General features: G+C 40.0%; 45 protein-coding genes, 2 tRNA genes and 3 rRNA genes (2 of these 50 only partly in view). 28 read left to right on the plus strand and 22 right to left on the minus strand.

What is annotated here, in order from left to right:
* Positions 1-1158: the 3' end of a type I DNA topoisomerase gene (gene topA, locus RI845_RS06895; RefSeq protein ID WP_348389003.1), read on the plus strand. Its footprint begins 1539 nt before the window's first position; only the last 1158 of its 2697 coding nucleotides appear in the window; the start codon falls outside the window, past its left edge; its stop codon occupies positions 1156-1158.
* A 417-nt stretch (positions 1159-1575) separates the two neighbouring features.
* On the plus strand, positions 1576-2550 hold the full coding sequence (gene cysB, locus RI845_RS06900) for an HTH-type transcriptional regulator CysB (protein ID WP_348389004.1): 975 nt from the start codon (positions 1576-1578) through the stop codon (positions 2548-2550).
* 182 nt (positions 2551-2732) lie between these two features.
* Here cysB and RI845_RS06905 read toward each other — a convergent pair whose 3' ends face one another.
* The 3 genes from RI845_RS06905 to pabB all read right to left on the minus strand — a co-directional run bounded on the left by RI845_RS06905 (position 2733) and on the right by pabB (position 6216).
* Positions 2733-4109, minus strand: coding sequence for an L-serine ammonia-lyase (locus tag RI845_RS06905; protein WP_348389005.1), 1377 nt, complete (start codon positions 4107-4109; stop codon positions 2733-2735).
* A 96-nt stretch (positions 4110-4205) separates the two neighbouring features.
* A complete protein-coding gene (locus tag RI845_RS06910; RefSeq protein ID WP_348389006.1) occupies positions 4206-4775 on the minus strand; it encodes a CoA pyrophosphatase in 570 nt (189 codons plus the stop codon).
* A 49-nt stretch (positions 4776-4824) separates the two neighbouring features.
* Positions 4825-6216 carry an aminodeoxychorismate synthase component I gene (pabB, locus tag RI845_RS06915; RefSeq protein WP_348389007.1) on the minus strand — a complete coding sequence of 464 codons (1392 nt, stop codon included), beginning with the start codon at positions 6214-6216 and terminating at the stop codon, positions 4825-4827.
* Positions 6217-6468: 252 nt separating this feature from the next.
* Here pabB and RI845_RS06920 point away from each other — a divergent pair, with 252 nt between their 5' ends.
* From RI845_RS06920 to RI845_RS06930, 3 genes are all read left to right on the plus strand, one after another.
* Complete coding sequence (locus tag RI845_RS06920; RefSeq protein WP_348389008.1) at positions 6469-7989, plus strand: fumarate hydratase; 1521 nt, start codon at positions 6469-6471, stop codon at positions 7987-7989.
* Positions 7990-8079: 90 nt separating this feature from the next.
* A complete protein-coding gene (locus RI845_RS06925; protein ID WP_348389009.1) occupies positions 8080-10113 on the plus strand; it encodes a S9 family peptidase in 2034 nt (677 codons plus the stop codon).
* 375 nt (positions 10114-10488) lie between these two features.
* Positions 10489-11697 carry a DNA recombination protein RmuC gene (locus tag RI845_RS06930; RefSeq protein ID WP_348389514.1) on the plus strand — a complete coding sequence of 403 codons (1209 nt, stop codon included), beginning with the start codon at positions 10489-10491 and terminating at the stop codon, positions 11695-11697.
* 54 nt (positions 11698-11751) lie between these two features.
* On the opposite strand, the gene RI845_RS06935 is transcribed toward RI845_RS06930, so the two are convergent.
* Positions 11752-13089, minus strand: coding sequence for a sodium-dependent transporter (locus RI845_RS06935; protein WP_348389010.1), 1338 nt, complete (start codon positions 13087-13089; stop codon positions 11752-11754).
* 398 nt (positions 13090-13487) lie between these two features.
* Here RI845_RS06935 and RI845_RS06940 point away from each other — a divergent pair, with 398 nt between their 5' ends.
* Both RI845_RS06940 and upp read left to right on the plus strand, forming a co-directional pair.
* A complete protein-coding gene (locus tag RI845_RS06940; protein WP_348389011.1) occupies positions 13488-14132 on the plus strand; it encodes an MBL fold metallo-hydrolase in 645 nt (214 codons plus the stop codon).
* A 93-nt stretch (positions 14133-14225) separates the two neighbouring features.
* Positions 14226-14852 (plus strand): uracil phosphoribosyltransferase, encoded by a 627-nt coding sequence (upp, locus tag RI845_RS06945; protein WP_348389012.1) that lies wholly within the window; start codon positions 14226-14228, stop codon positions 14850-14852.
* Between the two features lie 12 nt (positions 14853-14864).
* Here upp and RI845_RS06950 read toward each other — a convergent pair whose 3' ends face one another.
* Positions 14865-15386: an RNA methyltransferase gene (locus RI845_RS06950; protein ID WP_348389013.1), complete on the minus strand. Its 522-nt coding sequence runs from the start codon at positions 15384-15386 to the stop codon at positions 14865-14867.
* A gap of 639 nt (positions 15387-16025) precedes the next feature.
* Here RI845_RS06950 and RI845_RS06955 point away from each other — a divergent pair.
* Entirely contained in the window at positions 16026-16394 is a 369-nt protein-coding gene (locus RI845_RS06955) for a hypothetical protein (protein WP_348389014.1), read from the plus strand.
* Between the two features lie 331 nt (positions 16395-16725).
* Entirely contained in the window at positions 16726-18639 is a 1914-nt protein-coding gene (locus RI845_RS06960) for an alpha/beta hydrolase family protein (RefSeq protein ID WP_348389015.1), read from the plus strand.
* A 136-nt stretch (positions 18640-18775) separates the two neighbouring features.
* Here RI845_RS06960 and RI845_RS06965 read toward each other — a convergent pair whose 3' ends face one another.
* From RI845_RS06965 to RI845_RS06990, 6 genes are all read right to left on the minus strand, one after another.
* On the minus strand, positions 18776-19705 hold the full coding sequence (locus RI845_RS06965; RefSeq protein WP_348389016.1) for a hydroxymethylglutaryl-CoA lyase: 930 nt from the start codon (positions 19703-19705) through the stop codon (positions 18776-18778).
* A gap of 2 nt (positions 19706-19707) precedes the next feature.
* Complete coding sequence (locus tag RI845_RS06970) at positions 19708-21726, minus strand: acetyl/propionyl/methylcrotonyl-CoA carboxylase subunit alpha (RefSeq protein WP_348389017.1); 2019 nt, start codon at positions 21724-21726, stop codon at positions 19708-19710.
* Between the two features lie 13 nt (positions 21727-21739).
* Positions 21740-22531, minus strand: a complete 792-nt coding sequence (locus RI845_RS06975; protein WP_348389018.1) for an enoyl-CoA hydratase/isomerase family protein — start codon at positions 22529-22531, stop codon at positions 21740-21742.
* Between the two features lie 9 nt (positions 22532-22540).
* The gene (locus RI845_RS06980) at positions 22541-24148 is read right to left on the minus strand and encodes a carboxyl transferase domain-containing protein (protein WP_348389019.1); all 1608 of its coding nucleotides are present in this window, start codon (positions 24146-24148) and stop codon (positions 22541-22543) included.
* Positions 24149-24371: 223 nt separating this feature from the next.
* On the minus strand, positions 24372-25538 hold the full coding sequence (locus RI845_RS06985) for an isovaleryl-CoA dehydrogenase (protein WP_348389020.1): 1167 nt from the start codon (positions 25536-25538) through the stop codon (positions 24372-24374).
* Positions 25539-25592: 54 nt separating this feature from the next.
* Positions 25593-26000, minus strand: a complete 408-nt coding sequence (locus RI845_RS06990; RefSeq protein ID WP_348389021.1) for a MerR family transcriptional regulator — start codon at positions 25998-26000, stop codon at positions 25593-25595.
* A gap of 288 nt (positions 26001-26288) precedes the next feature.
* Between RI845_RS06990 and RI845_RS06995 the strand changes: the two genes are divergently transcribed.
* The 12 genes from RI845_RS06995 (at position 26289) to rrf (ending at position 39103) form a co-directional block, all read left to right on the plus strand.
* Positions 26289-27473 (plus strand): acetyl-CoA C-acyltransferase, encoded by a 1185-nt coding sequence (locus RI845_RS06995; protein WP_348389022.1) that lies wholly within the window; start codon positions 26289-26291, stop codon positions 27471-27473.
* A 113-nt stretch (positions 27474-27586) separates the two neighbouring features.
* Positions 27587-28744 (plus strand): acyl-CoA dehydrogenase family protein, encoded by a 1158-nt coding sequence (locus tag RI845_RS07000; RefSeq protein ID WP_348389023.1) that lies wholly within the window; start codon positions 27587-27589, stop codon positions 28742-28744.
* Between the two features lie 24 nt (positions 28745-28768).
* A complete protein-coding gene (locus RI845_RS07005; RefSeq protein WP_348389024.1) occupies positions 28769-29545 on the plus strand; it encodes an enoyl-CoA hydratase in 777 nt (258 codons plus the stop codon).
* Positions 29546-29554: 9 nt separating this feature from the next.
* Complete coding sequence (locus tag RI845_RS07010) at positions 29555-30673, plus strand: enoyl-CoA hydratase/isomerase family protein (protein WP_348389025.1); 1119 nt, start codon at positions 29555-29557, stop codon at positions 30671-30673.
* A 47-nt stretch (positions 30674-30720) separates the two neighbouring features.
* A complete protein-coding gene (gene mmsB / locus RI845_RS07015) occupies positions 30721-31608 on the plus strand; it encodes a 3-hydroxyisobutyrate dehydrogenase (protein WP_348389026.1) in 888 nt (295 codons plus the stop codon).
* 27 nt (positions 31609-31635) lie between these two features.
* Positions 31636-32397, plus strand: coding sequence for an SDR family oxidoreductase (locus RI845_RS07020; RefSeq protein ID WP_348389027.1), 762 nt, complete (start codon positions 31636-31638; stop codon positions 32395-32397).
* A 121-nt stretch (positions 32398-32518) separates the two neighbouring features.
* Entirely contained in the window at positions 32519-33055 is a 537-nt protein-coding gene (gene gmhB, locus RI845_RS07025; protein WP_348389028.1) for a D-glycero-beta-D-manno-heptose 1,7-bisphosphate 7-phosphatase, read from the plus strand.
* 566 nt (positions 33056-33621) lie between these two features.
* Positions 33622-35164, plus strand: a 16S ribosomal RNA gene (locus RI845_RS07030).
* Between the two features lie 117 nt (positions 35165-35281).
* Positions 35282-35358: transfer RNA gene (locus tag RI845_RS07035), tRNA-Ile, on the plus strand.
* Between the two features lie 102 nt (positions 35359-35460).
* A tRNA-Ala gene (locus tag RI845_RS07040) sits at positions 35461-35536 on the plus strand.
* 419 nt (positions 35537-35955) lie between these two features.
* Positions 35956-38843: ribosomal RNA gene (locus RI845_RS07045) — 23S ribosomal RNA — on the plus strand.
* A gap of 145 nt (positions 38844-38988) precedes the next feature.
* Positions 38989-39103: ribosomal RNA gene (gene rrf / locus RI845_RS07050) — 5S ribosomal RNA — on the plus strand.
* The 16S, 23S and 5S rRNA genes sit together here with 2 tRNA genes alongside, the layout of an rRNA operon.
* Before the next feature lie 825 nt (positions 39104-39928).
* Here the strand turns inward: rrf and RI845_RS07055 are convergent.
* Positions 39929-40321 carry an MAPEG family protein gene (locus tag RI845_RS07055; protein WP_348389029.1) on the minus strand — a complete coding sequence of 131 codons (393 nt, stop codon included), beginning with the start codon at positions 40319-40321 and terminating at the stop codon, positions 39929-39931.
* A gap of 171 nt (positions 40322-40492) precedes the next feature.
* Between RI845_RS07055 and RI845_RS07060 the strand changes: the two genes are divergently transcribed.
* A complete protein-coding gene (locus tag RI845_RS07060; protein ID WP_348389030.1) occupies positions 40493-41098 on the plus strand; it encodes an energy transducer TonB in 606 nt (201 codons plus the stop codon).
* Positions 41099-41115: 17 nt separating this feature from the next.
* On the opposite strand, the gene RI845_RS07065 is transcribed toward RI845_RS07060, so the two are convergent.
* The 9 genes from RI845_RS07065 to hisG are packed head-to-tail and all read right to left on the minus strand — an operon-like array spanning position 41116 to position 48771.
* The gene (locus RI845_RS07065) at positions 41116-41583 is read right to left on the minus strand and encodes a GNAT family N-acetyltransferase (RefSeq protein WP_348389031.1); all 468 of its coding nucleotides are present in this window, start codon (positions 41581-41583) and stop codon (positions 41116-41118) included.
* Between the two features lie 15 nt (positions 41584-41598).
* Positions 41599-42216 carry a bifunctional phosphoribosyl-AMP cyclohydrolase/phosphoribosyl-ATP diphosphatase HisIE gene (gene hisIE, locus RI845_RS07070; protein WP_348389032.1) on the minus strand — a complete coding sequence of 206 codons (618 nt, stop codon included), beginning with the start codon at positions 42214-42216 and terminating at the stop codon, positions 41599-41601.
* A 53-nt stretch (positions 42217-42269) separates the two neighbouring features.
* Positions 42270-43043, minus strand: a complete 774-nt coding sequence (hisF, locus tag RI845_RS07075; RefSeq protein ID WP_348389033.1) for an imidazole glycerol phosphate synthase subunit HisF — start codon at positions 43041-43043, stop codon at positions 42270-42272.
* On the minus strand, positions 43025-43762 hold the full coding sequence (hisA, locus tag RI845_RS07080) for a 1-(5-phosphoribosyl)-5-[(5-phosphoribosylamino)methylideneamino]imidazole-4-carboxamide isomerase (protein ID WP_348389034.1): 738 nt from the start codon (positions 43760-43762) through the stop codon (positions 43025-43027). Before hisA ends, hisF begins: the two co-directional genes overlap by 19 nt.
* Positions 43762-44400 (minus strand): imidazole glycerol phosphate synthase subunit HisH, encoded by a 639-nt coding sequence (gene hisH, locus RI845_RS07085; RefSeq protein ID WP_348389035.1) that lies wholly within the window; start codon positions 44398-44400, stop codon positions 43762-43764. Before hisH ends, hisA begins: the two co-directional genes overlap by 1 nt.
* Complete coding sequence (hisB, locus tag RI845_RS07090) at positions 44400-45482, minus strand: bifunctional histidinol-phosphatase/imidazoleglycerol-phosphate dehydratase HisB (protein WP_348389036.1); 1083 nt, start codon at positions 45480-45482, stop codon at positions 44400-44402. The genes hisH and hisB overlap by 1 nt, the downstream gene beginning before the upstream one ends.
* A complete protein-coding gene (gene hisC, locus RI845_RS07095; RefSeq protein ID WP_348389037.1) occupies positions 45470-46573 on the minus strand; it encodes a histidinol-phosphate transaminase in 1104 nt (367 codons plus the stop codon). The genes hisB and hisC overlap by 13 nt, the downstream gene beginning before the upstream one ends.
* Positions 46574-46575: 2 nt before the next feature.
* Positions 46576-47862, minus strand: coding sequence for a histidinol dehydrogenase (gene hisD / locus RI845_RS07100; protein WP_348389038.1), 1287 nt, complete (start codon positions 47860-47862; stop codon positions 46576-46578).
* A 3-nt stretch (positions 47863-47865) separates the two neighbouring features.
* The gene (hisG, locus tag RI845_RS07105) at positions 47866-48771 is read right to left on the minus strand and encodes an ATP phosphoribosyltransferase (RefSeq protein ID WP_348389039.1); all 906 of its coding nucleotides are present in this window, start codon (positions 48769-48771) and stop codon (positions 47866-47868) included.
* Between the two features lie 556 nt (positions 48772-49327).
* On the opposite strand from hisG, the gene RI845_RS07110 reads away from it, so the two are divergent.
* The 5 genes from RI845_RS07110 (at position 49328) to fadD (ending at position 55504) form a co-directional block, all read left to right on the plus strand.
* On the plus strand, positions 49328-51295 hold the full coding sequence (locus RI845_RS07110; protein WP_348389040.1) for an ATP-dependent DNA helicase: 1968 nt from the start codon (positions 49328-49330) through the stop codon (positions 51293-51295).
* A gap of 57 nt (positions 51296-51352) precedes the next feature.
* On the plus strand, positions 51353-52054 hold the full coding sequence (tsaB, locus tag RI845_RS07115) for a tRNA (adenosine(37)-N6)-threonylcarbamoyltransferase complex dimerization subunit type 1 TsaB (RefSeq protein WP_348389041.1): 702 nt from the start codon (positions 51353-51355) through the stop codon (positions 52052-52054).
* A 118-nt stretch (positions 52055-52172) separates the two neighbouring features.
* A complete protein-coding gene (locus RI845_RS07120; RefSeq protein ID WP_405054124.1) occupies positions 52173-52772 on the plus strand; it encodes a M50 family metallopeptidase in 600 nt (199 codons plus the stop codon).
* A 27-nt stretch (positions 52773-52799) separates the two neighbouring features.
* Entirely contained in the window at positions 52800-53666 is an 867-nt protein-coding gene (locus RI845_RS07125; RefSeq protein WP_348389042.1) for an alpha/beta fold hydrolase, read from the plus strand.
* Between the two features lie 182 nt (positions 53667-53848).
* Positions 53849-55504, plus strand: a complete 1656-nt coding sequence (fadD, locus tag RI845_RS07130) for a long-chain-fatty-acid--CoA ligase FadD (protein WP_348389043.1) — start codon at positions 53849-53851, stop codon at positions 55502-55504.
* Between the two features lie 340 nt (positions 55505-55844).
* On the opposite strand, the gene cysZ is transcribed toward fadD, so the two are convergent.
* A complete protein-coding gene (gene cysZ, locus RI845_RS07135; RefSeq protein WP_348389044.1) occupies positions 55845-56591 on the minus strand; it encodes a sulfate transporter CysZ in 747 nt (248 codons plus the stop codon).
* 449 nt (positions 56592-57040) lie between these two features.
* Here cysZ and smc point away from each other — a divergent pair, with 449 nt between their 5' ends.
* On the plus strand, positions 57041-57671 hold the 5' end (the start) of the coding sequence (gene smc, locus RI845_RS07140) for a chromosome segregation protein SMC (RefSeq protein WP_348389045.1). Its footprint extends 2858 nt past the window's final position; the window shows 631 of its 3489 coding nt (coding positions 1-631); it begins with the start codon at positions 57041-57043; the stop codon falls past the right edge of the window.

The raw sequence follows: 57671 nt of genomic DNA on the forward strand, positions 1-57671 counted from the left end.
ATTCAAGATCGTGGTTATGTACGTCTTGATTCTAAGCGTTTCTACGCTGAAAAAATGGGTGAAATAGTAACGGATAGTTTATCAGGTAGTTTCAAAAAATTAATGAACTACGATTTCACTGCAAACATGGAAATGCGTTTAGATGAAATTGCTGATGACAAAGCATTTTGGAAAGACGTATTAACTGAATTTTACACTGAGTTTACCGGTCAATTGGCTTTAGCTGATAAAGATATGGAAGAAGGCGGTATGCAGCAGAATTTACCTGTTGTTACTGATATTGATTGTCCTACTTGTGGCCGTAAAATGGGAATTCGTACCGCTTCTACTGGTGTATTCCTTGGCTGTTCTGGTTACAGCTTACCACCGAAAGAGCGCTGTACTAAAACCATGAACCTTACTCCTGGTGAAGAAGCTGTTAGCGTTTTATCAGAAGATCAAGAAACAGAAGCATTAATGGCAATGCACCGTTGTGGCAAATGTGGCACAGCAATGGATAGCTACTTAATCGATGAAACACGAAAACTGCATGTGTGTGGTAACAATCCTGTTTGTGATGGTTATGAACTTGAAATAGGTGAGTTTAAAATTAAAGGCTACGACGGTCCAGTACTTGAATGTGATCGTTGTGAGTCGGACATGGAACTTAAAAACGGTCGTTTTGGTAAGTATTTTGATTGTACCAATGAAGACTGTAAAAACACACGTAAGTTGTTAGCCAGCGGTGAAGCTGCTCCTCCTAAAGAAGATCCGGTAGACTTGCCTGAACTTAAATGTGAAAAATCTGAAGCATTCTTTAAATTAAGAGATGGCGCAGCAGGTATTTTCTTAGCAGCAAGTACGTTCCCTAAATCTAGAGAGACAAGAGCGCCGAAAGTTGCAGAGCTGCATCGTTTTAGAGATAGAATTTCTGAAAAGTTCTATTATTTAGCTGATGCACCTCAAAAAGATGCCGATGGTAACCTTTATGTTGTTCGTTACTCACGTAAAACCAAAGAGCAGTATGTGATGACTGAAGTTGAAGGTAAAGCAACCGGTTGGGTAGCTAAATACGTTGATAACAAATGGGTTGAAGAGCAGACTAAGAAGTCGGCTAAACCGAAAAAGGCTGCTAAAAAAGCACCAGCTAAAGCTAAAAAGGCCGCGACTAAGAAATAGTCAAAGTTTTAACGTTTAAAGTAAAATAATAAAAAGCCGCATTTATGCGGCTTTTTTTTTACATCAGGGATGATGGAATGTCGACTTGCCATGGATGGTAATAAAGTCGACTCATGTCAGGGATGATGGAATGTCGACTTGCCATGGATGGTAATAAAGTCGACTCATGTCAGGGATGATGGAATGTCGACTTGCCATGGATGGCGTTAAAGTCGACTCATGTCAGGGATGATGGAATGTCGACTTGCCATGGATGGCAATAAAGACGACTCATGTCAGGGGTAATGGAATGGCTTACAAGACAAAAAGGTATAAAAAATAAATTTTTATAACAAAAAGTTAACTTTGGTATAGATTAAATTTAAATATTGATATATATTTTAATTCTAAGAACGCAGCCATCTATATCAAATAAATATGAAACTACAGCAATTACGTTATATCGTCGAAGTCTTAAATAATAACCTTAATGTGTCAGCAACGGCTGATAGCTTGTTTACCTCGCAGCCAGGTATTAGTAAGCAAGTGCGTATGTTAGAGGATGAACTTGGTATACAGATATTTGGACGTTCTGGTAAACATTTAACTCACGTAACTCAGGCGGGCCATGAAGTAATCCGCATTTCTGCTGACATTTTATCGAAAGTTGAAGGCATAAAGTCAGTTGCAAGTGAGTATACTCAACCTGATGAAGGTAAACTTCGCATTGCAACCACTCATACCCAAGCAAGGTATGCTCTTCCTGATGTTATCAGTGGTTTTGTCAAAAAGTATGACAAAGTTTCATTACATATGTATCAAGGCACACCTGCTCAAATAAGCGATGCAGCTGCCAAGGGTGAAGCTGACTTTGCTATTGCCACAGAATCTCTACATTTATACAACGATTTGATCATGTTGCCTTGTTACCACTGGAACCGTAGTATAATCGTAAGAAAAGATCACCCATTAGCTAAGCTTGAAAATCTTACGATTGAAGACGTAGCAACTCATCCGCTTGTTACCTATGTGTTTGGTTTTACTGGGCGTTCAGTGTTAGATAAAGCCTTCCAACGAGCTAACTTAAAACCAAAAATTGTATTTACTGCTACAGATGCTGATGTAATTAAAACCTATGTGCGCTTAGGTGTTGGCATTGGGGTAGTTGCAACAATGGCAATTGACCCTGAGCAAGATAAAGACTTAGTTGTTCTAGATGCCAGTCATTTGTTTGAACAAAGCACAACCAAAATAGGTTTCCGCAGAGGCACGTTTTTACGTGGTTATATGTTTGATTTTATTGAACGCTTTGCACCTCATTTAAATAGAGATATTGTTACTAAAGCGATGTTGCTTAAAAATAATGATGAAATAGAAAATCTAATTGGTGATATATCACTACCAGTTAGATAGGTTTAAAAAACGAGAAACGAGAAACGAGAAACGAGAAACGAGAAACGAGACTCAATTCAGAGGATAGATTTTAAGTTTTGAATGAAAAAAAGCGCCAAGAGGCGCTTTTTTTCTAGAGGAAGAGAATTTTCAAAGACACTCAACGCTCTTCGTTTCTACTTTCTAGCCTCTCGTGTCTTTAATTAACATTCGATGATGTTAACCGCTAAACCACCACGAGAAGTTTCTTTGTATTTAGTCTTCATGTCGTTGCCGGTTTCCCACATGGTTTTTATTACTTTATCAAGCGATACTTTTTGAGTGCCAGTGCCGCGCATTGCTAGGCGAGAAGCATTAATTGCTTTAACCGAGCCCATTGCGTTACGTTCAATGCAAGGGACTTGTACAAGACCGCCTACAGGGTCACAAGTTAAACCTAAGTTATGCTCCATACCAATTTCAGCGGCATTTTCTACTTGTTTAGGATCTCCACCTAATATTTCTGTTAATGCACCTGCCGCCATTGAACACGCTACACCGACTTCACCTTGACAGCCAACTTCAGCGCCCGAGATAGAAGCGTTGGTTTTATATAAAATACCTATTGCCGCAGCGGTAAGTAAATATCTAATACAGTCTTCGTCGGATACAGGTTTAACAAATTTATCGTAGTAACAAAGTACTGCTGGCAATATTCCTGCTGCACCATTTGTCGGTGCAGTCACAACTTGCGAGCCAGCCGCATTTTCTTCATTCACCGCTAACGCAAACAAGTTTACCCAATCCATAGCTTGTAGCGGATCAGCATTTTTTTCTACGGTTAATAAGCGAAATAAGCTGGGAGCTCGGCGAGTTACTTTTAAGCCTCCTGGTAAAATCCCCTCGGTTTTAATACCGCGGTCAACACATGCGTACATTGCTTTCCAAATTTTAACCAGTTCAGCTCTAATAAAGGCCTCACTATTTAAACACTTCTCATTGGCCATCATGATTGAGCTGATACTTAACCCGCTTTCTTTACACAACTCTAAAAGCTCATTGGCACTACTGAAACGATATGGACGTTCTATATTGGCATGCAAAGATAAGGCTTTATCTTTTTCTTGTTCAAACTCACTATCTTCAACAATAAAACCGCCACCAATTGAATAATAAGTTTTTTCTAAGACAATATTATTGCCATTAAAGGCAAAAATAGTCATGGCATTTGCATGAGCGGGCAGGGTTTTTCTACGGTGGTATACGATCGCATCTGACTTTGGAAATGAAATACTCGTTTCATTGTTTAAGATGATCTTTTCGTTCGCGACGGTAGTTTCTAAAATGCTGTCTATTTTCTCTACAGCTACAGACTCGGGTGCTTCACCATGTAAACCAAGTATCACCGCTTTACCGGTACCATGACCAATACCTGTTTGGCCAAGTGAACCAAAAAGCTCTACTTTAATTCGATTTACATCGTTAAATACGTTTTCTTGTTTTAATGAATCGATAAAACGGTTTGCCGCTCTCATTGGTCCAACAGTATGAGAACTGGATGGTCCAATACCAATGGAGAACATATCAAATACACTGATCATAATAAAACCTGAATTTTTGAGCGAGTTGTTTCGCTTAATTGAAATTATGTTCGGATTTTAACTTAAAAGTAGAAGTAATCTCAATTGTTTAAAATTTTATTTTAGGTGGCCAACCAGATCTTTTAAAATTGCCGCGGTAGCACCCCAAATGTTGTAGTTTAAATATGGCATAAAATAGATATTATGCTCAACTCCTTGGCGTTTGAGCTGATAATTAAGGTGATTTTTTTCGTTAGTGAAATGAGGAAACGGTACACTAAAGATTTCTTCCACCTCATTTTGGTCAATTTTAAAAGGGTAATTTTGGGGAATAAAGCCAATAATTGGGGTAATTCTAAACCCTGTAATGGTGTGGTAATCATTTAGCTGACCGACAATATCAACATCTTTACGGTATAAGCCGATTTCTTCTTCCGCTTCGCGTAATGCCGTATCGGTTAAATTAATGTCACGGGCTTCAACCTTGCCGCCGGGAAAACTTATTTGACCAGGATGGTGTTTTAGGTGCTTTGCTCTTTTGGTTAATATAACTTCTATGCCTAGTTTAGTTTGAACTAGTGGGATTAAAACACTGGCATGTTTGAGGTTACCGGTATGTTGGTAACCACTTTCTATATCTCCTAAGTGATGATAGGAAAAACGTTGTAAAAACTGCTGCTTATCCATTTGCCCAATCCGTTTTTTATAACTCACCAGTAAAAAGTTTAAGGCGGTATTATTTTAGTATAGGTAGAATTTTATTAACTTTATCAAAAGTTTCTTGGTATTCGCTGTCTACATTAGAATCTGCTACTAACCCTCCGCCGGCCCAACAGTGAATTTTTTCATTTTCACAAAGTAAGGTTCTAATGGTAATGTTGGTATCCATTTTTCCGCACGCAGAAATATAGCCAACAGAGCCACAATAAACACTGCGGCGATGTGGTTCAAGCTCTTCAATAATTTCCATGGCCCTAATTTTAGGTGCGCCAGTGATAGAGCCACCCGGAAACGCGCCTCGTAATAAATCGGTGCCGTCAAATTCTTGCGCCAGCATACCTTCCACGGTACTGACTAAATGATGCACAGCAGGAAAACTTTCAATAGCAAACAGCGAAGGTACATTGACGCTGCCAGCTCGACAAACTTTTGATATATCATTTCTTAATAAATCAACAATCATCAGGTTTTCAGCTCTATCTTTGGCTGAATTTTGTAAATCAATTGCATGTTCTTTATCAAAATCGCTGATATTGGAACGAGGCCGAGTGCCTTTTATTGGCTTGGTTTGCACTTTTTGATGTTTGAGTTGTAAGAAGCGCTCTGGTGAAACACTTAAAATGACACCATCTTCGATACGCATAAAAGCAGAGAAGGGAGCATTATTGCTGTGCCTTAACTTTTTGTAGGCGTTAAACTCTTCACCTTGATACATGGCGCTAAAGCGCTGTGCCAAATTAATTTGGTAGCAATCACCAGATAATAAATAATCTTGTACTTTAAAAAAATTATCGGAATATTGTTGTTTAGACATGTTTGAGCGCCAATCAGAAGTAAGTTTGAATTCTTCTAGTTGTGAGCTTTGAACACTCAGTTTGGTTTCTATCTGCTCAGTCAGTTGCTTTAAATTGTTTTCAAAACTTATTAAACAAAACTGCTTTGTCGTTCGATCATAAACTATTGCCGATTTATAAATTCCTACCGCCATTTCGGGCATAGTAATATCAATAGAACTTGTTGCCGGTAATTTTTCAAATCGACGGCCTAAGTCGTAGCTAAAATAACCGACTGCACCACCACAAAATGGGATGCCTTGCTGTTCTTCAACATTATCAGGGAACACTTTTTGTAGAGTGTGTTTAACTAACAGCAGTGGATCATCAGTAGAAATTTCTAGCTCATCTGATGCTAACCATTGAATACGGGTTGAATTAATTGATGTTTTTAGCGTTACAACAGGGTCAAACACCATAATGTCATAATGACAATCAACATGCTCACTATCGCCTGAGTCAAGCCAAAATGCCCAGGTATCATTGGCCCAGTGTTCAAATAACTGTTCAGGTGTTAAACCATTTGTACAGTCGAGCAGGGTAGTAAAGTATGATGCGTTATTTTCTTGTTTCACTAGGCGTTTTGAATCATTTGGGGCTCTATTTATACACGTGGTATAAACCGATAAGTTTAGTTAGCAATATTGTAGCAAACTTTCTCATTATTCCACACCTTAAAAATAGCCAAATGTCTTATTGAGATAAGGCTTATACAGGGGTATGATACGTGCAATTTAATACGTTTCAGATAAAAAATTTAACCGAATTGTATTGTCGGCAATAAAAATGAAACGTTCTTACCAACTAAACGTTAAGATGAGAACACTATGACGGTTATTAAACAGCAAGATTTTATTGATAGCATTGAAGATGCATTGCAATATATATCTTTTTACCACCCAATTGACTTTATTCAAGCACTTGAGAAAGCATACAATAAAGAACAAAGCCAAGCTGCTAAAGATGCTATTGCGCAAATTCTAATTAACTCAAGAATGTCTGCCCAAGGTAAACGCCCAATTTGTCAAGATACCGGTATTGTTACCTGTTTCGTTAAAGTTGGTATGGATGTTAAATGGGACAACACAGACTTAACTGTACAACAAATGGTGGATGAAGGTACACGTCGTGCTTACCTAAACCCTGATAATCCACTACGTGCATCTATTGTTGCTGACCCTGCTGGTAAACGTGTTAATACTAAAGATAATACTCCGTCAGTTGTTCACATAGATTTAGTTGCCGGTGCAGAAGTTGAAGTGATGATCGCTGCTAAAGGTGGTGGTTCAGAAAACAAAACTAAAATGGTGATGTTAAATCCAAGTGATTCTATCGCGGATTGGGTAGTTAAAACTTTACCTACAATGGGCGCAGGTTGGTGTCCACCGGGAATGCTAGGTATAGGTGTTGGTGGTACTGCTGAAAAAGCTGGTGTACTTGCTAAAGAAAGCTTAATGGACCCGGTAAATATTCAAGAGCTTATTGAGCGTGGTCCACAAAATGCTGAAGAAGAGTTACGTTTAGAAATTTTTGAACGTGTTAATAAATTAGGCATTGGCGCACAAGGCCTTGGTGGTTTAACAACTGTTGTTGATGTGAAAATAAATTCAGTTCCAACTCATGCTGCATCTAAGCCTGTAGTAATGATCCCCAACTGTGCCGCAACTCGTCACGTACATTTCCATCTAGATGGTAGTGGTCCAGCAGACTTAACGCCACCTAAACTTGAAGAGTGGCCTGAGATCACTTGGGAAGTTGGTGAAAATGTTCGTCGTGTGAATGTTGATGATTTAAAGAAAGCAGATGTCAGTGATTGGAAAACTGGTGAGACAGTTTTACTTTCAGGTACCATCTTAACAGGTCGAGATGCTGCTCATAAACGTATTCAAGATATGTTAGCAAAAGGCGAAGAATTGCCAGTAGATTTCACTAACAAATTTATTTATTACGTTGGCCCAGTTGATGCTATTGGCGATGAAGCTGTAGGTCCAGCAGGCCCTACAACGGCAACACGTATGGATAAATTTACCGAGATGATGTTAGCTGAAACAGGACTTTTAGGCACCATTGGTAAAGCTGAACGTGGAGCAGCAACGGTTGAATGCATCAAAAACCATAAATCAGTTTATTTAATGGCTGTTGGTGGCGCAGCTTACCTTGTTTCTAAAGCAATCAAAAAAGCAAAAGTAGTTGCCTTTGAAGATATGGGAATGGAAGCTATCTATGAGTTTGAAGTAGAAGATATGCCTGTAACCGTCGCGGTAGATAGCACTGGTGAGTCAGCTCATGTTACTGGCCCGGCAATTTGGCAGAAAAAAATTGAAATAATAGACGCAGCAAAAGCCTAGTTTATTAGCTTTTAAAAATATCAAACGCCCGGAAGGGCGTTTTTAGCATAAGATTGCTTAGATTTTTAAGCCGTCGAATAAGAGAAAATTATGATAAGTAAATACTTAAAAATTGCAGTGCTAACTGCAATCCCCTTAGCCACTAGTGTTAGTGCTGAAATTTTAACGGTAGAAAAACTTAACAGTTTGAATCAAGTACATAACGTGAAAGTATCACCTGATGGCTCTCAACTCGTATATGGCATTAAGAAAGGCCAAGAGAAGGGCACTAATCACCTTTGGCTGCAAGATGTAAAATCTGGCGCTGTAAGCCAACTAACCAGCAATAAGGCTAGTGAGTCTTCAGTAGTTTGGGCAAAAGATGGCAAAGGAGTTTACTTTCTGTCTGGCCGTAGTGGTAAAAGCCAAGTTTGGTTTATGCCAACAACTGGTGGTGAGGCAGTGCAATTAACTGATTTCCCACTATCGGTAGAAGGCTTTAAATTATCAAGTGATGAAGCAAAAGTGGCGTTGGCATTTACGGTTTTACCTGGTTGTAAAACATTTAAATGTTCAGTCGATGCATTTGCAGCACAAGCAGCAAAAAAACATAACACTCGTGCTTACGATCAATTAATGGTTCGTCACTGGGATGTTTGGCTTGATCAATTTAATAGCCATTTATTTGTCGCTGATTTACAAAAAGGCAAATTGACCACTGACGCTGTTGACTTAATGGCTGATTGGAACACTGATTTTGCTGGAATGAGCCAAGTTTCATTCAATCCAAATGGTAAAAGTGTCGCTTTTTCTGCAAAAGTACCAGGCGTTGATCACGCGTGGACAACTAACTGGGATATCTTTGAAGTAAACTTAGACTCAAAAGAAATTACAAACCTAACAGTAGATAACAAAGCATGGGATGCAATGCCTGTTTATTCTGCCGATGGTCGTTATTTAGCGTATAAAGCAATGAAAACCCCAGTGTATGAGTCTGATAAATTTAGCCTGCAAGTTAAAGACTTACGCACTAAAGAAGTAAAAGACGTGGCGCCTTTATGGGACCGCTCTATTTCTAGTTTTCAGTTTGGTAGTGATAACCGCAGTGTAATCGCAATTGCGCAAGACGTTGGTCAACAATCTATTTTTGAAATCGACTTACAGTTTGGTGATGTAACACCTATTTATAATCAAGGCTATGCGGGTAATGTTTCAATAGCTGGCGACGCATTATATTTTACTCGTCATAACCTAGGTAATCCGAGTGATATCTTTACCATTAATAAAGATGGTTACGGCTTTAAACAGTTAACACATGTGAATAAAGCTAATTTAGCTGACATTGCTCTAGGTGACTTTGAACAGTTTAAATTTAAAGGTTGGAACAACGAAGATGTTCACGGTTATATCGTAAAGCCGGCAAACTTTAAAGAAGGTGAAAAATACCCAATTGCATTTTTAGTACATGGTGGCCCACAAGGTAGCTTTGGTAATATGTTCCACTACCGTTGGAATGCACAGCTTTGGGCTGCACAGGGCTACGGTGTTGTTATGGTCGATTTCCATGGTTCAACCGGTTATGGGCAAGCGTTCACTGACTCAATCTCTCATGACTGGGGCGGTAAACCACTTGAAGATTTACAAAAAGGCATGGATTACGTTACTGAGAAAAATGCTTGGTTAGACCGTGATAATGCTTGTGCCTTAGGTGCATCATACGGCGGTTACATGATGAACTGGATCATGGGTAATTGGTCTGATGGCTTCAAATGTATCGTTAACCACGCCGGTTTATTTGATATGAAGAGCTTTTATAATGTGACTGAAGAACTGTGGTTCCCAGAGCATGATTTTGGTGGTCCATATTGGGAGAAAGAAGAAGAGTATTCAAAGTTTGACCCATCGCGCTTTGTTGATAACTGGAAAATGCCAATGCTAGTTATTCAAGGTGAACTTGATTACCGTGTACCTTATGGTCAAAGCTTAGGGGCGTTTACAACGTTACAGCGTAAAGGGATTGATTCTCGTTTAGTGATGTTCCCTGATGAAGATCATCATATTCGCAACCCTGATAATCTAAAAGAATGGTATCGAGAAATTTTTGTTTGGATGGAAAAATACATTAAACCAGCAAACGAAAAGTAAGTAACGTTTATCGCTGAGCTTAATTAAGCGAACCATATAATATTAGGTAAAAATCCCAGCTCTGCTGGGATTTTTTTTGCCACTCCTGGAAATAGTTGGTCCGAATTCGTTCGGACGTAATCCCCAATCCTTTATTAATTGATAAATAAAGCCAAGGTTTGAGTGGTAAGATTTTTGCCTTCGAAAACAATATTATACAAAGCGCTATAATTTACTTACTTGACCATAGCGATGACTTAGGGTTAAATGAACTGTGATAATATACAGTACTAATAACAATTAAGAAGCCCTATGATCGAAATTCCATATTTCAGCCTTATTACCCTTTCTCTATTAATTATCCTTTGCCTTTTTTGTGTTGCTCTCCTGAGTAAAGTGTCAGGTTTGTCTGCTTTATTACATCAACAAAGTAAAGAAACAACTGTGGTGCAGGACCGCCTCAAGCAGTGGCAAGAACAACAACAGCTAATGTTTAGCCAGCAGCAAAAATTACGCAGCAACTTAGAAAGCTCAAGTAGTGAACTGCAAATGAAATTAATGCAGCAGTTAAATGAACACAAAGAACAATTTAATAAAAACCAAATGTTTGCCATTAACCAACTTATCGCTCATTTAAGTAAAACAACTAAAGAAAGTAGAGAAGAATTGGCAAAGTCTTTAGCGAACAATTCTGACGTTATGGCCAAGCGCATGACCGAACTTACGCAAAGCACCGATAAGCGCTTACAGGATATTTCTGCCGGGGTTGAAAAACGTTTAACTGATGGCTTTGATAAAACGACTAAAACCTTTAACGATATTCTCAAGCGTTTAGCGTTAATAGACGACGCTCAGAAGAAAATAACCGAGCTGTCTACTAATGTGGTTAGCTTGCAAGAAGTGTTAGCTGACAAGCGATCACGTGGCGCCTTTGGTGAAGTTCAGCTTAATGCACTTATTCGCAATGTATTACCTGAAAAACATTTCTCTATTCAACATACATTGTCTAATGGGAAAATTGCTGACTGTATTTTATTTTTACCTAAACCTACTGGTAACGTAGTTATCGATTCAAAGTTCCCGTTAGAAAGTTACAAAAAAATGACTGATAACGAACTGGGTGATAGTGACAGAAAACTTGCTGAGCGTCAGTTTAAAGTAGATATTAAAAAACACATCAATGATATTAGTGATAAATATCTAATTGATAATGAAACTGCCGATGGTGCAGTGATGTTTATTCCCGCTGAAGCCATTTTTGCTGAGATCCATGCTCATTACCCTGAGTTGGTTGAAGAAGCTCATAAAAAGCGCGTGTGGTTATCTTCTCCAACGACGCTTATGGCGATATTAACCACGGCAAGGTCAGTGTTAAAAGATGAAGCTACACGCAAACAGATCCATTTAATACAAGAGCACCTATCGCATTTAGGCGCTGATTTTGGGCGTTTCAGAACCAGGTTTGATAACCTGGCAAAACACATTGATCAAGCGGCGAGTGATGTAAAACTTATCCATACGTCCGCGAATAAAATATCAGGCCGTTTTGAGAAAATCGAACAAGTAGATTTAAAAGATGATGAAAGAGAAAAGATAACTGAATAAAGATAGCAGCAGATCTAAGTTAGACTTAATTTAGATCTGCAACTTATTATATTTTTATAATGCCATCAGTACGTTGATAAATACGATAGAAAGTAAGATAGGGCAAACAAAACGTAAATAGTTACCCCAAAGCCTTAATGAAGGCTTACTAGCCAGTAATGCTTGGTCGGTAAGTTGATTACCGCGCTTCCAAATCCAGCCTACAACGATAAAGTAAAACAAGCCCATTATTGGTAGTTGAAAGGTATTTACCCAAGTAATAACAAGGCCAAACAAGCTATCAAAATTATAAACTATGCTCATACAAGCAATTAAAACAATAAGCGATACTAATACTGTTGCTTTCGTTCGTGAACAATTCTTATCTTCAACTAAGTAAGCAACGGGCACTTCGGTAGAGGATAATGTTGAGGTTAGCGCTGCCATAGACATCAAAGAGAAAAATACCAACGCGACATAAACACCAATATCTCCCATAGAATCAAACAAAGTTGGTAATACCGAGAATATTAATTGTGGTCCACCAATAAGCTTGTCACCGGAAAATACTTCTAAGCCCAAATGTTGAGCGACAAACAAGGTTGGGATAATCAATAAACCTGCAAGAAATGCAATCAATGTATCAAGTGCACCAATAGACAGTACCAGTTGGCCCATATTGGCATTCTTTTTCATGTAAGAGCCGTAAACCATCATCCCACCAACACCAATGGATAATGAAAAGAACGCTTGTCCCATGGCTGAAATGATCAGCATAGGATCTCGCAACTGGCTAAAATCGGGCTGCAAGTACATCGCAACCCCTTCACTTGCACCAGGTTGTTGTAATATATAGATAATTAAGCCGATAAGTAGCACAAATAAAATTGGCATTAATCGACTTGACCAGCGTTCGATACCCTTACTAACACCTTGATTAATGATCAAGGCACCTAAAATTATAAATACTGGTGTGAATGCTAAGTTTCGAGCGTGGCTTGATTCACCAAGCCACGTCGCAGCATCAGTAAATCCGAACAAATCCATCAGGGGAGATAATGCATGCGCAAGCATCCAACCTGCAACTATGGTGTAAAAACTAAGCATTAAAATGGCGCCTAACAAGCCAAATAACCCAGCGTATTTACCTAAATTACGAGAAACCCCTTCACAGGCATCTTGCAAAGCGCCGACAGGATTTTTTTGAGTTTGGTTACCTATATACATTTCCGCATATAAGGCTGGTAAAGCTAATAATACGGTCACAATAAGGTACACGAATACAAAAGCGCCACCGCCATTATTTGCTGCTTGTGTTGGAAATCCCCATATGTTGCCTAAGCCTATCGCAGAGCCAGCTGCCGCTAAAATAAACCCTATTCGGGATTGAAAGGAATCTCGCATTGTACTCATAAAGTTGATTCTTCTTTATTATTATTGTTTTTATTAATACCCAAGCCACCTTAATATGAAGGATTCAGCTGGAATTAGAAATGTTGTAGACAAGGCATTGATTGTAGAGAATGGTTTTTCCCTTGTCAAAATCAATAATGCAGTATAGAACTTTTCTAAAACAGCCTTTTGGGGGCGGCGAAGTAAACATTAGCTTCATTTCATCTGTTTTATTGAAGCGTCCTGAAACTGTATATTTGGGTGGTTTGAGTATTCAAGCTTACCTAGCTTTTTAAAGGTTTGGCAAGTGAAATTGTGAAATAGCCCTTAATAAATCGTTATTAGAGAAAAATGCACTGGAAACTGCCGATAACACTGCTTATCATAGGTCCAGTCGTTAATTTTAAAGTTTATTAAGTATGCTGCAGTTTAAAATAATTCCCGTAACCCAGTTTCAACAAAATGCCACATTAATTTGGTGCGATCAAACGATGGAAGGCGCATTGATTGATCCCGGTGGTGAGTCGGAAAAATTACTCGCTGAAGCTGCAAGTGAAGGTGTAACGCTTACCAAATTGCTGTTAACGCACGCACATGTTGATCATGCTGGTGGAACACAAGATATTGCCGATAAACTACATTTACCTATTGAAGGTCCACATAAAGAAGATCAGTTTTGGATAGATATCTTTCCTCAGCAGATCCAACAATTTGGTTTTCCACAGGCAAGGGTATTTAAAACAAACCGCTGGTTAGAGCAGGGCGACACCGTAACCGTTGGCCAAGAAACATTAGACGTTTATTTTTGTCCGGGTCATACGCCAGGGCATGTGATATTTTTCAGCAAAGCAGCCAAACTTGCGCAAGTTGGCGATGTACTCTTTAGAGGCTCTATAGGTCGTACAGACTTTCCAAAAGGCTGCCAAACAACATTAGTAAACTCAATTAAAACCAATTTATGGCCATTAGGTGATGACGTTAGATTTATTCCAGGTCATGGCCCAATGGGTACCTTTGGTGAAGAGCGTCGTAGTAATCCTTATGTCGGTGAAGGTGTAAGGTAAACGCAGCTACTGAGTAATTGTTATTTAGCCTAACAAAATTTTATTTATTAACCATAATATTAAAGACTATGTGCAAAAACATACTGGAATATTATGAACGTTATTGAAGTAAATCATCCATTAGTAAAGCATAAACTGGGCTTAATGCGTGTTGCCGATGTAAGCACGAAAGACTTTCGTGAGTTAGTCGCTGAAGTTGGTAGCTTATTAACCTATGAAGCATCCAAAAATTTCGAACTTGAAGAAATCAGTATTAATAGTTGGAATGGCCGAGTTTCAGTACAACAAATAAAAGGCAAAAAAGTCACCATTGTTCCAATATTACGTGCTGGATTGGGAATGATGGATGGCGTTTTACGGCTGATCCCAAACGCATTAATTTCAGTTGTTGGTATGTATCGAAATGAAGAAACCCTTGAACCAGTAGTCTATTTTGAAAAGCTGGTTGCTGAAATTGATGAACGACTAGCTTTGGTTATTGATCCTATGCTTGCAACGGGGGGCTCGATGATAGCGACAATCGATTTGTTGAAAGAGCGGGGTTGTAAACATATTGTCGCTTTAGTGCTGGTTGCTGCGCCAGAAGGAATTAAAGCGCTAGAAGAAAAGCACCCGGATATTGATTTATATACCGCCTCTATTGATGAACATTTGAATGAGCATGGCTATATCATACCTGGGCTTGGTGATGCAGGTGATAAAATATTTGGCACCAAGTGATCAAGCTTGTTACTAGGCTATAGGGTCTTGCACTTTTACCTTTGCGGTATTGTTCGTATCACGGCTTTCTCTAATAAGTTCGTCACCGCCAATTCTAGTTGTAGATTTGGCCAATCGGTCGTATAAAACTACATTTACTGTCGCGGCTAAATTCATACAACCTATGGTAGGTATGTATACTACCGAATCTGCGTTATCGATCACCTCTTGCTCAATCGTGCCATCTTCAGGGCCAAATATATAATATGCATTTTCAGGGTGTTCAAAATCTGGAAGGGCGACAGCGCCTTCAACCAAATCTACACATACAATCTTCGCGCCTTGCGGCACAACATCTAATAATCGTTTAGTTTCAACTAATGGAATATTCAATAATGCATTTTGAGTATCTGTATGAAATTTTTTCGCAAAAGCATAGCGCCCGCCGTCGTAGAAAACAGAGCTTACTTGGTAACAACCACTTGCACGCATAACAGCGCCTACATTACTTGGGCTTTTAGGGTTCGTTAAGCCGATAGTTGCTTTGTTTGTCATATGTTACCTAATAAAGTTTGAGTCAGGGGGACACGTATAATGAAAAGGGGATTATATAGAAATTTTAAGAGCGAACAAACCTAAAAGAAATTGATTAACAAACTTTATCAATTTACTAATAGACAAAAAAAAGAGCAGAAAGGCTCTGCTCTTAACCGTTTACTAACATTATCGGTTAGTTACCACCACTACCATGGGGGAATTTGAAGAGAAAACTGCTTCTGAGCAGGCAAATGCTTTCGACATAGACAGGCTGATAACTGTAATAAAAGTTACCACCATAAACGCTAAAAACTTTTGCTCGGTAAACATATACCAGCTCCATAACAACGCAACATTCATCCTATATAATAATTTTAAAAGGCAACCTTGGGAAAGTTATCAATAAAACATAATAATAATGAAATTATTTAAGTTGCTGAAATTGATACTATTTAAGAGACGTTTTAACAATTTCATCAGTAATTATATTTTCCAGATATTTTATAAATATTATTATTATGTAATTAATGCTGTAATCGAGTGTGTAATATTACAAATGGCTTTCATTTGCAGTTGGAACTTTGTTAAGATCCGTACTCAATAATAACGCTAACGCCATTATTAAATGAAGTTGGTATAAGCATAGAGCGCTTTTTAATGAGTCAAAAACTAACAATAGAAGTAAATTTATTTGGTCATGATCTAAATTGTAAACATACAATATCCAAAGTAATTACTGAAAATTTAGTTATCAACAAACTTAAGTTTCATGAACGTATGACCAGAGTAGCGCAGCAATATTGCGATAGAGCACAAGTAAAAATGGAGACATTTGAAGTGGCTACGACTAATCTTGAGCAATTATCTGGTGAAGTTAAAGTCGGTTATCGTTGGGATTCTTTTTATGATTTTGAAGACATACAGCACTTTGATAAAGTGACTGAACAATGGCCTTTTACAATTGTAAATAACAAAGCGTTATTTGAGTTAGATTTACCTGAGTTACATGTAGTGCATGAGATTTAACAGAGAAAACTACACATTCGGTGGCAAGGCGATTACCCTGAAGTATTATAAGAAAGAACTCTAAAGTAATTAGCGAACCTTTACCTCTTCTTATTCAGAGGTGAATATCTGATTGTTAACACCTTATAAGAGAATGGGTAAATTCCTCCCTTCATTTATAACCATCAATTTATCTTCAATTTAATATCAATTCATTAATACTATTAACAGTGCATATTGATAATTGGATATAAACATGCAATATTTTACTTTAACGTATTGAATATGTTTACAAAACTCCAATTAAAATAATCTAGTCAGACAATAATAAATAATAAACACGGATAGTATTATGCGCTCTTTAATTTTTCTCATCATGATTTTAGTCACACCCTTTGATTTATACGCACAACCAAAAGAGGTTCCTTTGGAAGCTTATGGAAAGCTACCAAGTAAAAGTATGATGGTGATCTCGCCAAACGCTGAGCGAATGGCTTACCGCGATACCTCCAATGGTAGAGATATCATGATGATTATAGATTTAAAAACTGGTGCAGCGTTGGCTGCAGTTGATGTATCTACAGTGAAACCTGACAATGTTTACTTTATTGACAATGAACGATTGATTTTTGTGGTGTCAAAAAATAAACGTATACGTGGCTACAGAGGAAGGCACGATATAAGTGCAGCATTTGCGTATAACTTAAACACCAAAAAAATCCATCAACTTTTAACTCAAGGCTATGGAATATATTCAGGGCAATCACAATTAGGGAATATAATTGGGATCTCTTCTGATAAAAAGTACGCATATATGCCTGCTTGGAAAAATCTTGGCTCTTATAATTTGTATAAAGTAAATTTAGACAAACCAAGAAAACCTAGAGTTTACCGAAAAGGCACCTCTGACACGATAGACTTTTTTTTGGATGAAAATGGCGAAGTCCTTGCTAGAGAACGCTATAACAATGAAAATGATTTACACCGCATTGAAGCTTTAATAGACGGAGACTGGCAAGAAATATTTCGTCAAGAAACACCTTATCGAACTAAAGGGTTTAGTGGCCTAACACCCGATAGAAAAAGTTTAGTGATGCTCAGCCAAGACGATGAACATGGTCGTTGGGCTTATTATACTATGTCTCTTAGTGACGGCAGCATTTCTGAGCCTATTTTTAGTCACAAAGATAAAGACGTAGAGCAGGTTCTGACGGATATACATAGAGTAGTTCATGGTGTGCGCTATTCTGGCTTTACGCCTACCTATGAGTTTTTTGACAAAAAACTTAATGCACGTATGCGTGGCCTTAAAAAAGCTTTACCAAATAACACCTTTAATATTAATGACTACACGCCTGATTGGAGCAGCATGGTGTTTTATATGGATGGTGAAATGAGCTCTGGAGATTATGTACTATATCAAAATGGATCATTGGGCATGTTGGCGGCAGCACGACCAGATATTCCCGTAGAAGCTGTTCATCCTGTAACAGAGTATAGTTTTCAAGCGCGTGACGGTTTAACCATTCCTACACTTATTACTACACCTATTGGTCAACCGGCTAAAAATCTTCCTGCAATTATGCTTCCTCATGGCGGACCAGAATCTTACGATAAACTTGGTTTTGATTGGATGACTCAGTACTTTGCTAGTCAGGGGTATTTAGTGATTCAGCCGCAATTTAGAGGCTCAAAAGGCTTTGGCCCTGAACATCAACAAAAAGGGCGTGGCGAGTGGGGGCGTAAAATGCAAAACGATTTAACTGATGCGGTCAACGACCTAGCTGCAAAGGGACGGATTGACAAAAATCGTGTTTGTATTGTTGGGAGTAGTTACGGTGGTTACGCAGCGTTATCTGGTGCAACCTTTACGCCAAATTTATATAAGTGCGTGATATCCATTAATGGCGTATCTGATGTAGAACAAATGTTGGAAACTGAAGAGCGCGATCATGGCGATGACCATTGGGTGGTGTCTTATTGGCAAGATGTCATCTCTAAAGGTGATGTTAAAGAAGATCATTTAGAAAAAATATCACCAATTAATTATGTTAAAGATGTTGTGACCCCAATTTTATTAATTCATGGCGAACGAGATCAAATAGTACCATTAAGCCAATCTGAAGATATGTTCGATGAGTTGGAAGATGCCAACAAAAATGTAACTTTCGTTGAATTAGAGGAAGGTGATCATCATCTCAGTAATGCTAAAAATAGAATGAAAGCGCTTAAAGCCATTGATAAGTTTATTAAAGAGAATATTTAAGTTATTAAGCTTAGCTATCTATTATTAAAAAACGCCTTATATTACTGCAATATAAGACGTTTTAATTTGGAATAAGCTCTATTAGGTGATCTTATATATCTGTATTCAGACAGTCATAAGGTGACAAGAAGTGCGGCTATTTTTTGGCACGCATCGCATTCGACACTTTTGAAATAGGGGCTTTATCTAATTTATCTGAAATAAACCAACCCGCTTGTAGTAGCTTTTCAAAGTCAATGCCGTGATCAATGCCTAATCCGTTGAGCAAATACACCACATCTTCAGTAGCAACGTTACCTGATGCGCCTTTCGCATATGGGCAACCACCAAGGCCAGCCACGGCAGAATCAACCACACTTATCCCACAACTTAAGGCGGCGAAAATATTGGTTAGCGCCTGACCGTAAGTATCATGAAAATGTACCGCTAGTTTATCTATTGGCACCTGCTTGCTAACAGCATCGAGCATCGCTTTTACAGAATGCACAGTGCCCACGCCTATGGTATCGCCAAGTGATATTTCATAGCAGCCCATATCAAACAACTTTTTAGCAACCTTTGCTACTTGCTCTGGCTCTATATCACCCTCGTAAGGACAGCCTACTACACAAGAAACGTAACCACGTACTCTTAAACCATGCTCTTTAGCGGCAGAAATAACGGGTATAAAACGCTCTAACGATTCATCAATAGAGCAATTAATATTTTTTTGGCTGAATGATTCTGAAGCCGCACCAAAAATCGCAACTTCGTCAGCATTAACCGCGATGGCACCTTCAAAACCTTTTAAATTAGGCGTTAAGGCGGCATATGTCACACTTGATTGACGGTTTATACAATTGAACACATCCGTTGATGTCGCCATTTGCGGCACCCATTTGGGCGATACAAAACTACCACTTTCGATATAACTAACACCTGCATTGGCTAATTGCTCTATAAGAGCAATTTTATCTTCTGCACTGATCAATTTAGCTTCGTTTTGCAGTCCATCTCTAGGTCCAACTTCAACTACTTTTACCTGTTTAGGCAGGGAGTTACCTGCACCATTCATTACAATCGTCATGATTATTCACTCTCATCTGCTGCAGCAAAAGCCAATAACTCAGCGCCGCCATCAACCATGTCACCAACATTGAAGTAAAACTCGGTCACACTACCATCGCTAGGTGCTCTGATGGTATGTTCCATTTTCATTGCTTCCATTATCAACAGTGGTTGGTCTTTTTTAACAGTTTCATCAACATCAGCCAATAACGTTACCATTGTGCCATTCATTGGTGCTGTAAGTCCGCCACCGCTTTGATCAACGCTTGCATCACCACAGTCGGGTTCAACTTTTGTAAAATGTATAACGCCAGTTTGTCTAAAGAGGCTGTATTGACCAAGATTTTCACCAACAGTCACATTAAAGCGATAGCCGTTTACGTTAGCAAATAACGTATCACCATCAATATGGCCCTGACAATCTACCGTTTGTCCTGCAACAGTGATTAAATAAAATGTACTTGTGCCTTGACGCTTTTCTTCAACACTGACTGGATAAATAATATCGTTATGCTCTAATTCAAATGCATGAATATGAGCTTCGTTGAGTCGCCAAGCATTAGTTGCATTCCAAGGAGAGTGTGGATCATTAGTGTTTTTAGCAATGCTTTTAGCTTTATCAGCTTGTGCTAATACTAAATAGAGTGCTGCAATTGGCAGCTCGTCAGCAAGTGTCTTCTCGTCTTCATGAAAAATTAAATCATGATGCTTTTCAATGAAACCGGTATCCAAATCAGCTTGTTGAAATGGTTTTGCTGTCGCTAAGTTATAAAGGAAATCGATGTTAGTTGTAACACCTTGAATCCTGTATTCCATTAGAGATTTAGCTAATAACTGTAAGGCTTTCTCACGGTTTTCACCCCAAACAATTAATTTCGCAATCATTGGATCATAAAAAACGCTTACGTCGTCACCTTGGCGAACACCAGTATCAATACGCACATGTTCACTTTCAACTGGAGTGCGCAAATAGCTTAGTTTTCCTGTTGCGGGTAAGAAGTCGTTATTAGGATCTTCAGCATAAATGCGAGCTTCAAACGCATGCCCATTAAGCACAAGTTCGTTTTGTTTTAACGGCAAAGTTTCACCTGCAGCAACACGAAGTTGCCATTCAACTAAATCTTGGCCTGAGATCATTTCTGTAACAGGGTGCTCAACTTGCAAACGTGTATTCATTTCCATGAAATAGAATGAACCGTCAACATCAAGTAAGAACTCAACAGTACCTGCACCTTGATAACCAATTGCTTTTGCTGACTGAATTGCAGATTCGCCCATTTGCTGACGCAACTCTTCGCTCATACCTGGCGCTGGCGCTTCTTCTATAACTTTTTGATGACGACGTTGCACAGAACAATCGCGTTCAAATAAGTAAACGGCATTGTCATGATTATCACAAAACACTTGGATTTCAACATGACGAGGTTGAGTTAAATACTTCTCAACTAACATAGTGTCATCACCAAATGATGATAAAGACTCTCGTTTAGCTGCAGCTAATGCTTCGTCAAACTCACTCTCTGACCATACTTGACGCATACCTTTACCACCACCACCGGCAGTTGCTTTTAGCAATACTGGGTAGCCCATGTCATCGGCTGCTTTTTTGATAATGGCAGGACTTTGATCGTCACCATGGTAACCAGGCACTAAAGGTACATTGGCCTTTTCCATAATTACTTTTGCTGCCGACTTTGAGCCCATCGCTTCAATTGCTGGTACTGGAGGGCCGATAAAAATAATATTTTCTTTGGCACATTTTCGACAAAAGTCTGCATTTTCAGATAGGAAACCATAACCAGGGTGGATGGCTTGGGCACCAGTTCGTTTTGCCGCTTCAATAACTTTATCACCAATCAAGTAACTTTCTCGAGAAGGAGAACCACCGATATGTATGGCTTCATCAGCCATATTTACGTGCAAAGAATCGGCATCAGCATCAGAATAAACGGCAACAGTTAAAATGCCCATTTCACGAGCTGTTTTAATAATGCGACAAGCAATTTCACCACGGTTTGCAATTAATATTTTAGTAAACATTGTTGTATCGATCCTATTTTGTTATCCAGGCGGCAGGGCGTTTTTCAAAAAATGAAGTTAACCCTTCTTGGCCTTCTTGTGACACTCGAATTGCGGCAATACGCTTACTAGTATCTTGTAATAATTCATCGTTTATTGGCTGATATGCTACATCAAAGGCAAGCTGTTTAGCTTGTTTTACGGCTGCAGGACTGTTTTGCAATAACACTGTCAGCATAGCTTCAACACTATCATCAAGCGCATCAACAGCGCAGACTTCATCAACTAAACCTATCTGCTCAGCTTTGCTCGCAAAAAAGCGCTCTGCAGTTTGAAAATATCGACGACATGCTTTGAGCCCCATGGCATTGACTACATAAGGGCTAATTGTTGCAGGGATCAAACCGAGCTTTACTTCACTTAAACAAAAGCTCGCTTTTTCTGAGGCAATTGCTATGTCACAACAGCTCACTAAACCAACCGCGCCGCCAAAAGCTGCACCTTGAATTTTAGCAATGGTTGGCATAGGCATAAAATTAAGAACTTTAAGCATATTAGCTAAGGCATTGGCGTCAGTTAAGTTTTCTTCATAAGAATAACTTGCCATTCGCTTCATCCAACCTAAATCTGCACCAGCAGAAAAGCTTTTGCCGGTTGAAGCTAATACCATAGCCCGAACATTGCTATTACTGGCAATATGCTCAAAGGTATTGGTAAGCTCATTAATTACCGCATCATCAAAAGCATTATGCTTATCTGGATTGTTTAAGGTGACCGTTGCAATATTACGATCGTCTATTTCTAATAAAACTTTATCTTGAGTCATTGTCAGACCTTACATTCTGAAGATACCGAAGCGTGTATCTTCGATTTCTTTATTTAAAGAGGCTGAAATGGCCAAACCTAGTACTTGTCTGGTTTCACTTGGGTCAATAACTCCATCATCCCAAAGACGGGCTGATGCATAATAAGGGTGACCTTGTTTTTCGTAGGTATCAATTATTGGTTGTTTAAATTCAGCTTCCGCTTCAACACTCCAATCTTCACCTGCTTTAGCTTTTTGATCACGTTTTACCTGAGCTAAAACGCCAGCAGCTTGTTCGCCGCCCATTACTGAAATACGTGCATTTGGCCACATAAATAAGAAACGAGGGTCATAAGAGCGACCACACATGCCATAATTGCCGGCACCAAAACTACCACCAATAAGCACGGTAAACTTAGGTACTTTGGCACAAGCAACAGCGGTTACCATTTTAGCACCATGCTTCGCTATGCCATCGGTTTCATACTGTTTACCCACCATAAAACCAGTGATATTTTGTAAGAAAATTAATGGTATTTTTCGTTGTGCACAAAGCTCGACAAAGTGAGCGCCTTTTTGCGCAGATTCACCGAAAAGTATGCCGTTATTGGCGACAATGCCTACAGGGTAACCAAAAATTCGAGCAAAGCCACAAACAAGGGTTGTACCGTATAAGGCTTTAAATTCATCGAATTCACTGCCATCTACAACGCGAGCGATAATTTCACGTACGTCATAAGGTTGACGAGAATCTTTAGGGATAATGCCGTAAATCTCTTTCGCGTCATACTTCGGCTCTGTAACTTCCTCAATGTTCATTTGAACTGGTTTAACCCTGTTCAAATTTGCAATAGTTTGACGAGCTATTTGTAATGCGTGGTGATCGTTTTGAGCCAAGTGATCTGACACACCGGATGTACGACAATGTACATCTGCACCGCCAAGTTCTTCAGCACTAACAACTTCACCTGTTGCCGCTTTAACCAGTGGAGGACCAGCTAAAAATATCGTGCCTTGTTCTTTAACAATAATAGATTCATCAGCCATAGCTGGTACATAAGCACCACCCGCTGTACAAGAGCCCATTACAACAGCAATTTGTGGAATATTTTGTGCCGACATATTCGCTTGGTTAAAGAAGATACGACCAAAATGTTCCCTATCAGGAAATACATCATCTTGATTTGGTAAGTTTGCGCCACCTGAATCGACTAGGTAAATACAAGGTAAGTTATTTTCTAAAGCAATAGTTTGTGCACGAATATGCTTTTTAACGGTAAGCGGGTAATAGGTCCCACCTTTTACCGTAGCGTCGTTAGCAACAATGACACATTCCTGGCCACCAACACGGCCAATACCGGTAATTATCCCTGCCGCTGGAATATTATCTTTGTAGACATCGTTAGCAGCAAGCTGTGAAAACTCTAAAAATGGTGACCCCGAGTCTAATAAGTTATAAACACGGTCGCGTGGTAATAATTTACCGCGGCTTAAATGGCGTTCTCGGCTTTTCTCGCCACCACCTAGTTTGATACTGTCTAGTTTTGTTTTTAAGTCGTCAACCTGTGCTTGCATATGCGCTGCGTTATCAGCGAAGTCTTGACTTCGAACATTAATCTTACTGGTTATTTTAGCCACGTTCCTAACCTTATAATTTGTTTAATACAATAAAGAAGAAAGAAGCGATAGGCGAGAAACGATAACAGCGGCTCGGCTATCAATTCATCTATCAGCAATGAATAGTATTCCTGAACTTGTTTCAGGATCTTAGAATAAGAACGAAGAAAATGAACTTTACACAATTCACCTTAATATCCACGCTCTGCGTTTCTCGTCTCTTTCTTCTAGTTTCTCGTTTTCTCTACGACTCGTTAAATAATTCTCGACCTATAAGCATACGACGAATTTCTGACGTACCAGCACCAATCTCATATAGTTTAGCGTCACGTAATAAACGACCAGCTGGGAATTCATTAATATAGCCGTTACCACCAAGTAATTGGATAGCATCTAACGCCATTTGAGTTGCTAATTCAGCAGAGTATAAAATCACTGCTGCAGCATCTTTACGGGTTGTTTCACCACGGTCACATGCCATGGCAACCATGTATGCATAAGATTTTGCTGCATTCATTTGAGTGTACATGTCGGCAATCTTGCCTTGTACTAGTTGGAATTCACCAATTGACTGGCCAAATTGTTTACGGTCATGAATGTAAGGAACAACTAAGTCCATACATGCATCCATAATGCCTAAAGGTCCACCTGATAAAACAACACGTTCGTAATCCAGACCTGACATTAATACACGTACGCCTTTGCCTTCTTCACCTAAAATGTTTTCTGCAGGCACTTCACAATCTTGGAATACCAATTCACATGTGTTAGAACCACGCATACCCAATTTATCAAGTTTTTGGTGACGAGAAAATCCAGGGAAGTCACGTTCAACGATAAACGCGGTCATACCTTTTGAGCCTGCATTCACATCAGTTTTTGCATAAACTACGTAAACGTTGGCATCAGGACCATTGGTGATCCACATTTTGTTACCGTTTAAAATGTACTTATCACCTTTTTTGTCAGCACGTAATTTCATGCTTACTACATCAGAACCCGCATTAGGCTCTGACATCGCCAGAGCGCCAATGTGTTCACCGCTACAAAGTTTCGGCAGGTATTTCATTTTTTGTTCGTGACTACCATTTTTGCGTAACTGATTTAAACATAGGTTAGACATCGCGCCGTAACTTAAACCCACAGATGCTGATGCTCTACTGATTTCTTGCATTGCAACCATATGCTCTAAATAGCCTAAGCCTGAACCGCCATATTCTTCTTCAACGGTCATACCTAACAAACCTAAGTCACCAAATTTACGCCATAAATCTGCTGGAAATTCATTATCAATATCAATTTGTTCAGCACGAGGTGCTATTTCATCGCGAGCAAATGAGTTAACGGTGTCGCGGATCATGTCGACGGTTTCGCCTAAGTTGAAGTTTAATGATGAAAATGTAGAAATCATGCTGGTTCCTTTAAAAATGTATTTTATGTACTTAAAATAATAGTTAGTACTATTTTAGTTTAAATTATTGCTTTGGTTTAATTCTTTATGCGCCATTTCACAGCGCTTCTCTAATGTATCTAATTCCATCAGCACCACTTTAATATCATCGAGTTGTTGAATTAATGCTGTTTTTTTGTCTGAAATTAGTTGTTTGATGGTATCCAGTTGGCTGGTGCTGGTTTTGTCTGCGTCATACAGTTCAAATAGTCTACCTGTTTCAGCTAATGAAAAGCCCAAGCGTTTACCACGTAAAATCAATTTTAATCGCACTCGATCACGTCGATTATAAATGCGAGTTTGGCCTCTGCGTTCAGGCATGATTAAGCCCTGATCTTCATAAAAACGAATACTACGAGTTGTAATATCAAATTCTTTAGCGAGTTCGCCAATTGAAAAAGTTGCTGTTTTTTGAGTTGCCATACGCTTATTCGATTAATAGTTTGACTTGAGTATATCTAAAGAGGAAGTTTACGTAAAGGTAAACTTTGGTGGCTAGTATTGTTTAACAATTATCAAAAATGGACGTGACAATGACCCATTTAATAGCGATTAAGAGTGTATTTCAACGGTTCGTCACGAATTGACTACACTTTCACTTGTTATGCTTTAGCTTAACGTTGGCGTAAACTTTCAAAATAATGTACCCTAATGCAAAAATTTATTCTCTAAGAATTCGAAGAGTTCATAATTAAGTAAGGGACAATTACCATGTCATTATCAGATCCTATCGTAATCGTATCTGCAGTAAGAACACCTATGGGTGGTTTTATGGGCGCACTTAGCGATGTTGCTTCGCCTACATTGGGTGCTCAGGCTATTCGCGCCGCAGTAGCTCAAGCAAACTTAGCCTCAGACCAAATTGATGAAGTTGTAATGGGGTGTGTACTTGCAGCAGGCTTGAAACAAGCACCTGCTCGTCAAGCTGCACTTGGCGCTGACCTAGACTTGGGAACTGTATGTTCTACAGTGAGTAAAGTTTGTGGTTCAGGCATGAAAGCAACGATGAATGCATTTGATTCAATTGCTGCTGGTAGTATTGATGTAGCGGTAGCCGGTGGTTTTGAAAGTATGTCACAAGCACCTTACTTATTACCTAAAGCTCGAGGCGGTATGCGCATGGGTCATGGTCAAGTGATTGATCACATGATGTTTGACGGTTTAGAAAATGCCTATGACGGTATTGCTATGGGGTGTTTTGCTCAAGAAACTGCTGATGATGTGAGCTTTACGCGTGAAGACATGGATGCATTTGCAATTTCTTCTTTAGCAAAAGCTAATGCAGCAATTAGTAATGGTCATTTTAAAGATGAAATTACACCAGTGACGTACAAAACTCGTCGTGGTGATGTAACTGTTGATACTGATGAACAGCCGGGTAATGCCCGTCCAGAAAAAATCCCTTCATTAAGAGCTGCGTTCAAACGAGATGGTACAATAACGGCGGCCAATTCAAGTTCTATTTCTGATGGTGCTGCAGCAATGGTCTTAATGCGCTTATCTGAAGCAGAAAAACGTGGCTTAACACCTCTTTGTAAAATTGTCGGTCATACAAACCACGCTCAAAAACCTAGCGAGTTTACCGTTGCGCCAGTTGGTGCCGTTAATAAGTTATTTGCTCGCATCGGCTGGTCAAAAGAAGATGTTGATTTATTTGAAATCAATGAAGCGTTTGCTATGGTTACTATGCTTGCAATTAAAGAGTTGGATTTAGACGATAAAAAAGTCAATGTTCATGGTGGTGCATGTGCACTAGGTCATCCTATCGGTGCAAGTGGTGCTCGCATTATTGTAACGCTTATCCATGCACTGAAACAACGCGGCTTAAACAAAGGGGTTGCTTCTCTTTGTATTGGTGGCGGTGAAGCAACGGCTATCGCTGTTGAGATGCTTTAACAAAATATTTAAACTTGATAACCGCAGCTTAGGCTGCGGTTTCTGTATGTAATAACTAATTATTGATCAATTAATGAATTAATCGATCTGTAATTCTAGATCAGGAACTAACAATGAATTTTGATTTAACCGAAGACCAGCAAATGTTTGCTGACTTAGCTGCACAGTTCTCACAAGCTGAATTCGCACCACACGCCGCAAAATGGGATAGCGAGCATGTTTTCCCTAAAGACGTTATTGCCAAAGCCGGTGAGTTAGGCTTTTGTGGTTTATATTCACCAGAGGGTGCCGGTGGTTTAGGTTTATCTCGTTTAGACTCATCAATTGTTTTTGAGCAGTTGTCTATGGGGTGTACTGCTACAACTGCAATGATCACTATCCATAATATGGCTACCTGGATGTTAGCTACATGGGGAACTGAAGCCGTTAAAGAAGAATGGTGTGATGGCCTAATTAGTGGTCAACAACTTGCTTCTTATTGTTTAACTGAACCCGGTGCTGGTTCAGATGCCGCATCGTTAAGAACTTCAGCAAAAAAAGATGGTGAAGAATACGTAATTAACGGTTCTAAAATGTTTATTTCTGGTGCTGGTGAAACAGATGTTCTGATTGCTATGGTACGTACTGGCGGCCCTGGAGCTAAAGGTATTTCGGCTGTTGTGATTCCGGCTAATACTCCTGGAGTAATTTATGGCAAGGCCGAAGAAAAGTTAGGTTGGAATGCACAACCAACACGGTTAATTACTTTTGAAGATGTTCGAATTCCAGTTGCTAACCTGCTAGGTCAAGAAGGTGAAGGCTTTGCGATAGCAATGAAAGGCCTTGATGGTGGTCGTATAAATATTGCTACTTGTTCAATTGGTACTGCGCAACAAGCATTAAATACCGCTATTGAATATATGAAAGAACGTGAACAATTTGGTAAACCAATTGCTGCGTTCCAGGGGATGCAATTTAAATTATCAGATATGGCAACAGAGCTGGTAGCAGCCCGTCAAATGGTACGTTTGGCGGCATATAAACTTGATACCAATCACCCAGAAAAAACAGCCTATTGTGCAATGGCAAAGCAGTTTGCTACCGATGTTGGATTTAAAGTGTGTGATGCAGCATTGCAAATCCATGGTGGTTACGGTTACATAAAAGAATACCCAATTGAACGTCATTTCCGCGATGTTCGTGTTCATCAAATTCTGGAAGGCACTAATGAAATTATGCGTTTAATTGTGTCTCGTCGTTTATTAACTGAAGGTGCTGGACAGCTTCTTTAAATTATCAGTTTGGTAGAATTTATTATGTCAGAATATTTAAAATTAGAAAAAATTAACAATACAGCAGTCGTCACCTTTAATAACCCTCCGGCTCATACTTGGACGTTAACTAGCTTAGCGGCACTTCGTGATTTGGTGCTAGAACTAAATGCCGATAAAGATATTTATGCATTAGTATTAACCGCAGATAGTGAGAAGTTTTTCTCTGCTGGCGCTGATTTAAACGTGTTTGCTGATGGCGACAAAGACAATGCACAAGCGATGGCCGATATGTTTGGCCAAGCATTTGAAACACTGTCTCAGTTTAGAGGCGTATCAATTGCGGCTATTAATGGTTATGCAATGGGCGGTGGTTTAGAAGTTGCCTTAGCTTGTGACCTGCGTATTGCTGAAGAGCATGCGGTAATGGCATTGCCAGAAGCTTCAGTTGGTTTATTGCCTTGTGCAGGTGGCACACAAAATTTGCATATTTTAGTTGGTGAAGGTTGGACTAAGCGCATGATATTGTGCGGTGAACGTGTTGACTCAGCCACTGCTTTACGTATTGGTTTAGTTGAAGAAGTTGTGGCTTCGGGCACATCTAAAGACGCAGCCATTGCACTTGCTGGCAAAGTAGCCCGTCAAAGTCCTGTTGCTGTTGCTGCATGTAAAAGCCTTATCCAAATGAATCGCTCAGGTAGTATCGCACAAGCTTTACCTGTTGAACGCCAAGCGTTTGTTGATTTATTTGACAGTAAAGACCAAAAAGAGGGGGTTAATGCCTTCCTTGAAAAACGTAAACCACAATGGGTAAACGGGTAGGATTAACAAATGTCTGAAGTAGTATTATTTGAAGAATTAAATTGTAGTAATGGTAAAAAGATTGCTGTTGCTACATTAAATGCAGAGCGCTCGTTGAATGCATTAAGCCATGACATGGTTAAGCAATTATTCCCACAGCTATCTGCTTGGCAAAAAGACAGCGATATTGCTGCTGTTTTTTTACATGGCGCTGGCGAAAAAGCGTTTTGTGCTGGTGGTGATATCGTTCATCTGTATAACAATTTGCCTGAAAACAATGGTGAACCAGCTCCTGCTATCGAAGAGTTTTTTACTGACGAGTACCAACTTGACCACCTTATTCATACCTTTAACAAACCTTTTATAGTTTGGGGAAATGGAATCGTAATGGGTGGCGGTTTAGGGTTAATGGCTGGTGGCAGTCATCGCGTTGTAACTGAAACTACTCGTATTGCCATGCCAGAAATTAGTATTGGTTTATATCCAGATGTTGGCGGAAGTTACTTCTTAAATAAAATGCCTGGAAACAGTGGTTTATTTCTTGGATTAACAGGTGCTTCTATTAATGCGAGCGATGCTAAATATACTCACCTCGGTGATCATTTTATCTCTAACGATAAAAAGCAATTAGTATTAGACGAACTATTAACAATTAATTGGGGCGATACTATCGCGCTTAACCATGAAAAGTTAAGCACTCTAATGGTTGATTTTGAACAGCGCTCAATTGCTGGTGCACCGATTTCTAATGTACAACATCATCAGGAGTTAATATCTCAATTAACTAGTGCTGATAATATAACAACAATTGTTGCTGATATCTTAGCGTTTGAAAGTGAAGATAAGTGGATAAACCGCGCACAAAAATCACTTGCTCACGGCAGTGCACTTAGTGCTACGTTAACTTATCGTCAATTACAAGAAAGTGAAAATTTATCACTAGCTGATTGCTTTAAATTAGAACTTGGCATTTCAACAAAATGTGGCGAATTTGGAGAATTTAAAGAAGGCGTTAGAGCTCTTTTAATTGAAAAAGATAATAAACCACAATGGAAGTACAGTAGCATTAATGATGTTGAGCCTGAGGTTGTCGACTGGTTTTTTACAACGCCATGGCCAGCTGCTGAACATCCATTAGCCAATTTATAATTAGACAATAATTACAGTAAACAAGAATTCATATTTAGGAGTTAACTATGGCGAACATCGCATTTATCGGTTTAGGTAATATGGGCGGACCAATGGCCTCAAATTTACTTAAGTCGGGTCATCAAGTTGCAGTTTTTGATTTATTTCCAGAAGCCGTAGCTAAATTAGTTAGTGAAGGTGCTTCAACGGCTGATAAAGTTTCAGAGTGTGTTAAAGAAGCAGACTTTATCGTATCAATGCTACCTGCAGGCAAGCATGTTGAAGGATTATATATAGGTGATGATGGCTTAATTAATTACATTAAGCCTGGAGCGTTAATTATTGATTCATCAACTATTGATAAAGGTACAGTACTAAAAGTTTCCTCAGCTTTAGCATCTAAGGGCATTAACTTTATTGATGCACCTGTTTCAGGTGGTGTAGGCGGTGCTCAAGCAGGTACATTAAGCTTTATGGTTGGCGGTAGTGATGACGATTTCGCTACTGCAAAACCTATTTTAGAAAATATGGGTAAAAATATTTTCCATGCAGGTTCGCACGGTGCTGGGCAAGTGGCAAAAGTATGCAATAACATGTTATTAGCGGTCTTAATGTCCGGAACTTCAGAAGCTCTACAACTCGGCATGGACAATGGTCTTGACGCTAAGGTACTCTCGGATATCATGTTACAAAGCTCTGGTCGTAATTGGACTTTGGAAGTATATAACCCATGTCCAGATGTTATGGAAAATGTGCCTTCATCAAATGACTATAATGGCGGTTTCATGACTGATTTAATGGCAAAAGATTTAGGGTTAGCCATGGATACTGCTGTTCAAAGCCAATCATCAACGCCAATGGGAGCATTGGCTAGAAATCTATTTGCATTGCATGCAGGTAATGGAAATGGCAGTAAAGATTTTTCCAGTATTATTAAAATGTTTGAAAAGGCTTAAGTAAAAGCTTGAGATTAAGGTAGAAAAATGAATTTACAAGATAAAGTGATTGTTATCACTGGTGGCGGCCAAGGTTTAGGTCGTACAATGGCCGTAGAGTTTGCCAAAAAAGGTGCTAAGTTAGCGCTTATCGATTTAGGTGAAGAAATGTTGGCCGAAACAGTTAGTCTAGTAGAGCAGGCTGGTAGTTCAGCAAAATACTACTTGGCTAACGTGACCAATGAAGAACAAATCGAACAAACCTTTGAACAAATTGCCGGCGACTTCAATGGCATTGATGGTTTAGTGAACAATGCCGGAATTTTACGCGACGGTATGTTTGTTAAAGCTAAAGATGGCGAAATTACGAAAAAAATGTCACTTGCACAATTTCAATCAGTTATTGATGTGAACTTAACCGGTGTGTTTTTATGTGGTCGTGAAGCAGCTGTGCAAATGATCAAACATGGCCGTAAGGGTGTTATTGTTAATATGTCATCAATTGCCCGTGGTGGTAACATGGGACAAACTAACTATGCTGCTGCCAAAGCCGGTGTAGTTGCTATGACTGTTACTTGGGCACGTGAACTTGGTCGTCAAGGTATCCGTGTTGGTGCTATTGCACCAGGTGTTATTAAAACGGCTATGACAGACGCAATGAAACCAGAAATGCGTGAACGTTTAGAGAAAATGAAACCTGTAGGCCGTTTAGGTACTGCAGAGGAAATTGCTCATACTGCACAATACATTTTTGAAAATGACTTCTTTACTGGTCGTGTTGTTGAATGTGACGGTGGCCTAAGCATGTAAATTGCTTGAAAGTTTTAACAAAAAAACGAGCTATGCTCGTTTTTTTTTGCACATTTTCAACATGAACGTTATATATTAGGCAAGCACTAGGTATCATAATTAAGTAAATAAAGAGTATTAAATGAATAGAGCATTATTCCTTGATAGAGACGGCATTATTAATGTTGACCATGGTTACGTTTATAAACCTGATGAGTTTGAATTTGTCGATGGAATATTCGATGTTTGTCGGCATGCACAAGAGCTTGGTTTACAGTTAATCGTGATCACAAATCAATCAGGTATTGGCCGGGGAAAATATTCAGAACAGCAGTTTTTGTCCCTAAGTAGTTGGATGAAAAAAGAATTTTTGAAAGAAGGGATCATTATTACAGATGTGTTCTTTTGCCCCCATCACCCAACAAAAGGACTTGATGCCTATAAAGTAGCATGTAAATGTCGTAAACCTGAGCCAGGAATGATCTTTAAAGCTGCAGAAAAACATAATATAGATCTGAAACAGAGTATCTTCATTGGCGATAAAGTGTCAGATATTAAGGCTGCTGAAAATGCAGGCGTGCATAATCGCATCTTAGTAAGTGGTAAATACTCGGATGATGGCTATATTACTGCCCATCGAATTGATAATGTCTGTTCAGCAATTAACCATATCGACTAAATTTGTATATAAAATATACAAACAAACACCTTTATTAAATTAATTTAATAAAGGTGTTGACCTTATCGAAAAAATCACTAAAATGCGCATCTCTTCTTCGGGGCAACCCAAGAAGGTGTTTTAATAAGTTAAGTAATCCAATAGGTGAACTTAATTGACAATGAAACCTTTTAAAATAGCTTTTAGAAATATTAGCAAAAACTTAAAAAAATCGTTGACATTAAAACTAGGGTGCTTATAATGCGCATCCTGCTTCGGGCAAACGGTTTAACCGGTTTGAAGCAAAAGAGACTAACGAATGCGATTAGCTCTTCGTTCGAATAGAACGGTTCTTTAACAATTAGTTATCATGCAATTTGTGTGGGCACTCACATTAAGATTGATTTACAACATAGATACTTCGGTATCAAAAATCACTTAATGATGATGAACACACAAACAAATTAATTATCTTTATTTAGCGATGAAGTTAATTAGTACGTTTTAGTTTAACCAGCTTCTGGTTAGACGAAACATTCAGAATTCATTGAGTAGCATCGCTTGTCGATGCATATGTAACAACTTTTTAATTGAAGAGTTTGATCATGGCTCAGATTGAACGCTGGCGGCAGGCTTAACACATGCAAGTCGAGCGGAAACGAAGGGTAGCTTGCTACTCTGGCGTCGAGCGGCGGACGGGTGAGTAATGCTTGGGAATATGCCTTTAGGTGGGGGACAACAGTTGGAAACGACTGCTAATACCGCATAATGTCTACGGACCAAAGGGGGGGATCTTCGGACCTCTCGCCTATAGATTAGCCCAAGTGAGATTAGCTAGTTGGTAAGGTAAAGGCTTACCAAGGCGACGATCTCTAGCTGGTTTGAGAGGATGATCAGCCACACTGGGACTGAGACACGGCCCAGACTCCTACGGGAGGCAGCAGTGGGGAATATTGCACAATGGGGGAAACCCTGATGCAGCCATGCCGCGTGTGTGAAGAAGGCCTTCGGGTTGTAAAGCACTTTCAGTTGTGAGGAAAGGTTAGTAGTTAATAACTGCTAGCTGTGACGTTAGCAACAGAAGAAGCACCGGCTAACTCCGTGCCAGCAGCCGCGGTAATACGGAGGGTGCGAGCGTTAATCGGAATTACTGGGCGTAAAGCGTGCGTAGGCGGTTTGTTAAGCAAGATGTGAAAGCCCAGGGCTCAACCTTGGAACTGCATTTTGAACTGGCAAGCTAGAGTATTGTAGAGGGTGGTGGAATTTCCAGTGTAGCGGTGAAATGCGTAGAGATTGGAAGGAACATCAGTGGCGAAGGCGGCCACCTGGACAAATACTGACGCTGAGGCACGAAAGCGTGGGGAGCAAACAGGATTAGATACCCTGGTAGTCCACGCCGTAAACGATGTCAACTAGCTGTCTGTAGACTTGATCTGTGGGTAGCGCAGCTAACGCGATAAGTTGACCGCCTGGGGAGTACGGCCGCAAGGTTAAAACTCAAATGAATTGACGGGGGCCCGCACAAGCGGTGGAGCATGTGGTTTAATTCGATGCAACGCGAAGAACCTTACCATCCCTTGACATCCAGAGAATTTTCTAGAGATAGATTAGTGCCTTCGGGAACTCTGAGACAGGTGCTGCATGGCTGTCGTCAGCTCGTGTTGTGAAATGTTGGGTTAAGTCCCGCAACGAGCGCAACCCCTATCCTTATTTGCCAGCGAGTAGTGTCGGGAACTCTAAGGAGACTGCCGGTGATAAACCGGAGGAAGGTGGGGACGACGTCAAGTCATCATGGCCCTTACGGGATGGGCTACACACGTGCTACAATGGCAGGTACAGAGGGCAGCAAGACCGCGAGGTGGAGCGAATCCCAGAAAGCCTGTCGTAGTCCGGATCGGAGTCTGCAACTCGACTCCGTGAAGTCGGAATCGCTAGTAATCGTGGATCAGAATGCCACGGTGAATACGTTCCCGGGCCTTGTACACACCGCCCGTCACACCATGGGAGTAGGTTGCAAAAGAAGTAGCTAGTTTAACCTTCGGGGGGACGGTTACCACTTTGTGATTTATGACTGGGGTGAAGTCGTAACAAGGTAACCCTAGGGGAACCTGGGGTTGGATCACCTCCTTACCTTAAGTAGACAACTTAATGAGAGCTTAGGCTCTGCGAGTGTTCACACAAATTGTATGATAACGAAAGATGAAGAAGTATAGGTCGTGACTACTTAAGTTGCAGACCCATCATGATAGGTCTGTAGCTCAGCTGGTTAGAGCGCACCCCTGATAAGGGTGAGGTCGGCAGTTCAAGTCTGCCCAGACCTACCAAATTAACGTTTTTACTGCGTTATATTATGACTCGTTTAAGAAACACTAAACGTCGTCATAACATGCCTTGTAAAAAGCGCTAATTACCATTGGTAAAACAATGGGGCTATAGCTCAGCTGGGAGAGCGCCTGCCTTGCACGCAGGAGGTCAGCAGTTCGATCCTGCTTAGCTCCACCATTTACTTACTCTTCTTCACAAGAAAGACCAAATTTAAATTATCTTTTAAGATGTTTTAAATTTGGTTTTTTACCAACATAGATACCGAATGTGCGTATCAATGTACTCTTTAACAATTTGGAAAGCTGATATTAAACCCGGTAATTCATGTTTATGACCTCCAATCATAAACGTTCAATGAATTACCACGATAAACAACTTGTTGTTTATCAACCGAGCTGTTTTATACAACAGCTCAACATTATTAATGGCAACTCTTATCGTGTTGTCATTAGTTCTTACTCAAGGCTCACAGTTTACTGTGGGTTTGACATGAAGATGTCAACATTCTTATGAATGCGTGAAAATGTCAGACCTATAACTTAGTTCGGATTAGTCTCCGAACATTCTTGAAGTTGCAAGACTTTTTGGGGTTGTATGGTTAAGTGACTAAGCGTATGTGGTGGATGCCTTGGCAGTTAGAGGCGATGAAGGACGTGTTAATCTGCGAAAAGCTGTGTTAAGCCGATAAAAGGCGTTATAGGCACAGATGTCCGAATGGGGGAACCCACCCAACGTAAGTTGGGTATCTTTTAGTGAATACATAGCTAATTGAGGCGAACCGGGAGAACTGAAACATCTAAGTACCCCGAGGAAAAGAAATCAACCGAGATTTCGTTAGTAGCGGCGAGCGAACGCGAATCAGCCCTTAAGCTATTTGGGCGTTAGTGGAATGTTCTGGAAAGGACAGCGATACAGGGTGATAGCCCCGTACACAAAAACAACCTAATAGTGAAATCGAGTAGGTCGGGACACGAGAAATCTTGACTGAATATGGGGGGACCATCCTCCAAGGCTAAATACTCCTAACTGACCGATAGTGAACCAGTACCGTGAGGGAAAGGCGAAAAGAACCCCTGTGAGGGGAGTGAAATAGAACCTGAAACCGCATACGTACAAGCAGTGGAAGCCGGATTTAGTCCGGTGCCTGCGTACCTTTTGTATAATGGGTCAGCGACTTATGTTCTGTAGCAAGGTTAACCGATTAGGGGAGCCGTAGCGAAAGCGAGTGTTAACTGCGCGTTTAGTTGCAGGGCATAGACCCGAAACCCGGCGATCTACCCATGGGCAGGTTGAAGGTTGAGTAACATCAACTGGAGGACCGAACACACGTATGTTGAAAAATGCGGTGATGACTTGTGGGTCGGAGTGAAAGGCTAATCAAGCCGGGAGATAGCTGGTTCTCCCCGAAATCTATTTAGGTAGAGCCTCGCACGAACACCATTGGGGGTAGAGCACTGTTAAGGCTAGGGGGTCATCCCGACTTACCAACCCTTTGCAAACTCCGAATACCAATGAGTGATATGCGGGAGACACACTACGGGTGCTAACGTCCGTTGTGGAAAGGGAAACAACCCAGACCGCCAGCTAAGGTCCCAAAGTCATAGTTAAGTGGGAAACGATGTGGAAAGGCATAGACAGCTAGGAGGTTGGCTTAGAAGCAGCCATCCTTTAAAGAAAGCGTAATAGCTCACTAGTCGAGTCGGTCTGCGCGGAAGATGTAACGGGGCTAAACTATGCACCGAAGCTGCGGATTCATCTTAGGATGAGTGGTAGGGGAGCGTTCTGTAAGCCGTTGAAGGTGAATCGTAAGGTTTGCTGGAGGTATCAGAAGTGCGAATGCTGACATGAGTAACGATAAGGGGAGTGAAAAACTCCCCCGCCGAAAGACCAAGGTTTCCTGTCCCATGTTAATCAGGGCAGGGTAAGTCGGCCCCTAAGGCGAGGCGGAAACGCGTAGTCGATGGGAAACAGATTAATATTTCTGTACTTCTATATATTGCGAAGGAGGGACGGAGAAGGCTAAGCAAGCATGGCGCTGGTTGTCCATGTGAAAGTATGTAGGCTGAAGAATTAGGTAAATCCGGTTCTTCTTAAGGCTGAGATACGAGACGAGACTCTACGGAGTTGAAGTTGTTGATGCCATACTTCCAGGAAAAGCTTCTAAGCTTCAGATATATAGGAACCGTACCCCAAACCGACACAGGTGGTTAGGTAGAGAATACTAAGGCGCTTGAGAGAACTCGGGTGAAGGAACTAGGCAAAATAGTACCGTAACTTCGGGAGAAGGTACGCTCTCTAGTGTGAATCCCTTGCGGAGTAAGCACAGGAGAGTCGAAGTAACCAGGTGGCTGGAACTGTTTATTAAAAACACAGCACTGTGCAAAATCGAAAGATGACGTATACGGTGTGACGCCTGCCCGGTGCCGGAAGGTTAATTGATTGGGTTAGCTCTGCGAAGCTCATGATCGAAGCCCCGGTAAACGGCGGCCGTAACTATAACGGTCCTAAGGTAGCGAAATTCCTTGTCGGGTAAGTTCCGACCTGCACGAATGGCGTAATCATGGCCACACTGTCTCCACCCGAGACTCAGTGAAATTGAATTTGCGGTTAAGATGCCGTATACCCGCGGCTAGACGGAAAGACCCCGTGAACCTTTACTATAGCTTGACAGTGAACATTGCTCCTACATGTGTAGGATAGGTGGGAGGCTTTGAAACCGCGTCGCTAGATGTGGTGGAGCCAATCTTGAAATACCACCCTTGTATGCGTGATGTTCTAACCTAGGGCCCTTATCGGGCTTGGGGACACTGTCTGGTGGGTAGTTTGACTGGGGCGGTCTCCTCCCAAAGAGTAACGGAGGAGCACGAAGGTTGGCTAAGTATGGTCGGACATCATACGGTTAGTGCAATGGCATAAGCCAGCTTAACTGCGAGACAGACACGTCGAGCAGGTACGAAAGTAGGTCATAGTGATCCGGTGGTTCTGTATGGAAGGGCCATCGCTCAACGGATAAAAGGTACTCCGGGGATAACAGGCTGATACCGCCCAAGAGTTCATATCGACGGCGGTGTTTGGCACCTCGATGTCGGCTCATCACATCCTGGGGCTGAAGTCGGTCCCAAGGGTATGGCTGTTCGCCATTTAAAGTGGTACGCGAGCTGGGTTTAGAACGTCGTGAGACAGTTCGGTCCCTATCTGCCGTGGGCGTTTGAGAATTGAAGAGGGCTGCTCCTAGTACGAGAGGACCGGAGTGGACGAACCTCTGGTGTTCGGGTTGTCACGCCAGTGGCATTGCCCGGTAGCTACGTTCGGAACTGATAACCGCTGAAAGCATCTAAGCGGGAAGCAGGCTTTGAGATGAGTTCTCACTGGGACTTTAAGTCCCCTAAAGGGTCGTTGGAGACTACAACGTTGATAGGTCAGGTGTGTAAGTGCTGTGAGGCATTGAGCTAACTGATACTAATTGCCCGTGAGGCTTAACCATACAACACCCAAGCAGTTTTGCTTGAGTTGTATGGTCTGATGAAAATCACGCATTAAAGAATACGACTTGAGTAAGTCACGGTTTAATACGCGTCCTGAACTTGTTTCAGGATCTATACAGCTTTCAAAATTGTACAATGTTTTTGTCTGGCGACAATAGCACTGTGGAACCACCTGATCCCATGCCGAACTCAGAAGTGAAACGCAGTTGCGCCGATGGTAGTGTGGGAGTTCCCATGTGAGAGTAGGTCATCGCCAGGCTCCTAATTAAAAGAAAGGCTATCCTAACGGATAGCCTTTTTTGCTTTGTATTATTTGAAAAATGAACCACCTGATCCCATGCGCTAATACCAAAACTGGCAGAAGATGAAACGCAGTTGCGCCGATGATAGTGTGGGAGTTCCCATGTGAGAGTAGGTCATCGCCAGGCTCCTAATTAAAAGAAAGGCTATCCTAACGGATAGCCTTTTTTGCTTTCTGCAGATCAAAAAAATACTCCGTCATTCCATCGTGCTTTTGGATGGAACCTCCTACCGCGTATCGTGCCTTGAATGATCATGCTTTTATAGCCACAACACGCTGATGGAGGTCCCGGACATCGCTGCGCGATTCCGGGATGACGTGGTGTAAGTTAATTAGCATCGCGGTTACGCAACCAGAATAAGAAAAAGTACTCCGTCACCGACATAATGCGTTCATCCCTGAACCTGTCGGCATTCGTACTTCCTGTACATCATTCCGCAGTGCTTTTGTGTGGAACCTCCTGCCGTGTATCGTGTCTTGAACGTTTATGCTTTTATAGCCACAACACGCTGATGGAGGTCCCTGAACTCGCTAAAGCTCCCCAGGGGTGACGTGGTGTAAGTTAATTAGCATCGCTAGGAGGTAGTGCGATGCACTAGTGCAAGGATGCACGTAGGTAGAATAACGCAGGAGCAGTTATCGAAGATGCTATAGTCGAAGTCACAAAATATTGTTCCTGCAGTTTTGCTATATAGGCTATCCATGGCCAAAACAGCTAGGCTCCAAATGTTAAAAGGCCCATCGTTTACGCGAAGGGCCTTCTAGTTTTACGTATCTGTTGTTCTAAAACATCGCTAAAATGTTGCATACCGCTAAAATAAGCAAAACGATAAAGGTAGCCACAGTACCAGAAAAACGTTGCCATGATGTTCCTGTGCTCTTACCAAGGCCAATAGCATGTAGAAAGCGAGCTGTTACTAATAGCCCTCCTAACAGGTGAAGCATTTGTGCCGATCCGCCATTTAATTCAAAAGCAGCAAATAGTATTAATGCAATAGGAACATATTCAGAAAAATTTCCGTGGATTCTAATTGCTTTTGCAAGTTCTGAATTCTCCCCATCGCCAATTCCAACAGAGTGCTTTTTTCGTAAGCCAATAACCTTAAAAGTTAAAGCGATGTATAAAATAGCTAAAATACCGCCGTAAAATCCGGTAAGCAAAAGTGATGAGTGCATATTATTTTTATCCTGTAGTAAATTTCTGAACCATAGTAGTGTAATTATGTAGTGCAAACAATTATTGCCACTAAATAAAACACAAATATTTTTGCCTTTAAAATCAACGACTATAATTAAGTGATAAGCTACACATGTAATGGACTATCTTGGTTAACTATAGGAAAACTATTGAAATTTATTATTCCAATATTTTTGGGGGCATTGATCTCCTTTGCATTGTTTGCGGTTATGGCATCTCTTGTTGCCACGGAAGAAGTATATATAGAAGAAGTTGATGAATCACCAATCATTAAAATAATCAGTTTACCTAGAGATACTCAGGTTGCTCAAAGGAAACGCAACTTAGAGCCACCGCCTGAGCCAAAACATAAACCGGTAGGTCAGATAAAAATGACTGAACTTGAATCTAATACTGTCATTACTCCCAGTGATATTGACTTGCCTAATATAGAGATTGATAGCAATTTAGCTGATCAAGAGTTTACTGTTGGTGTTATCAAAGATTCTGATGCAATGCCTATCTATCGCTCGTTACCAAGGTACCCACTTGCTGCAGCGAGAGAGAAAATTAAAGGCTGGGTAAAGCTTAGCTTTAGTATTAACCGCTTTGGCAAGGTTGAGAATATTGCGGTTATCGACTCCGAGCCAAAAGTGATTTTTGACCAAGCTGCGATTGATGCTTTACAACACTGGAAATACAAGGCGAAGCTTGAAAATGGTAAAACAGTTCGCCAGGAGTATCTTTCAGTTAGAATCGATTTCGGCAATAAATAACGTTACTAAATAAGTGCCTAATAAGATTTTTTAAGCATTGCAATATGAGGGATATCATCTTCTAAATACATATCTGATACTCGCTTAAAATCATGTTGTATATAATACTTTTCAAGATGTTCTTGTGCCGATATTTTAATATCCTCTCCAGGAAAATGCTGATTGCACAGATCTAGTGCTTGCTTCATCAGTGGGTGACCAATACCTTTACCGCGATAATCAGCTCTTGTTGCTACACGGCCAATACTTGGATAGTCTGGGTAAGAGACTCCCTTTGGCAATATACGTAAATATGCAACTAAATGCTCACCATCGTAACCGAGCAAGTGCAGTACGCCATCAACTCGGTCACAGTCATCTAATTCTGGGTAATAACACGTTTGCTCTACCACAAAAACATCTACTCTTAACTTTAATGCATCGTAAAGCTCTGTGGTGTTTAGCTCAGCAAACGTTTTCGCTTTCCAGTTGATGTTGATACTCATATATTTAGTCTCTAATTATTTATGTCTAGATTGTAATACAGACATTACTTTAGATAAATCTACATTTTGATCGGCTAAAAGCACAAGGGTGTGGTAAAACAAGTCAGCACATTCTCCGATGAACTCTTCTTTTTGGTTTGTAGCTGCAGCAAGTGCAACTTCCACGCCTTCTTCACCCACCTTTTGTGCAACTCGAGCGGTACCGCGTGAAAGTAAGTGGGCAGTATAACTGTCTTCTGGCTTATCATTTTTACGAGTATCGATAATATGCTCTAAATAGCCTAGAAAGTTTTTCTGATTAAAGCCTTCTTCACTGAAGCAAGAGTCAGTTCCTAAATGACAAGTCGGTCCGTGTGGACGGCAACTGATCAGCAAACTATCTTGATCACAATCGGTTAAAACATTTTGAACGAGTAAGTAATTCTTTGAGCTCTCGCCCTTTTGCCATAATCGTTGTTTAGAACGAGAAAAGAACGTGGCTTTACCACTACTTAGTGTTGCGCTTAGTGCTTCTTGACTCATATAGCCTTGCATAAGTACTGCGCCAGTATCGGCGTGTTGGATAATCGCAGGGATCAAATTGTCCATTTTTTCCCAAGCAAGGTCGTTAATATTTTCAGCAGATACAATCATTTTCTTCTCTTCTTGAATTTTGTTAATCCATCTTTAGACAGATAATTTATCATTTATACACGTACAGAAATTTTTTCTGCTTTTAAATAGTGTTTTAAATCTTGAATATCGATAATGCCTTTATGAAAGACACTGGCAGCTAATGCACCATCAACATCGGCTTGTTCAAATACGTCTTTAAAATGTTGCATTGTCCCTGCACCGCCAGAGGCTATTAAAGGGATATTACATACATCTCTGATCATTGATAATTGCTCAATATCATAACCTTGTCGAACGCCGTCTTGATTCATTACATTTAATACAATTTCACCTGCACCACGTTTTTGTACTTCATTGACCCAATCTTTTGTTTGCCACACCGTTTTAGCCGATTTACTTTCATCGCCGGTAAATTGGTAAACTTGATACTGATTACTTTCTTCGTCAAAGTACGAATCAATGCCAACAACAACACATTGTTGACCAAATTGGCGGGTTAATCGTGAAATTAAATCAGGATCGGACAATGCTGGAGAATTGATCGATATTTTATCTGCACCCATCAATAGCATCTTTTGTGCCTCGGCTTCTGTTTTAATGCCGCCGGCAACGCAAAAGGGGATATCGATGACTTGGGCAATCCGTTCAACCCAACTCTTATCTACCACACGCCCATCAGAGCTCGCGGTAATATCGTAAAATACTAATTCATCAGCACCTTCTTCAGCATAGCGTTTCGCCAGAGGAACAATATCACCAATAACTTCATGGTCTCTAAACTTTACGCCTTTAACAACGACACCATCTCGAACATCCAGACAGGGTATTATGCGTTTTGCCAGCATGAAATTGCCTCCGCTAAAGTAAATTTACCTTCTAATAACGCGCGGCCTAAAATAATACCATCGGCACCTGAGAACGCGACATTGTTGATATCATCAAGGCTGCCAATTCCCCCGGATGCTTGCCAGAAAATATTGCTATATTGTTGCTTTAATTGCTGATATAGCTCTACGTTAGACCCTGTTAACGTACCGTCTTTTGATATATCGGTACAAAGCACTTGGCTCACATTTTCTTCACCGTAAAAATCCAGTAATTGTTCTAAGGTAGTATTGCTTTGCTCTATCCATCCATGAGTTGGCAATAATTTATCACCTTGCTCATTTATTTGTACATCTAACGCTAATACTATTTTGTCTTTACCATAAATAGTAAACCAGCTTTTCACCAGTTCTGGCTGCTTGATAGCTAATGAGCCAATAACAACCTTGCTTGCCCCCAATGCTAATAAGTCATCAACATCCTGTTGGCAACGAACACCACCGCCAACTTGTACCGGCATTTTTGCGACACTGATAATTTCTTTTAGTCGTTTGGTTTGGCGCTTGCTGCTATCTTTCGCACCGTCTAAATCAACCAAGTGCAAAATTTTAGCGCCTTGTTGATAATAGCTTTCTACCAATTGCTCAGGTGTTTGTTCATAGCTTGTTTTTTGCTGGTAATCGCCTTGGTATAAACGTACAGTTTGCCCATCAATTAAATCAATAGCTGGAATGATCATCAGCATAACTCCATAAAATTTTTCAATAGTTTTGCGCCTGATTTACCTGAACGTTCAGGGTGAAATTGTACGCCGTAATAGTTATCTTGTTGTAAACTTGCACTAAAGTTTTGACCGTAGTCACACAATGCCAAGGCATGAACTGACTCCGGCGCGCAGTAGGTATGAACAAAGTAAAAGTAGTCTTGCTCGCTGATGTCATTAAATAAAGGTGAAGCTTTAATGTTTTTTAAGGTATTCCAGCCCATATGCGGCAATCTGACCTGTTCATCTGCATTGATTTTAGCTATTTGAGTGTCAATTAGGCCTAAACACGGCGTATCAATATTATTCTCTATAGAGTGTTTAGTCATTAATTGCATACCCAAACAGATACCTAATACAGGCTGTTTAAGCTCGGTGATAACATCAAACAAATTACGCTCATTAATACCTGCCATGGCATACTCAGCGGAGCCAACCCCTGGTAAAAATACCTTTTTAGCGCCCTTGATATCTGCACAATCTTTGGATACTAAAATTTGGTAACCCAAGCGTTGTAATGCAAATTTTAACGAGCTGATATTGGCACAACCTGTATCAATGATCACAGCATCAGCATTTTCGCCAGTCACTTCGTTAGAAGTTAAGTCATTCATTACAATACACCTTTAGAGCTAGGCATAGCATCTCCACTAACCGTGATGGCTTGACCTAATGCACGGCCAAACACTTTAAACAAGCTTTCAACCTGGTGGTGACAATTACCTTTTGTTGTTGAAAGGTGAAGAGTAATCGCCATAGCATCAGTTAAACTCTTGAAAAAATGACTGACCATTTGTGTAGACATACCGCCAACACGGTTATCGGTAAATTCGCTATCAAAAACTAAATGCGCTCGACCAGATAAATCGATACTACACTCAGCTTTGCACTCATCCATTGGTAATACAAAACCGAAACGGGTAATACCACGTTTATTGCCAAGCGCTTGTTTCAACGCATCGCCAAGTGCTAGAGCTGTATCTTCAACACTGTGGTGATCATCGATATGCAAATCACCTTCAACAGTGCAAGTTAATGAGAACCCGCCGTGAGTAGCAATTTGATCAAGCATATGATCAAAAAATCCTATGCCGGTGGCAATATTGTTTGAGCCAGATTTGTCTAAGTTAACTTGTACATTGATATCTGTTTCTTTCGTTGTGCGGGTAACGCTGGCTATGCGAGGGCTGTTTAATAATTGCTCGCTGATATCATTCCAGTTTAAACTTTCACGATTGTATTGAATTCCGGGGAGGCCCATATTCTTTGCCAGAGAAATATCAGTTTCTCGATCACCAATCACAAATGAATTAGCAAAATTAATCTTGCCTTGTTGCAAGTAATCACTCACTAAACCAAGCTTTGGTTTACGACAATTGCAGTTGTCTTCATCAAAATGTGGGCAAATAAGCTGATCTTGAAAGTTAACCCCTTGTGAGGCAAACACTTCCAGCATTTTGTCGTGCGGTAAATCAAAATCAGCTTGTGGGTAGCTATCAGTCCCTAAACCATCTTGATTAGATACGATCACTAAGGTGTAGCCACTTTGTTGAAGCTTTAAAAGTACAGGTATTACGTTTGGTTCAAACACCAACTTTTCTAATGAGTCTACTTGCTTATCACTGACAGGCTCTTCAATTAATGTGCCATCACGATCAATAAATAAGATATCTGATTTAGGCGCTATGTTTTGCATTTTAAGACTTCCTGTTGTTGATTATAACTGTTAATCGCTGATTTAAACTGTTCAAGCTCATTTGCATTGCCAATGCTTACTCGTAAACAATTCTCTAAACTTAATTGGCTTGATTGATTACGAATAAGTACACCTTGCTCTATCAGTGAATTAAATAGGGCATTGGCATCATTCGCTTGAAATAGAATGTAGTTGGTTTTTGAGGTAAATAATTTTACTAACCAAGATTGCTGTTTTAAAAATTCGCTAATCTCTGCAGTTAGCTTATTGGTTTGTAAAACCCTCTGCTGCATCTCATTTAAATTTTCTGTTAACGCTTGGCTTGCAATTACACTTACCGGATTCGAAATAGGGTAAGGAGCAATAATTTTGCTCATCATAGTAATTACTTCTTCACTCGCTAAAGTAAATCCACAGCGTAAACCTGCTAATGCAAACGCTTTTGATAACGTTCTTAAAATCACTAAATTAGGGTACTCGTTCAGTAATTTTGCAAAAGATAGTTCAGGGCAAAATTCAATATATGCTTCATCAACGACGACCAAAGCCGAGTTTTTAAATAACTCTAGTGTGGCAATGATATCTTTTTTATTTATCACATCACCTGTTGGGTTATTTGGTGAGCAGATAAATACAATTTTTGCGTTATCTTTGTTATCACTTAATTCAGCTAAGTCGAGCTGTAAGTCATCAGTTAACGGAACTAAGGTTACGTTTATCGCATGAGATTTCGCACTTATCGCGTACATGCCATAGGTTGGCGGACAAATAATAATGTTATCCTGCGCTGATTGACAAAAGGTTCTAATCAATACTTCTATGCCTTCGTCAGCACCGCGAGTAGCTAATATTTGTTTATTATCTACCCCTGCATATTCTGCATAAGCATTAATAAGCTGTTGTGGTTGAAAGTCTGGGTAGCGATTAAGGTTATTTAAACTAACATCAAGTTGGTTATTCCCGCCGGCTTCATTGGCATTTAGCCAAAAACTACCACCAGATTGTTCGCGACGAGCTGATTGATAAGGCACCATGTTCAGCACATCTTCGCGGACTAAATTGTTGATTAAATTAAACGATTTATCCGTCATAATTATTTCTCCAAACGTATGGTTACTGCACGTTGATGTGCATCTAACCCTTCCGCATCGGTTAGTTCAATAATTGTTTCGGCTAAAGACTGTAAGCCTTTTTTGCTTAGTTCCTGCACTGTATAGCGTCGAGAAAAGTCAGCTAGTGATAACGACGATATTACTTTTGAGTACCCATACGTGGGTAATACGTGATTTGTGCCACTGGCATAATCACCGGCAGACTCTGGAGAGTAATCGCCAACAAAAATAGAACCGGCAGAGCGTATTTTTGTCATTAACTGCTGTGGATTTTCAGTTTGAATACTTAAATGCTCAGGACCATATAGGTTAGATACTTGTACCGCTTCATTGATGTCATCACAAACAATTAATCGACTTTCGCTTAACGCTTGCTTAGCGATATCTTTACGACTTAATAATTCTACTTGCAGGTCAAGCTCTGTTTGTACATTGCTCGCCACATTAGCTGAATTGGTCACTAATATTACCTGAGAATCTGGACCATGCTCTGCTTGTGATAATAAATCTGCAGCTACAAATGCCGGAGTTGCGCTTTCATCGGCAATCACTAATAGCTCAGATGGTCCTGCTGGCATATCAATAGCAAAACCAGGAACCAATTGTGAAAGTTGTTTCTTAGCCTCTGTGACAAAACGATTACCAGGGCCAAATACTTTATTCACCGGTTTAATTGTTTCAGTGCCAAGCGCGAGGGCTGCAATTGCCTGTGCTCCACCTATGGTATAAATCTCTTTAATTTGACAAAGCTTTGCTGCATAGATAATTTCATCAGCAATGTCACCTTGCTTGTTTGGTGGACAAACCAAAACAACTCGATTACAGCCAGCTAATTTAGCCGGCACACCTAGCATTAAAACGGTTGATGGAAGCGGAGCAGAACCAGCCGGAATATATAAGCCAACACTGTCAATCGCTTCTGTTTTAAGAGTGCACTTAACGCCAGGCATAGTTTCGACAACAATGTCGGTAGTTTTTTGGGCGATATGAAAGCGTTCAATTTGACCGTAGGCTGTTTGAATGGCCAATTTTCGTTTGTCTGATAAACGTTGCGTCGCTTTAACTACGGCTTTATCAGTCAATAGCAAAGAACTCAGATTAACCTTGTCAAACTCCGCCGTTAAGTCAAACAAGGCGTTATCACCTTGCTTGTCTACTCTTTTAATTATGTTTGCAACGGTTTTACTTAAACCTTTATTATCACTAATCGCAGGTCTTGAAAGAGCTTTCGTTTGTTCACTAGTATTTAATGTTGACCAATTTAACATGTGTTATCCCATCATTTTTTCAATTGGCATAACCAAGATAGAATTACAGCCTAATTCTTTTAGCTCTTCCATGGTTTCCCAGAAGAATGTTTCGGTGCTCACCATGTGAATAGCAACTCTGTCATCACGCTCCGCAAGAGGTAAAACCGTAGGTGTTTCACTACCAGGCATAAGCGCTACTACTTCGTTCAACTTGTCTTTAGGAGCGTGCATCATGATGTATTTACTTTCTTTGGCCTTTAATACCCCTTCAATGCGAGGAATTAAGGTATTTAGTGTCTTTTGCTTTTCAGTTGATAGAGGCTGACTACCTTGAATTAACGCCGCTTTCGATTGATAGATAACTTCAACTTCTTTTAAGCCATTTGCTTCTAATGTAGTGCCTGTTGAAACTAAATCGCATATACCATCAGCTAAGCCAACTCGAGGAGCAACTTCTACCGAGCCGTTTAACTTACAGAATTCAAATTTAATATTATTGTCATTGGCAAAGCGCGTTAGCAGTCTTGGGTAAGTCGTTGCTAAACGCAATCCATCTAAGCTTTGAATACCTTGATATTCAGTTTCTTCAGGTAATGCAATTGACAACCGACAGCCACCAAACTTAAGTGACATAATCTTATTGTAGTCACTATTTTCATTGGTTAACTCACGCTCTAACGCGTGTTCTTCTAAAGTGTTGTCACCAACAATACCAAGATCACACACACCATCCATCACTAAACCAGGAATATCTGAGCTGCGCACTAGCATCAAATCAATTGGCATATTTGCTACATGCGCTAACAAACGACGATCGGCTAAATTAATTTTCATACCACAACGCTTGAATAAGCTTTGTGATTCATCACTTAAACGGCCAGATTTTTGTATGGCAATTCTAAGTCTCTGCTTGTCGGTAGTAGTCATTTGTTGCTCCAAAATAAATATTTATAAATTTGTAATTTTAATCAGTTTAAACGGAATTCAGAGGCATGAGTCGAATTTGATGCCATCCTTGGCAAGTCGACATTCCATCATCCATGAAGTAAAAAACCCCGAAAAAGTGGACTCTTTCGGGGCATTGCTTATTTTGAGCGTCGCTTTAAGAGTCCATAGACCCTCAGCGAATAACCTGAGGGCTAGTCGATAATATGATGACGATGATGTAAGTTCAGGTTAAACATTATGTATTCTCTTTAAAATAAGGAGCTTAGCTGTAGCACCAGCTCTGTTATGAACACAATAATGTTTTTTAGGTCCAATCGTCAATAGTTATTTATGAAATAAATGTGAATAATTAAATACATTTTTGCATAAGTCATAACTTTTTTATTTTTTGTGGCTAGGCAATTGATAAATAGCTTAACGTATTTACTAAATGATAGATGTATTCAGTTCGGTTTTAATTGTTTTAATTGTTTACCTAAAATAGTTACTGGTTATAATATTGCTTTCTTCACTTTACCAAAAGCATACTTAATTAATGACCAGTTTAACTACCACTGTTGCTAAAGCTTTTGCTAAAGATGGTCCTCTTGCTAAAGTTATTCCTGGATTTAACCCTCGCCAAGCACAACTTGATATGGCAAACGAAGTTGATCTGGCTATAAAGAATAAAGCTAAGTTAATTGTTGAGGCCGGCACCGGTACTGGTAAAACGTTCGCTTATTTAATTCCTGCATTAGCATCCAAGAAAAAGGTGATCGTTTCAACTGGAACAAAAAACTTGCAAGAGCAGCTGTTCCATAAAGACTTGCCCTTAGTCAAAAAAGCCCTAGAAAGTGGTCATAAAATTGCACTATTAAAAGGGCGGTCCAATTATTTGTGTTTATTTCGCTTAGAAGAAAATTTTTCCAGTTCAACTGAAAAACGTCATCAAGTTGGTGGCGCACTAGATGCTAAAACATTGCAAGACCTTGTCGCAGTTAGGCAATGGTCGAGCAGTACTCAATCTGGAGATATTGGAGAGTTAACCAATGTTGCTGAAGACTCGTTAATATTTGCGCAAATAACGTCTACCACAGATAACTGCTTAGGCAGAAATTGCCCTGAATATGAAAAATGCTATTTGGTAAAAGCGAGAGAAAGAGCAATTGACGCTGACTTGGTGGTTGTTAACCATCACCTGTTTTTTGCGGATATGGCCCTTAAAGATACAGGGTTTGGTGAGTTAATTCCTCAATCTGATGTCGTTATTTTTGATGAAGCCCATCAACTCGGTGATATTGCTAGTGAATATTTTGGCCAAGCTTTTTCAACCAAGCAATTACTTGAACTCGCACTGGATTGCCTGCAGCAATATAAAATTGATTTAACCGATGTAAAACAACTTGCTAAGGCTGCTGAAAAGTTACAACGTACGGCAGGGGATTTTAGGCTGCTTTTTGCTCAAGATCCCGAACGTGGGAATTGGCGTCATAAAGTAAGCCAAGCACAGTTTGCTCGAGCATTCGCTCAATTACATACCGACTTAAAATTTTTATTTGATGTATTAAAAATATGTGTCTCGCGCAGTGAAGCGATAGACAATTGCTTTGATAGAGCAACCGAACTGTTAACAAAGTACGACATTATGAATAATACCGAAAGTTTTGGTATGAGTTTATGGTATGAAACCACGCGTAGGCATGTTGTATTGCACCAAACGCCATTATCTGTTGCCGATAAATTTCAACAATTTATTGATGATTCAGAATCGGCTTGGGTGTTCACCTCGGCGACCTTAGCGGTAAATGGCAACTTTAGTCACTTTAGTGACGAGCTGGGCTTGGCACAAGCAAAGCAATTATTATTGGAAAGTCCGTTCAATTATCCTACGCAATCCAAATTGTTTGTCCCTAGGTATCTGCCTGAAGCAAATCACCATTCACGCTCTCAGGCGTTAGTTAACATTGCCATGCCGTTAATAAAAGCCAGTAACGGCAGCTGTTTTATGTTGTTCACGTCTTATCGAATGTTAAACCAAGTGGCTGAGTTGTTGAGCGATGAAATTGACAACCCTTTGTTAGTACAAGGTCAAATGGCAAAGAGTGTGTTGTTAGACAGTTTTGTGGAGCAAAAGGATGCAGTCCTACTTGCAACGGCTTCTTTTTGGGAAGGCGTTGATGTAAGGGGGGATAACTTAACCTGTGTTATTATTGATAAATTGCCATTTAGTGCACCAGATGAGCCATTGCTGCAAGCTAAAAGTGAAGATGTTAAACGCAAAGGTGGCGATCCCTTTGGTCAAATTCAACTCCCGCAAGCAGTTATCGCGTTGAAGCAGGGAGTAGGGCGATTAATTAGGGATGTGAGCGATCAAGGTGTACTTGCTATTTGTGATAGTCGTATAGTTAATCGTCCTTACGGACAAGTGTTTTTATCCAGTTTGCCAAACATGGATAGAACAAGAGATATAAATAGCGCTGTTAAATTTTTGCAGCGTATAAATACCGATAATAAGATAAACTAGTATTATTACTAGTGCATCCTAAAATGATGTCAATTCAATTGTAAAGAGAGACTAATAGTGAACTATTTGGCCATTGATGCCTCAACAGAAGCTTGTTCTGTTGCCTTAACATTTCAAGGTGAAATTTATAGCCGTTATGAGTTATGCCCGCAATCGCACAGTTTATTGTTGTTGCCGATGGTTGACGAAGTATTAAAAGAAGCTGGTGTTAAACTGAATCAACTTGATGGTTTGATCTATGGCCGTGGTCCGGGCAGCTTTACTGGTGTTCGAATCGGCATAGGTGTTGCGCAAGGTTTAGGCTATTCATCTAAGTTAAAATTGGTGGGTGTTTCAACATTACAAACCATGGCGCAATTAGCGTATTTAAACCATGGGCACACCCAGGTGATTTCAGCCATAGACGCCCGAATGAGCGAAGCATATTGTGGCATGTATACCGTTGATGAAAATCAAATCATGCAAGCTGTTATACCAGAAGCGGTAATTGCTCCTGAATTTGTTAATGAATTAACAAAAGATGATAGAAGCTCCGCTGACTTAGTGGGTGTTGGCAGTGCTTGGGCTGCCTACCCGCAACAGTTAAGTAATATTGAGCAAATAACGATTAATAAAGAAGTTGAATTTCCTAATGCGGTTGCCATGTTACCAATCGGGATAAAAGAATTTGAAAAGGGTAACGCGATTGACGCTCAACATGCTGAGCCTGTGTATTTACGTGATACTGTAACCTGGAAAAAATTACCGGGCAGAGAGTAATCTTTACGGCAACAATCCCTAGTATTGGAGATAAACCATTAAAAATAAACCGGATGCAATACCAGCGAATAAAACATCATCAATATATCACTTTTTAACGACCAACTTCTGGTCGTTACTGGTTGTTGCTTTCGTGTTAAAAGAAACGCCATATATAGGTATTCCATTTAATTGGCTGGAAAGTTACTTTCATGAATTAAGTCATGGTTTAGCTGCACTTGTAACTGGCGGTAGAATACTGCAAATAGAATTGTTTCCAAATGGTGCAGGACTGTGTACTACTCAAGGCGGTATTGCGTTTATCATTGCTTTTTCAGGGTATGCTGGAGCGGTCGGTTGGGGAGTGTTAATTTACAGAATTGCTGAGTTTAAATCTTCAATCAGCCGTTATTTTAGTTTATTTATTGTGTTTGTCTTAGCCTTGTCATGCATACTGTGGGTTCGGGATTTACTTACTTTAGTGATTATTTTAATTCTTATTGCAACCTTTGCTTTAAGTATTAAAATTTCTCATTTTAATTTTTTACCGGTTATATTAAAACTGTTTGCTATTATGGTGTTATTGAATAGTTTAAGCTCTCCCTTATATCTTCTTGATGGTCGCGGTATTGGCGATGGTAGTGCATTAGCTGAGATCACATTTATTCCTGAAATAGTATGGATTTTAATTTGGTCGGCAATCGGTATTTATTCAATATTCAGATTAGCAAAAAAATAATACTAATCTCGACAATAAGGATTCATTTTGATTCGTGACGTAAGCTACAAACTAGTTCATGGGAAAATTGCAGGCATCACCTTGGGTAATCCAAAGGCCCCTGTAGTTTTATGCTTGCATGGTTGGCTTGATAATTGTGCCAGCTTTTTACCTTTTTTTGATGCCTTAATCGAGCAAAAAAGCGAACTGTTAAATCAATACCAATTCGTCGCAATCGATTGGCCAGGACACGGTCATTCAGATCATCGCAGCTCAGATGCACATTATCATTTCATCGATTGGTGTTACGACTTATTGCAATTACTTGATGTTAATCAATGGCAACAAATCACGATAATAGGCCATTCAATGGGCGGTATGGCTGCAACATTATTTACCTCGGCCTTTAACGACAAAGTCGATGAATTGATATTAGTTGAGTCAATTGGTTTATTAACTCAAAACGAAAACCCGAGTGAGCAATTACGCAAAGGCATGCTAAGTCGTTTGCAGCTTCAACAAAAACAAACAACAGTCCACCAAAGTGTTGAAGCAGCGGTCAAAGCAAGAATGAATGTGTCTGATTTAAGTGACAACGATGCCAAATTGTTGGTAGAACGTGGCTTACAAACGGTTGAAAGTGGCGTCACATGGCGCTCAGATGCAAGGTTGAGAAATGTATCTCCGCAACGTTTTTCGTTAAAACAAGCGATTCAAATAGTGTCTAATTTACATTGTCCGATAACTCTCGCGATTGGTGAAAATGGCTTTGATATGGTTCAAACGGGCGTTAAGATCTTTGCTGAACATATTTCTTGCTACCAACAGTATACAATCAACGGTGGCCATCATCCTCATATGGAAAGTCCAAAAGCGTTTATAGACATTGTTGAGAAAGCCCTTAAAAAAAATTAAATTAATCTTTTCTGGTCATACCTCTTGCAATTGTTGCTCATTGTGAAATGATAAGTGCCTAAAAATAAGGCCGTCTATACTCATAACATATAATTAAATAGAGATAGAACGGAAAATAAGAAAAGGGTGTCATTGTATTAACCAACAGTGAGATTTACCCTAAAAGTAACAGGAGATGTAGTGTGGAAAAAATTTGGCTGGAAAAAAGTTACCCTCCAGGAGTGCCATTTGAGATAGATGCTGACAAATATAAATCGTTAGCAGAGATGTTTTTCCAATACAGTAACAAATATTCAGATAAGACTGCATTCATCAATATGGATGTATCGATTACTTATCGACAATTAGAACAGCAAGCAAAATCATTCGCGGCTTATTTACAAAACGACTTAGGAATGAAAAAAGGCGACAAGCTTGCCATTATGGTTCCTAACTCATTGCAGTATCCTATTGCGCTGTTTGGCGGTTTAATTGCCGGCATCACCATAGTTAATGTTAATCCGCTATATACGGCTCGCGAACTTAAGCATCAATTAAATGACTCTGGTGCGAAAGCCATCGTTATCATTGAAAACTTTGCGCATACCCTAGAAGAAATTATTACCGACACTCCAATAGAGCATGTGATATTAACGTCCTTAGGCGATCGCTTAGGAACAATTAAAGGGACTGTGGTTAACTTAGTCGTTAAGTATATTAAAAAAATGGTGCCTAAGTTCAATTTAGCCAACACCATATCATTTAATCATGTGGTCGCTAAAGGAGACCCTGAAAAGTTTACCCCAGCAGACATAAACGGTGAAGACTTAGCCTTTTTACAATATACCGGTGGTACAACAGGAGTTTCTAAAGGCGCGATGTTAACGCACCGCAACTTGGTTGCTAATTTAGAACAGGCGAAAGGCGTTTTAAAACCTGTACTCGTTGAGGGTGAAGAGTTTGTTGTGACAGCTTTACCGCTTTATCATATCTTTGCCTTAACAGCGAATTGCTTAACCTTTTTAACGCTAGGTGGTACAAATTTATTGATCACTAACCCTAGAGATATGCCTGGTTTTGTAAAAGAGTTAACTAAATACAAATTTACTGTTATTACCGGTGTAAATACTTTATTTAATGGCTTATTAAATACTCCAGGGTTTAAAAATCTAGACTTTAGCAAGTTAAAAGTTGCTATGGGCGGCGGCATGGCCGTACAACAACCCGTAGCAGAGCGTTGGCAGCAAGTAACTAAAACAGGATTGATAGAAGGTTATGGTTTAACCGAATGTTCACCGTTTGTGACGATAAGTCCTTATAACCTTGAAGGTTATGACGGCAGCATAGGTATACCGGCACCGTCAACGGATATTAAAATTATTGCTGATGATGGTAGCGAGTGTGGTCTTGGTGAGCCTGGTGAAATGTATGTAAAAGGCCCGCAAGTGATGAAAGGCTACTACAATCGTGTCGATGCAACTAACGAAATTTTAAACGATGGTTGGCTGGCAACTGGTGATATCGCCTCAGTAGATGAGCGTGGCTTTTTCAATATAGTTGACCGTAAGAAAGATATGATCATAGTTTCAGGGTTCAATGTATTTCCGAACGAAATAGAAGAAGTGGTTATGATGCACTCAGGTGTTTTAGAAACTGCCGCTATTGGCGTTCCTCATGAAGTAAACGGCGAAAGTGTCAAGATTTTTGTGGTGAAAAAAGATCCAGCACTAACCGAAAAAGACTTAATAAGTCATTGCCGCAGTAATTTAACTAACTATAAGGTACCTAAACTGATTGAATTTAGAGATGAGCTACCAAAATCAAATGTTGGTAAAATACTGAGAAAAGACCTTAGGTAAACTTCGAATACGCTCTGCTCCGAATACGCTGACGCTTCGATAACTTCTTCGAGATTCGGAGTGCAACGTATTCGCGATTCGTGACTATTCAGTTACGAATCCGTAGCTACGCTACTTCGCATACGCTATGCTCCGAATACGCTACTCTTCGATTACTTCTTCGAAATGAAATGTATTCGTGATTCGATACTAAGTTGGTTTAAATAATACTGCCCCTAAGTTTCTATACTTAGGGGCTTTTTAATATAATTCGTTTCGAATTCATTACTTTGTAATTTCGAATCCGTAGCTTCGATAACTTCTTCGTAATTCGAAGTGCAACGTATTCGCAATTCGCTGCTTATTTGTAATCGTCTTTAAAGTGATCAACCCACATCGCAGTCGCGCCACATATAGCCACAGGCATTAACACTAAATTTACTATAGGTATCATTGCAAAAACGGTAACGGTTAAACCAAAACTGAAACTCTTACCTTTATGCTCGGCTAGTTTATCGCGCATCTCAATAAAGCCAATTTTATGATTATCAAATGGATAGTCACAATATTGCACTGCCATCATCCAAGCAACGAAAGTGAACCATATTACTTGTCCAAAAACAGGAATAACCCACAATAATAAAAAGAATCCTATCGCTCTGGGTAAGTAATACACTAGCTTGCGCCATTCTCGCGATAATGTTCTAGGTATATCTTTTATGACATCACCAAAGCCACCTCCGGCAACAGACTGCCCGGTAAGGTGTTGCTCCAGCTTTTCACTTAACAAGCCGTTAAAAGGTGCCGCAAGCCAGTTTGCCACGGTAGAAAACAAAAATGAAAAACAAATCAACGCGGTGATATAAAGCAATGGCTCAGCAAAATAGGTTAACCAAGCTAACCCTTCAGGTAACCAAAGCTCAAATGATTTGATCAATTCAGAGATGTAACCTGTTAAATAGTAAAACGCTGAGGCAAATAGAATTAAATTCACCAATAATGGTATAAATACAAATCGTCTGAGCCCTGGGGTTCTGATCAGTTTGAAACCTTGCATAAAATAACCAGCGCCGCTTTGGGCAATTGGTTGCTGAATGCTTACTGTCATTGAATTTTCCTTACACGAAATATTTGCAGTTAGTATAACTAAACTTATAACAATTCAAAGCCAATAACTGTTACAAACCATGTGGTATACCAATTAGCTTAATTATTTGATCATTTAGAGCATTGTAACGACATTAGAACAAACAAGGTTTTTGTAAATATAGTTATTCTACATTAAAAAAAATTGTGCCGTTATCATGTTGTTACAGTTCTCCCGAAGGGCGAGTTTAAATGGCTTATAAACGGCGTTATTAATTTTGACAAGGGAATAACCATTCTCTGCAATTAATGCCTTGCATATAAGCCATTTAATTCTCGCTAAAAGACCAAATAATTATGCTAACTGGTATTAATTTGCTAAGGTAATAAACATAAAATGTATCTACCACGACAAGTGCAGATTTTAACTATAAACGTTGTTTAACAACTGAATAAAAACAATAACATTCAATGCGCCTAAAAACGATAAAATTAGCTGGATTCAAATCTTTTGTTGATGTCACTACTGTGCCATTTCCACAAGATATGACTGCTATTGTTGGCCCGAATGGTTGTGGAAAATCCAATATTATTGATGCCGTACGTTGGGTACTTGGTGAAAGTTCTGCCAAAAACTTACGCGGTGACAGCATGACCGATGTTATTTTTAATGGTTCTAGTGCAAGAAAACCGGTAGGGCAAGCAAGTGTCGAACTTGTATTTGATAATACCGACCAACGTATCCAAGGCTCTATGGCAGATCGAAGCGAAATATCCATTCGCCGTACTGTTAATCGAGATTCGCAAAATACCTATTACCTTAATGGCAGTAAATGTCGTCGCAAAGATATTACCGACATATTCCTTGGCACAGGTCTGGGACCAAGAAGCTATGCCATTATCGAACAAGGTATGATTTCAAAGTTAATTGAATCTAAACCTCAAGATCTTCGAGTGTTTATTGAAGAGGCTGCTGGCGTATCTAAATACAAAGAGCGTCGACGAGAAACTGAAACACGAATTCGTCACACCAGAGAAAATTTATCTCGTCTCGCTGATATCAGGCAAGAGTTAGCTATCCAAATAGAACGGTTGCATGGCC

Origin of the sequence: Thalassotalea nanhaiensis, assembly GCF_031583575.1 — a bacterium.
Taxonomy (GTDB): Bacteria; Pseudomonadota; Gammaproteobacteria; order Enterobacterales; family Alteromonadaceae; genus Thalassotalea_A; species Thalassotalea_A nanhaiensis.

Excerpts from the sequence above, each read along its gene's own strand:
- RI845_RS06985 (WP_348389020.1), bottom strand. The coding sequence starts at position 25,538 with ATGATTTCTACATTTTCATCATTAAACTTCAACTTAGGCGAAACCGTC.
- RI845_RS06935 (WP_348389010.1), bottom strand. The coding sequence starts at position 13,089 with ATGAGTACAATGCGAGATTCCTTTCAATCCCGAATAGGGTTTATTTTA.
- hisH (WP_348389035.1), bottom strand. The coding sequence starts at position 44,400 with ATGAATGACTTAACTTCTAACGAAGTGACTGGCGAAAATGCTGATGCT.
- hisA (WP_348389034.1), bottom strand. The coding sequence starts at position 43,762 with ATGATCATTCCAGCTATTGATTTAATTGATGGGCAAACTGTACGTTTA.
- RI845_RS06905 (WP_348389005.1), bottom strand. The coding sequence starts at position 4,109 with ATGATCAGTGTATTTGATATGTTCTCCATTGGTATTGGACCATCCAGT.
- cysZ (WP_348389044.1), bottom strand. The coding sequence starts at position 56,591 with ATGACAGTAAGCATTCAGCAACCAATTGCCCAAAGCGGCGCTGGTTAT.
- hisC (WP_348389037.1), bottom strand. The coding sequence starts at position 46,573 with ATGACGGATAAATCGTTTAATTTAATCAACAATTTAGTCCGCGAAGAT.
- cysB (WP_348389004.1), top strand. The coding sequence starts at position 1,576 with ATGAAACTACAGCAATTACGTTATATCGTCGAAGTCTTAAATAATAAC.
- upp (WP_348389012.1), top strand. The coding sequence starts at position 14,226 with ATGAACGTTATTGAAGTAAATCATCCATTAGTAAAGCATAAACTGGGC.
- RI845_RS07065 (WP_348389031.1), bottom strand. The coding sequence starts at position 41,583 with ATGAGTATCAACATCAACTGGAAAGCGAAAACGTTTGCTGAGCTAAAC.
- hisF (WP_348389033.1), bottom strand. The coding sequence starts at position 43,043 with ATGCTGGCAAAACGCATAATACCCTGTCTGGATGTTCGAGATGGTGTC.
- RI845_RS06950 (WP_348389013.1), bottom strand. The coding sequence starts at position 15,386 with ATGACAAACAAAGCAACTATCGGCTTAACGAACCCTAAAAGCCCAAGT.
- hisIE (WP_348389032.1), bottom strand. The coding sequence starts at position 42,216 with ATGATTGTATCTGCTGAAAATATTAACGACCTTGCTTGGGAAAAAATG.
- RI845_RS06925 (WP_348389009.1), top strand. The coding sequence starts at position 8,080 with ATGATAAGTAAATACTTAAAAATTGCAGTGCTAACTGCAATCCCCTTA.
- hisG (WP_348389039.1), bottom strand. The coding sequence starts at position 48,771 with ATGACTACTACCGACAAGCAGAGACTTAGAATTGCCATACAAAAATCT.
- RI845_RS07000 (WP_348389023.1), top strand. The coding sequence starts at position 27,587 with ATGAATTTTGATTTAACCGAAGACCAGCAAATGTTTGCTGACTTAGCT.
- RI845_RS06940 (WP_348389011.1), top strand. The coding sequence starts at position 13,488 with ATGCTGCAGTTTAAAATAATTCCCGTAACCCAGTTTCAACAAAATGCC.
- RI845_RS06975 (WP_348389018.1), bottom strand. The coding sequence starts at position 22,531 with ATGACTCAAGATAAAGTTTTATTAGAAATAGACGATCGTAATATTGCA.
- RI845_RS06920 (WP_348389008.1), top strand. The coding sequence starts at position 6,469 with ATGACGGTTATTAAACAGCAAGATTTTATTGATAGCATTGAAGATGCA.
- hisD (WP_348389038.1), bottom strand. The coding sequence starts at position 47,862 with ATGTTAAATTGGTCAACATTAAATACTAGTGAACAAACGAAAGCTCTT.
- gmhB (WP_348389028.1), top strand. The coding sequence starts at position 32,519 with ATGAATAGAGCATTATTCCTTGATAGAGACGGCATTATTAATGTTGAC.
- RI845_RS06990 (WP_348389021.1), bottom strand. The coding sequence starts at position 26,000 with ATGGCAACTCAAAAAACAGCAACTTTTTCAATTGGCGAACTCGCTAAA.
- RI845_RS06995 (WP_348389022.1), top strand. The coding sequence starts at position 26,289 with ATGTCATTATCAGATCCTATCGTAATCGTATCTGCAGTAAGAACACCT.
- RI845_RS06965 (WP_348389016.1), bottom strand. The coding sequence starts at position 19,705 with ATGACGATTGTAATGAATGGTGCAGGTAACTCCCTGCCTAAACAGGTA.
- RI845_RS07020 (WP_348389027.1), top strand. The coding sequence starts at position 31,636 with ATGAATTTACAAGATAAAGTGATTGTTATCACTGGTGGCGGCCAAGGT.
- RI845_RS06970 (WP_348389017.1), bottom strand. The coding sequence starts at position 21,726 with ATGTTTACTAAAATATTAATTGCAAACCGTGGTGAAATTGCTTGTCGC.
- mmsB (WP_348389026.1), top strand. The coding sequence starts at position 30,721 with ATGGCGAACATCGCATTTATCGGTTTAGGTAATATGGGCGGACCAATG.
- RI845_RS07010 (WP_348389025.1), top strand. The coding sequence starts at position 29,555 with ATGTCTGAAGTAGTATTATTTGAAGAATTAAATTGTAGTAATGGTAAA.
- RI845_RS06960 (WP_348389015.1), top strand. The coding sequence starts at position 16,726 with ATGCGCTCTTTAATTTTTCTCATCATGATTTTAGTCACACCCTTTGAT.
- RI845_RS06910 (WP_348389006.1), bottom strand. The coding sequence starts at position 4,775 with ATGGATAAGCAGCAGTTTTTACAACGTTTTTCCTATCATCACTTAGGA.
- RI845_RS06955 (WP_348389014.1), top strand. The coding sequence starts at position 16,026 with ATGAGTCAAAAACTAACAATAGAAGTAAATTTATTTGGTCATGATCTA.
- hisB (WP_348389036.1), bottom strand. The coding sequence starts at position 45,482 with ATGCAAAACATAGCGCCTAAATCAGATATCTTATTTATTGATCGTGAT.
- RI845_RS07110 (WP_348389040.1), top strand. The coding sequence starts at position 49,328 with ATGACCAGTTTAACTACCACTGTTGCTAAAGCTTTTGCTAAAGATGGT.
- RI845_RS07055 (WP_348389029.1), bottom strand. The coding sequence starts at position 40,321 with ATGCACTCATCACTTTTGCTTACCGGATTTTACGGCGGTATTTTAGCT.
- RI845_RS07005 (WP_348389024.1), top strand. The coding sequence starts at position 28,769 with ATGTCAGAATATTTAAAATTAGAAAAAATTAACAATACAGCAGTCGTC.